Source organism: Tumebacillus sp. BK434 (genome assembly GCF_004340785.1).
Taxonomy (GTDB): Bacteria; Bacillota; Bacilli; order Tumebacillales; family Tumebacillaceae; genus Tumebacillus_A.
The window spans coordinates 1-45,348 of sequence record NZ_SLXS01000013.1; the positions used below are offsets into that span (position 1 = coordinate 1).

Below are 45,348 nucleotides of genomic sequence, written 5' to 3' on the forward strand. Positions count from 1 at the left end.
TTTTTTAGCCATAAAAAATCCCCTCCGGTCAACAAGGATAAGTCCATCTTATCGATGTCCTTTTTCTCTTGTCTACCATGAGGGGATAATACCAGTTAAAGGGAGTGTCTTTTTGTCAGCCCAAACGCTTCGGCGAGCAGCTCGTAGGAGCGTTTGCGCGCTTGGTGCGAATGGATCATGGTGTTGACCATCACCTCATCGGCAGACGTTTGCTCGACGAGGTGCATGATGCGTTCGCGGACTTCTTCCGGCGTGCCGACGAACAGCCGCGAGCGGAACGAGCCGATGAACAGGCGATCGTCGGAGGTGTATTCATACGCCATCGCCTCTTCCGGGCTCGGCAGCAGGCCCGGCTGGCCGCTGACGAGGCGCAGGAAAGTCAAGTCGAGCGACTTGGCGTAATGCTCCGCCTCCGCTGCCGTCTCTGCGCAGATCGCCGACACGGTCAGCAGCGAGCGCGGTTCCTGCAGCCATGCTGAAGGTTTGAACTCGTCGCGGTAGGCCTGCATCGCCGGGATCGCATCGCGGTCGTTGATGTGGTGCGCGAAGGCGAAGCTCAGCCCGACCTTCGCGGCGAGCACGGCGCTGAAGTCGCTCGACCCGAGCAGCCAGACCGGCGGCAGCTCCACGTCGGTCGGCACCGCTCTGATGTTGCGGTAAGGGTGGTCGTCCGGGAACTGGCCGCTGCCAAACGACATCAGTTCGATCAGCTGCTCCGGAAAGTTTTGCCCGATGTCGGTCTGCGATTTGCGCAGCGCCTGCGCCGTCCACGGGTCGGTGCCGGGCGCCCGTCCGAGGCCGAGGTCGATGCGGTCGGGAAACAGCGCGTGGAGCAGTTTGAAGTTCTCGGCCACTTTCAGCGGCGCGTGGTTCGGCAGCATCACGCCGCCTGAGCCTACGCGCAGGTGTTTCGTTTCGCGCGCCACCTGTCCGATCATGATCTCCGGCGCGGTCGAGGCGATGCCCGGCATGTTGTGGTGCTCGGCCAGCCAGTAGCGCTCATAGCCGAGCTCGTCGCAGAGCCGGGCCAGATCGAGCGTATTGTTCAGCGCGTCTGTCGCCGTCGTGCCGGAGACGCGGGGACACAGGTCAAGCACAGAAAGCTTCAATCCCATCTGGTGATCCCTCCCAACAGTTCCTCAAAGTAATCTGCTGTTTGCAAGGCCGGTTCATACCCGTCCGTGCCATCTTCGACATGCCACCACGCGGACAGCACCATGTGTGCGAATCCCCATGCCGTCACTCGTCCCGGGTCGAGCCCGGTCTTTGCGCAGATACGCTCAATGCGCGTTCGCAGCTGTGCTTGGCCCGTCAGGTAATTCAGCAAAAAAGGAATGAGCTCAAAATGCGGATCGCCGATCACGCCTTTCGGATCGATCGCCACCCAGCCGTCGCCTGCCGACAGAATGTTGTCATGATGCAGATCGCCGTGGAGCAAGGTGGTCTCCTGCGTCGTCTCCAGCAGGCGGCGGTAGATGCGCCGCGCTCTCTCCACCCGCGCGGCCGGCATCTTGCCCTCCGGGATGCGCTCCAGCCCTTTGCCCCAGTCGTCCAGCGCGGGAAAATCGGCCCGGGACGCGTCCACCCGCTTTTGCGCCTGCAAGACGCCGCAGAAGATCTCGACAGCGGTGTCGTCATCCTGCACCTGGCTCAGCGGAATGCCCGGGCAGACTTTTTCCAGCAGCAGCACACCAAGGTCGGCATCGCCGCCCAGCAGGCGCACATAGCCATGCCCGTCATGGAGCTGCAGCGCCTGGCTCTCCGTGCGCAATTCCTGGTTCGGCACGTTCAGTTTGACCACGATCTTCTCCCCGCCTTCCGCAAGCGCAGACAGCACGAGGTTGTAAGTGAGATTAGGATATGGCGCCAGCAGTTTGACCGCAAAGCGGCGTTCAATGGCTGCCAGCCCGTCCGGGAGATCGGCCAGCCACTGCACGCCTCGTGCTCCGTGCACCGCACAGATCGTCCGCTCTAGATGTTCCGGAATCATGAAGGATCTTCAACTCCTCTTCGTTTGAAAAATGGATGTTTTGATCATTTCGGCAGCCAAGTCAAACTCATACGCTGTTAGTACGTAAGAAATGACCTATGAAAGAGGTGACCCTCCATGGTATTCGGTAACTACACTCGCTGGGCTGTCGTGTTCCTGATCATCTTCGTGCTGTTCTTCCTGCTGATCCCGAACTGCTACCCGGTGCAAACCACCCACATGGAATGCCGCTAACGCCTTCGATTGCGCCCCGCACGGAAACGGCGGGGCCCAGTCTTTACCCAACCGGCACCCCCATTCTAATCAGGAGCGTGAAAGACTTGAGTAAAAAAAGCAAGAAACGCATCACGAAGCACACCGCTTCCAAACGCGCCGTGAAAATTGACGGCAAACAGGTATTTTTCCCGGGTGCAGGCCCGTCCTCCAGCTTCGGCACCGGGATCACCACCGGCCCGGCAGCAGCAGGCGGCTTTGGCGTCACCGGTCCGTTCGGCACCGGGGCCAGCCTTGGCTTCTCCGCATCCGGCCCCGGCGGCGCAGGTTTTGGCATCGGCGGGACAACCTCCCCGTTCGGTACGACGACCGGCATCGGCGCCTCGCGCGGCATCGGCGTCGGGCTCGGCGGCGGCGTGACCGGTCCGTTTGGCACCCAGTCCTTCGGCTTCGCACAGTCCGGCCCGGGCGGGGCAGCGTTTGGCGCAGGACAAGCCACCCGCGTCGGCGGCGGCTTCGGCCCGTATGGCTTCGCTCCGGGTCGCGTCATCTCCCGCCGCGCTGTCATGGTCTGGTAAGTTGTAAAGGCAGAAAAGGAACGGTGTACAAACTGTTCCTTTTTTGCTTTCAGGAGGGTTGAAGATGTTCGGTCCATACGACCTGCTGGCCCCGTGGCCGGCAGGGGTCTGCTATACCTGCATCAAAGGGAATTTTGAAGATACGCACAACATGCCGTTTACGTACTTCGCGTGGGATTTTGACATGCCGGTCGGTTCGGCGGTCATCGCCGCGTCCGGCGGGGTGGTCGCAGTGACCGGCTACACGGGCACTGACGGCTATGGCAATCAGGTGCGCATCCGGCACCGGGACGGCAGCTACACCTTGTACGGCCATCTCAGTGCACATGATGTACAGGTCGGCCAGCAGGTGCAGCGAGGCCAGTTGATCGGTGCATCCGGCCACACCGGCTACTCGTTCTCGCCGCACCTGCATTTTTCGGTGGTCGACCGGAACAACTACAGCTACCCTTCCTTTTTTTGCGACATCGGCAATCCGGTCAACGGACAGCGCTGCCGGTCGCAAAACGCACCCCGGCGGTTATAGCACGCCGGGGTTGGCGATGTTCAGCGGCTTGTGCTGGCAGAAGAAGCTCTCGATGTTTCGGATCGATCCGTTCAGGAAGCTCTCGAACGTCGCGTCGGTCTTCCAGCCGATATGCGGCGACAGGATCACGTTGTCCAGCTGCAGCAGCGGGTGCGCCGGGTCGGGCGGTTCCTCTGTCAACACATCCAGCCCCGCCCCGGCGATCTGCCCGGTCTGCAGCGCTTCGGTCAGCGCCGCTTCATCGAGCAGTTCGCCGCGTGACGTGTTGATCAAAAAGGCATCTGGGCGCATCTGCCGAAAATGCTGCTTGCCAAGCAGGCCCTTCGTCTCCGGCACGAGCCGGACATGCAAGGTCACAGCATGGCTCTCGGCCAGTAGCTCTTCCAGCGTGGCGGCAAACGCCACCCCGTGCGCCGCGGCGCGCTCCTCTGTCAGGCGCGGTCCCCAGGCGACGACGTGCATGCCAAACGCTTTGGCGACGGCGGCAACGCTTTGCCCGATCTTGCCGAGTCCGATGATCCCGAGCGTCTTCTGTGCCAGGTTGCGCCCGATGCTTGTCGGCCAGCCGCCCGCTTTCACCTGCCGGTCCAAGCGCGGCAGGTCGCGGGACAGCGCGAGCAGCAAGCCAAACGTCAGCTCCGTCACCGCCGCGGTCGAGCCGCCGGGCGTGGTGGCGAGCGGAATCCGGCGGGAGTTCACTTCTGCCAGATCGATGTGCGCCAGCCCCGTGCCGGTCTGGGCGATCAGTTTGATCTGCTCCATGCTGTCGAGCAGCTCCGCAGTCAGGCGCGTGCGCTCCCGCATCAGGATGACGGCATCCGCGTCTTTCACCCGCTCTTTCAATACGTCCGGCGCGGGCTGGTCCTGATAGACGGCCACTTCCGAAAAGGCCCGCAGGCGTTCCAGCTCGATGGTGCTGCCGGCTGTCGCGCCTTCCCAGTCGTCCAAAATCACAGTTTTCATCAGGCTCATCCCTTTCCAAATAGTACCTCCATTCTATCACTCGCCCCCGGTCCCGTGTAGAGTCAGAACCCTTGCAGGATCATCGGCCGCGGCCCGATGAACACGCGGGAAGAATCGAACAAAAAGAACCCTGAGCGTCTGCGCCAAGGGTTCTTTGCTATGTAACCTGTGCCGTTTAGTACTGGTAGTTCAGATCCCACTGCATGCCGAACTTGTCGACCAGCTTGCTGTATTTCGCGCCCCAGAACGTCTTTTCGAGCGGAACGTGAACGGTGCCGCCGGCAGACAGTTTGGCGAACGCCGCGTCGATCTCTTCTTCGCTGGCAAACTCGAGGGTCAGGCTCACTTGGTCGCCTTTGTTCAGGTTGCGGTCAACGTCGGAGAAGTAGAGCAAGGTGTCTTTGATCTGGACGCGTCCGTGCAGCACCTTGTCGGCAAAGCCTTCCGGTACGTTCATGCCCGGCGCTTCGCTGTAGCGGCCGAGTTGGGAGATCTCGCCGTTCAGCGCGTCGGCGTAAAAGTTCATCGCTTCTTCTGCCTGGCCTTCAAAGGACAGGTACGGAATCATTTTCATGAGTAATTCCTCCTCTTTGTATCGAGCGCCAGTTGCATAGGCTGGCTGCGCCTGTCGATCAGGCCGTCCTCATTCTTGTACGGCACCGAGACTCCGTTTTCCTGCCGCCGCTCATCTCGTGGGCAGTGTGAGCGCTAACGCCTCTAGCTTGTCCGGATTGCGCAGGATGTAAAAGCGCCTGATCCGCCCTTCTTGCTGCTGGAAGCTGAGCGTGCTGTGCACGCAGCCTGCGGTCAGGAACAGCAGGCCGGGCTGGCCGTTGATCGTGGCGATCTCCATCGCCGAGTCGGTGCCGAGTCGGGACGCGATGCCCTGCAGGAACGAGAGCACGTTTGCCGCCGACAGGATCGGCCGGATCGCTGCGGTGGCTTTGCCTCCGCCATCTGAGTACAGCACGGCATCTGCCGACAAGAGCTCGAGCAGCTGGCCGACATCTCCGTCGGAGAAGGCGGCCAGAAAGCGGTGCAGCGTCGTCAGGTCTTTCGCATGATCGGCACGGGCGGCTGCCAGCTCCGGTCCCAGTTTGCTTTTGATGCGCGAGTAGATCTTGCGGCAGTTGGCTTCCTTTTTCTCGACCAGCAAAGCGATCTCCGCATAGCTGTACGCGAAAGCTTCCCGCAGCACGAAGATCGCCCGCTCCTCCGGCGTGAGCGTCTCCATCAGCAACAGGTAGGCCATCGACAGGTCATCGCGCAGCAGCAGGTCATGCAGAGGTTCGGCCGCCTGCCCGGTGTTTCGCTGCACGACCGGCTCCGGCAGCCAGGGGCCGACATACACTTCCCGCCGGTGTTTGGCGGAGCGCAGCAGGTCGACGCTGCGGTTGGTGACCATCTTGCACAAGTACGCCCGCAGGTTGGCGACCTCCTCTTTGCGCCCGCCGTCGACGCCTGCGAAGGCGAGGAACGTTTCCTGCACCACGTCCTCCGCGTCCATGACCGACCCCAGCATCCGGTAGGCGAGTGAAAATAAGAGCGGCCGATATTCCCGATACAGATCTTGCGTTTCGATCGGAACCCCCTCCTGACTTCTCGATTACAGGCGAAGCAGCCTTTCCGCCAGCTCCTTCCCGCTGACGATCGCCGCATCGGCGAGCAAGGACTCACCTACGACCCAATCTCCGGCCAGATACAGCCCCGGCATGTCGGCAACGACCGTCTCCGGCTGGGCGGCGCGGCGGGCGGCGATCACGCGCTCGACGGTCGGCAGGCCGTTGGTGACGGCGATGCGCGGCAGATAGCGGGTCGTGACCACCTCGCGCTGCCAGCCCGGCTGCAGGCGATCGAGGAAGCGCTCCAGCTCGCCCCGATGCCGCTCCGGGCTACCCGCCTCCTGCGGGCTGTTGTAGCGGAACAGATGCAGCACGGCATGCTCAGGGTCTTGGGTCAGACGCGCCGTGAACGAGTGGTTGGCATAGTAGAAAGGCTGTTCCAGATGCAGGGCAAAATTCGCCTGCGGATTCGGCAAGCGCCGCACGACCACATCGAGCGCCGACCCGTACACCGGAACGACCTGCCGGCCGAGTCTGCCGAGGTGCGAGTCGGGCGCTGCCCCGGCGAGGGCGGCCGTCACCTGCGGGCGGAGCGTCGACAGCACAGCGCGCGTACAGATCTCCGTGCCATCCTGCAGCTGAACGGTCAGCTCCGGGTGCGTCCCGCGAATCCGGGTCACCTTGTGCCCCGTCCGCACAGCCGCGCCCGCTGCGGTCGCCCGAACGCCCAAGGCGTCGACCATCGTCTGCCAGCCTTCATGCACATAATACACCCCGCCCAATGACATCTGGTATTGGCGCACCACCGCACCTGCGCTGATCAGCTCCGGCGCGTTGGCATACGTGCTGAGCCGGGCCAGAGCGAGCAGAAAGCGGCGTGCGTTCGTCCCTTTCAGCCCGCCATAGAGCCATTCTTGCAGCGTAAGTCCTTCAACCGTCCGCGGATCGAGCTTGCCGATGCGGGTGAGCAGGCTGGCGAGCTCCGCTTTTTCCCCGAGCGAGAAGCAGCCGGACATAAGCAAGCGTCCTGCGGTGACAGGCAGACGGTGCGCCTTGTGCTCCGTGAGCAGTTGACCGGCCAGTTTGACCTGCCCGGCGTTCGGCTCCACACCTAACTCGCGGAGCGTTTTCAGCCCGGCTCCCGTCTTGTACAAGGCGTGCGGGCCGAGATTGAGGCGGCTTCCCTGCCGCTCATCTGTCGCCGCGCGCCCGCCCAAGCGCGTGCTCTGTTCCAAGAGCAGGACCTGCTGACCTGCTTGAGCCAAGCAGACGGCTGCGGTCAACCCGGCCAGCCCGGCTCCTATGATCGTGACATCCCATCGCTTCGTTTCCATCGCGCAAACGCCTCCTGTTTGAGTGGATACACTCAAGACGAGATGCGGCTGCGATTTGTGACATGTTTACTCGTTGGGTTCGGAAGACCAGCCTGCGATCGCGTCGGCGAGCTTGAAGTCTTTTTTCAGCGGTTTGACGTACACGACGTCCTCATCGGGATAGACTACGATATCATCTTGGGTCTGCAGGCCGCAGTCGAGGATCTCCAGCACCTCCGTGCCCGTGTTGAGAAACTGGTGCGCGATCCCTTTGCCCGCAGGCTTGGCGATGAAGTCGCCTTGCTGAACCGCGTGCTCCTCGTCCAGAATCCGCAGCGTGCCGCTGCCCTTCAGGATCAGGAAAAACTCCTCCTGCGTCGTATGCGAGTGGTATTTGGTGCTCTTCGCGCCGGGCTGCACGTAGTCGATGTTCACGTACAGCTTCTCGCTCCCCGCCGCATGCCCCAAATAAAGCGTCCGCATCGGCCCGAAGCTCTCGTCCGTCCCCTTCGGCATGTTGCTCACATTGTGGATCTTCGTCATGCAGATACCCCCATTGGAATTTATTTCTAAGTGTTCGCGTTCCTTTCGGCAATTCCTTTTTTCTCTCCTTTCGGCAGAAAAAAAGGGCTCGTCCTCTCCCCGTCGTGTGCGTTACAATCAAGTCGGGAAAGGGGAGTTCTACACCTTGAATCGGTTTACCACCGGCGTGCTTCTTATGTGTCTTTCTGCAACAGGATTTGCCGTGATGCCGATCCTTGCCGTCTTCGCGCATGAAGGCGGCGCGAATGTCGCGACCACTTTGTTTCTGCGCTTCGCACTTGCTGGCGTCTTTTTCTATCTCTGTCTGCGCTGGAACAAAAACTTCCAAGTCTCCATCAGCAAAAAACAATGGGTTGCGCTGTTCCTCTGCGGCGGCGTGATCTACGCGTTGGTGTCCACGCTCTATTTTGCCTCCTTAAACTACATCTCCGGCTCACTGGCCACGCTGATGCTCTACACCTATCCGATCTTCGTGGTGATCTTGAGCATCTTGCTGGAAAAAGAGGTCTTTCCCCGCAAAGTCATCTGGTCCATCCTGCTCGCCTTTGCCGGGATGTGCCTCGTGATCGGCGCATCGTTTGGCGCGATCAACACGGCGGGCGTGCTGCTGGCGATCGGCTCGGCGGTCGGCTACGCGATCCACATCGTCTTGATGAACCGTGTGGTGAAGCAGTTGCCGGCGTTTTTGACCACAGGCATCGTCATCCTGTTCACCGCGCTCGTCCAGCTGATCATCGGCCTCAGCACCGGCTCGCTCGATTTTCATCTCAATACGCTGGCCTGGGCCTCGATCTTCGGTCTGACTGCCGCTTCGACGATTCTGGCCCTGTTGACCTTCTTTGCCGGATTGCAGCTGGTCGGCTCGACCAATGCGTCGATGCTCAGCATGCTGGAGCCGATCTTGACGATCCTCCTGTCGGTGATCATCCTCAAGGAGTCCTTCACGCTGCTGCAAGTGCTCGGCACGGCCATCGTGCTGTGCGGCGCTTTTATCGTCGTGCGCAACGAATCAACAAAAAGGGAAATCGCGTCCTCGTAACGGATGCGATTTCCCTTTTTTCTTACTCGCCGCGCAGGAGCGCCATGTCGTCCAGATACACGGCCGGCTGCACGCCGTCTGTCGTGCCGGCGATCAAGATCCCGTCAAACAGCCCGTTCGGCAGGTGCAGGTCGGCGAGGTTCAGTTCCACCTTCGTCCAGCTGTCTGCTGCCAGGCTGCCGGTCGGGAGCAGCTCGGCGAACTGCTTGTCCGCCACCGGCACGCCGCCCGCCAGCAGCACCAGCTTCAGCTGTTGTCCGCCGTCCGCCCCGCCGTTGATCCAGAAGCGCAGCGTGCGGTACTCGGCCGTCGAAGCGACGCGGTCTTTGTACAGATACAGCCCGAGGTCGCGGTTCGGTGTCATCTGCAGCGCGTGAATGCCGGTGTGCACATACCCAGTCTGGTTCACATCATGCTCCGCCAAAGAGTAGTTCACAAAATCCGGGCGGTTCAGATAGTCATCATACACGGTCAGCCCGTTCGCCACCGCTTCGACCGGCGTCACCGACGCTTTGTTGAGCAGGGCGATGTCGTCAAAATAAACTGCCGCTTGCTCGCCGTCCGTTGTGCCGCGAATCAAGAGGCCGTCAAAAATGCCGTTCGGAAGCTCCAGAGCGGCCAGATCCAGCTCCACCTTCGTCCAAGCGTTGGCCGGGATGCCGCCCGGGATCAGCTCGGCGAACGATTTCGCCGCCACCGGCATGCCGCCTGCCTGCAGCACGAGATCCAACGCTTGTCCACCCGTTGCACCGCCGTGTACCCACAGTTGCAGCGTGTCGTATTGGGAGACAAACGCGACGCGGTCTTTGTACAGGTACAGCCCGTTGTCCCGGTTCGGCACCATCTCAATCGCTGCGCGGCCGGAATGGACGATCTGATGCTGCGTCAGCGAGTGCTGCGCCCAGCTGAAGTTGTAAAAATCAGGGCGTACGCTGTCATCATAGACCATCAAAACGTCCGGCCCGGCTGCGGTTGCCGTCGCCGTCGCAGCCCCGCCGAGCAGCACGGACGCAGTCAGCAGCGAAATCATGCTTTTTTTCATCATCAAATGTAACCTCCCCCAATTGGATAGGCTCATTATAGGAGTGATTTACTAAAAAAGGAAGTTATAGATGTACTTGTAAAAGTTATATCTTGTCGGTATACATCGGTGTCGTGGAGTTCCAACTCTCGTCGAGAGTACACAAAAAGGATACAGGTCTGCCAGCACGCCGCTCAGCGAGACGAAGAGCACGTTGCCAAAAGCCATTAACAGCGACTGCCGCCCCATCGAGGCTGCCAGTTTGGACTCCTGCGCGTAGTCGCCGATGAGCGCCGCCACCGAGATGCCCAGGACGAAGCGGGTGATCAGGATCCACGAGAGGGACGCGAGATCCCGTACAAAAGCAGCGCTGCGACAAAGACCCGCTTGCGGCAATGGATTTTCTAAATAATTAAATGAATTGTCTCGCGTAGATCCTGTTTGACAATGCATGCTAGCGTTTCGCATGGCAGGTCGGTGATCATGCGGAATTTGAAGTCCAGACCGCTTGGAGACAATAAAGAAAAAGACGACATGGCGCCCTGTGCAACACAAAGAGATCCCTTGATCTACAAGGGATCTCTCTCCTATCTTGTCATGCAGTTCCTGTGTTTCTTAAAATTCACTCACCGCTTTGTACACATCGGGCATCCCGTAGTTGAACCATTCACCCGTGCCTTCGATCGGGTTCGCCGTTTTCTGCAGGTGTGTCAGGACATCCTCAGCAGATGCTTCCGGATGCATCGACCATGTGAGCGTGGCCGCACCTGCTACAGCTGCCGATGCCAGCGATGCGCCGCTTGCCAGTGCGAATTGGCCCTCGGCAAAAGGCGCGAAATAATTCTCGGCCGGTACGCCGAAGTGAGCCCACTTGCCGTATTCGACGCCTTCGAAGCGTGTAAGGTCATTGCGGAGCGGCTGGACATTGATCAGGTTCCTCAGATCATTAATAACCCCGCCGCACACCTCGCAGGGCGGTCTCGGTGGAATCGGTTTCGGCGGTCCCACGATGACGATGATGATAATAATGCTGCGGTACCAGCGCTCGTTGTTGATCATGTCAAATAAAAACTGCGATTGATACTTCAGATCGAGAGAGAGATGTGCGACGCTTGCTCCTTTTTCACGAGCATAGACCAGGGCCTCTCCGACATCGGACAGCTTGCCGACTCCTTCTTTGTTTAACACTTTGAGCGGCATGATCCGTGCTGCTTTGTCCATGGCGACCATCGACGTTTCGTCCGGGTAGGCGCCTGCTGCGATGCCCGCTTCCATCGTACCCAGGCCGTCCTCATCAAGAGGTTCCTCGTTTTGATCCACAAAGTTGTACGGGCTGACGATTTTCTCTTCAAGGTACGGATGCTTGATGTCAACGCCCGTGCCGATCATCGCAATGACCTTTTCTTTGGCTCCGATTGTGACCTCGTGCACTTTTTTCGCTTGCATCCACTCATACCAGGGAATCTTCGGCTTGTAGATTTCGTCGCAGTCCCTTTTGAGGCAGAGGTCGGTGATCGACCGTTTGCTGATCGAACTTGCGACTTTTTTCGTCGTCAAGTTCAGCTCGACAAAAGCGGCCTCCTTATCTTCTTGGAGCTTTTCGTAGTAGTCGTATGCTGCGTTCATCGGCGTTTGCATCACATGCCAGTCACCGATTGTTTGCTCCACTTTCAAGTCATACTGCGAAGCAAATTTCTCCGGGTCTACCCCCTCCTGCAGTTTTACAAGAATGCTGTCCGGGGCGTACTCATTGGGCTGGATTTCGTCCGCATACCCTGCCGCCTGAACCGTGGACGTGACCGTCACCGGCAACAGCGACGTCACCATCAGGATCGATGCAACTGCAGTCGAAAGCCATTTCGTGAAACGCTTCATGTTGACTCCACCTTCTTTCATTATTTTATTATATCATTAATTATAATATAATGTTTTTGTAATGAAGTTATATAGACCCAAAGCCCCACTTCTATTCAATATGTCATAAGCCTTTTGTTCTATTTTTATCAAAACAGGTATGGTTGCGTACAGACGAATAAAGGGGCATACGCTTCTGCGTATGCCCCCCTTTCCTGGGAGTCCTCCTCGTTGTTGAAAGACTGCTCATACTCGTGTTTGTCCCCTTGCCTCATTCCGCAGCGCAATCGGCAGCGCGCCGCAAAAGCAGTTCGCGTTCCGTTTCATTGCGCGACAGGCTGGCCGCACGTTCGAATTCGATACAGGCTTCTTGCTTGCGTCCCAGCTTCATGAGAAAGTCTCCACGAACGCTTGGCAGATGATGATAGTTTTTCATGGACGGTTCTTGCAGTAACGCATCGACGACTTCCAGACCTACTGCCGGGCCGAACGCCATCGAGAGCGCGACCGCACGATTCAGTTCGATGACGGGCGATGGCGCGATTTGGGAAAGAGCATCGTAGAGCGCCGCAATCCGGACCCAGTCCGTCTCCGAAGCGGTGCGGGCACGGGCATGACACGCCGCGATCGAAGCTTGAATCAGATAGGGACCGAACGCCCTGCCGAGTCGCTCGGCCCGTTCGATCGCAGTCAGCCCTCTGTGGATGAGCAGATGATCCCATAGAGCCCGGTTCTGGTCCATGAGCAGAATCGGTTCGCCGCTTGAGTTGACCCGCGCCCTGAATCTGGATGATTGAATTTCCATCAATGCCACGAGCCCATGGACTTCCGGCTCATCGGGCGCGATCTCAGCCAAGATCCGTCCAAGCCGCAGCGCCTCGTCGCAGAGCACGGGCCGAATCCAGTTTCCGCCGGAAGACGCGGCGTAGCCCTCGTTGAACATCAGGTAGATGACCTCGAGCACAGACGCCAGCCGCGCCGGCAACTCTTCCTGCGGCGGCAATTCGATCGGTACGCGTGCAGCCGCGAGCGTGCGCTTCGCTCGAACGATCCGTTGGGCAACGGTCGGTTCCGGAACGAGGTACGCACTTGCGATTTCTTCGGTCGTCAATCCCCCGAGCAGCCGGAGCGTGAGCGCCACCCGAGCCTCGGCGGAAAGTACCGGATGACATGTCGTGAAGATGAGACGAAGGAGATCGTCACCGACGGGATCATCGAGAGCTTCATCCCAATCCGGCTCTTGCTGCCTGTCGATCTCCCAGCCTAACTCCTCGTACTTGCGGTCACGCAACTTATTTCTACGCAGATGATCGATCGCTCGACGTTTCGCAGTTGTCATCAGCCACGCTCCGGGGTTATCGGGGATGCCCGCCTCCGACCACCGTTCAAGCGCGATGAGAAGCGCATCTTGAGCCAAATCCTCGGCAATCCCGACATCGCGAACAATACGTGCAAGCGCGGCGATGAGCTTGGCCGATTCGATTCTCCAAATAGCATCGATGGCGCGGTGGACGGCCGATTCCTCCACTACGTCAGCTTCCTCTTCACTCGTTCGATCATTTCATTTTCTCTGGCTAACGCTTCCGGGTTCTGCGTCAGTTCCGCCGCTTCCCGCACTTGGCGCACCTCGATTTCGCCTTCGCCAAAGCCATGCGGATCTGGCATCCGCATCGCCCATTCGATCGCCTCTTCCCGCGATTTCACCTCAATCAATGTGAAGCCCGCGATCAGCTCTTTGGCTTCCGTGAAGGGTCCGTCGACCACTTTCGGTTTTCCACCCGGTTCCGGATACGAGATGCGAATCGCGTTCGAGCTTGGGTGGAGTCCTTGGGCGGCAATCAGTGCGCCTGCCCTCGCCAGCTCATCGTTGAACCTCCGCATCGCGTCAAAATGCTCTTGATTTGGAATGATACCGCCCTCGGAATCTTTGGTTGCTTTGACAATCAGCATGAATCTCATCGAAAATCTCTCCTTCTCTATCATTTGCCTCTATATTTGCAACGAACGGGAGACACCTAAATCGACAGGTTAAAAAAATATTTTCTAATTCTTTTTCAACGTGTTCCAGTGATTCCCTTTCCGCCCCAAGTTTAAAAGTGGAAGTTATCCGCTTGATCATATAAAGGTCCATGCATACAGTATTGCTCAATACTTTTTGTTCTAAATAAACTAGATTTGGTCTCCATCTCCAATTACACACCAATACACAGTTATAAAACAAAGAGACCCCTTGCTACACAAGGGATCTCTCGTATTTCTTGCTATGCAGTTCGTGCTAGTGTTTTAAAACGGCAGATCATCATCGGAAATATCGATCGGCTTGCCATCATCGGAGAACGGGTCTTCGTCGCGGCGTCCACCTTGGTTGCCGCCGCCTTGGTTGCCACCGCCATAGCCGCCTTGGTTGCCACCGCCGTAGCCGCCTTGGTTGCCACCACCGTAACCGCCTTGGTTGCCACCACCGTAGCCACCCTGATTGCCCCCGCCGTAGCCGCCTTGGTTGCCCCCGCCGTAGCCGCCTTGGTTGCCACCACCGTAGCCGCCTTGGTTGCCGCCGCCGTAACCGCCTTGGTTGCCGCCTCCATAGCCGCCACCGCCTTGGTTCATAGCGTCGCCGCCGTTGCCCATGTCGGCGCGCTCGAGGAAGCGGACGTTGTCGGCCACAACTTCGGCGACGCGGACTTTTTGGCCTTCTTTGTTTTCGTAGGAGCGGATTTGCAGACGACCATCAACCGCTGCCAGACGGCCTTTGCGCAAGTATTGCGCGCACAGCTCGCCAAGCTTTTGCCAGACGACGATGTTGATGAAGTCCGTTTCACGCTCGCCGTTTTGGTTCGAACGCTGGCGGTCGACCGCCAAGGTGAACTGTGCGACTGCTGTGCCGGACGGTGTGTAGCGCAATTCCGGGTCGGCGGTCAGACGGCCGATCAAGATGATGCGGTTCAACATATGGGATTCCCTCCTCTGGTGTTACCCGATGCGGACGGTGAGATAACGCATGACACCATCGGTGATCTTAAACGTCCGCTCGAGCTCTTTCACAAGCATAGTGCTCCCTTCGTATTGCATGAGCACGTAATCGCCTTCTCGGGCACCTTCGATTTCGTAAGCGAGTCGGCGTTTGCCGATTTCTTGCAATTGGGTGATCCTGCCACCGTTCTGCGTGACAACGTGTTGGAACTTGGTGACCAGCGCACTTCGCGCGTCCGGGTCGAGCTCAGGGCGCAAGACGTACATCGTCTCATACTGTCTCATGTCTGCTCCCCCCTCGCGTTTGGTTTACACGTTGAAGCGGAAATGCATGACGTCGCCGTCGTTGACGACGTACTCTTTGCCTTCCAGACGGACTTTGCCCGCTTCTTTCGCTGCGTTCATCGAGCCGTAGTGCACGAGGTCGTCGTACGCGACCGTCTCGGCGCGGATGAATCCTTTTTCGAAGTCGGTGTGGATGACGCCTGCTGCGCCCGGCGCTTTCGTGCCGCGGGTGATCGTCCAAGCGCGCACTTCTTGCACGCCGGCAGTGAAGTAGGTGATCAGGCCGAGCAGTTTGTAGGCCGACTTGATCAGGCGGTCGAGACCGGATTCTTGCAGGCCGAGTTCTTCGAGGAACATCTGCTTGTCTTCGCCTTCCAGCTCAGCGATCTCCGATTCAACTTTGGCCGAGATGACTACGACTTCAGCGCCTTCACCGGTTGCGAACTCGCGGACTTTCTTGACCAGATCGTTTTCTTCCGTGTTGGCGACTTCGTCTTCTGCTACGTTCGCTACGTAGAGCATCGGCTTGATCGTCAGCAGGTGCAGGTCGCGAACGATCAGGCGCTCTTCGTCGCTCAGCTCGACGGAGCGGGCCGCTTTGCCATTTTCGAGCGCTTCTTTGAGGCGGTTGAGAACGGCTACTTCTTCCTGAACTTTCTTATCGCCCGATTTTGCGCCTTTTTTGGAGCGATCGAGACGCTTGTCCACCGACTCCATATCGGCGAAGATCAGTTCCAGGTTGATCGTTTCGATATCGGACAACGGGTTCACGCCGCCGGAGACGTGCGTGATGTTGGAGTCTTCGAAGCAGCGGACGACATGCGCGATCGCGTTCACTTCACGGATGTGGCCGAGGAATTTGTTGCCGAGACCTTCGCCTCGGGAAGCGCCTTCGACCAGGCCCGCGATATCTACAAATTCAAATGCGGTCGGCACGACTCGGTTCGGAACGACGATTTCCGTCAATTTTTGCAAACGTTCGTCCGGCACTTCGACCACACCAACGTTCGGGTCAATCGTACAAAACGGGTAGTTTGCCGCTTCGGCGCCCGCTTTTGTAATCGCGTTAAAAAGAGTTGATTTGCCGACGTTCGGCAATCCTACAATACCAACAGACAAAGCCATCTGGCTTACACCTCCAAAAGTATTCCAACCTCTATTATAGCAAATCCCTAGAGATTCCACTAATGTTCCACGTGGAACAAGAAAAAAGTTCTCCCGCCTTGGTAGCGAAAGAACCTCTGTGGTCAGAATTACTGAAGAGACTCTCCCTCGTGCATCGCTTCTGCAAAAGACGGGAGCATGTCCAAGTTGTTCCCGGTCTCTGGCTGGCCGTCCCCGGTGGAGTTGGCAATCGTCCAATTGCCTTCCTTGTCCAGAGACGTAATCGAGTCAAATTTCCCTTCGGCCGCTTCCTGCATCGCCTGCTGAATGGAAATCACCCGCCCGGTATGTGTCATCACTTCCGCAATGTCCCCGTTCTGGTCCTTGTTGACGGCGATGATCTTTTCACCCATGGTCCACATCCCTCCTTATGCTTCAGGATGCACGAGAGAGAGGTTGTCTATCCGCAGTGCGGACTATGCCCTCCGTCTGCTCTTCAGCAACTTAATCTGGGCATCCAGTTTCACAATCTGGAAGTCAATCACCTCGCACTGCATGTCCGATTTCCGGTTCGGGCGATTGATGACTTCTCTGTAGTAGGAGTTAAATTCTGTAAACCGTTTCTCAAGGCGTTCAAAACCCTCCGTGAACACCCGCTCCAAACGAATATAGCTCTCTCTGTACTCTTGCAAAGCGATTTCTAAGCGGTCCCCTGGCTCAACACGCTCTGTGCTCACAATGATACCTCCTTGGGGGATGAAGAAAAATTGGGTTGACCCTCAGGCGAGGGTCACGTACTTGGGTCGGCTGGAGGTATTGCTTTTCTTCAATTAGCAGGTTCATTGTAGCACAGGTGGAGAAGCTCGGTCTTTCCCAAATGCACTTCAAAAGCCATCAAATTTTCGACAGGCTCCCTTTATCTTGTGAGAGGTCTTCGAGCTTGCAGGGAGGCTGCGAGGATCTGATCAGGACGGAAGGTCCGCGGCTTTTTGCGCAGGAAACAATAGGCCTGAATCCCCTCGTCTGTCACGTCGGTCACCTGCACGACACGCTGGGAGATCGCCCCCTTGCTGTCCAGATAGATCAGCGAGACGGGTCGATGCTCGCGCTGTGAAATCTCAATCTCTTTTCTCCCTTGAACTGCCATGCCGTACACCTCCGCTCGAATTTCCATCACGTTCTCTTCTTATTATATACGAACACACGTTCCTTATGCCACAAAAATCGAACATTTGTTCCTAAAAATCTGCAAAAAAATCCCCCCTCCGTTTCCCGGAGAGGAGACCTCTGTCACTCACTCATCTATGCTTTCGCCAAATTGACCAGGCAATCATACTGCGCCGACCCGATTCCCAAGTCGCTGCGGCGGTTCGAGGTCAAGGCATTGAGCGCCGTGCCCCGGTTGCCCCACCAGCCCTCTTCGATCTTGATCGTCCGCTTGTGCTGCCCGGAGACGATCTTCACGTTGCCCAGCACCTCGCCGCGCTCGTTGTACACGCGCACGAGATCGCCATCGGCAAGCCCCGTCTCCTCCGCCACAAACGCCGAGATCTCCACCACCGGACGCTCCGGCATCTTCAGCACGTGATAATACTGCGAATTCAAGGAGCGCCGCGGATGGATCGTCAGCAGATGGTACGGGTACTTCCGCGCCAGCTCCCGATCCCGGCGCGGGCTTTCCACCGGCTCTTCAAAAATCGGGATCGGCGATGCCCCGTCCGCTGCTGCCGCCGATGACGCAAACTCATACTTGCCCGACGGCGTGCCAAACTGAAAATCGGCCCACGCCACCGGCTCTTCATGCGCCTTCAAAAAACCGTCCTGCTGCAGTTTCTCCCGCGTGATGCCGTCCTCCTGCAGCGGAGCCATCGCCTCTTCCATCCATGCGTGCACATCGCGGCCAAATTCCTCGCCAAAGCCCAGCTCGTCGGCCAGCCCCTGCAGGATCATCCAGTCCGGACGCGTCTCGCCACGCGGCTCCACAACCCGGTTCACATAGGCCAGATAGGAGTGCCACATCGACGAGTACATGATGTCCTCTTCCTCAAACACCGTCGTGCACGGCAAGAAGTAATCGGCGATCATCCCCGTGTCATGCAGGAACATGTCGATCACCACTTTGCAAGGAATCGACTCATACGCTGCCAAAGTCTTGCCCGTCTCCGGCAACTGCGCCACCGGGTTGCCCCGCGTCACAAACAGCACCTGTACGGGCTGCTCCGTACCCTGCACCGCCAAAATTTCATCCGCCTGCGTGATCTTCGTGAACGCCCGGTAGTCGGTTCGCGCATCCGGCTTCATCAACTTCCGGTAGTCGAAGCGGTGCACCTGATTCGCATAATGCACGCCGCCGCCGGAGCGTCCGACCTGTCCGCTCATCGCACCCAAGGCGTCGATCAACCGGATCGTGTTGCCGCCGTTGGCGTAGCGCTGCAGCCCGAGCCCCAGCAGCGTCGCCACCGCCTTGCCGGAGCCGTAGCGCTCCGCCAGCCAGCGAATGTCGTCGGCCGGCACATCGGTGATCTCCGCCGCCTGCTCGACCGTCCATGTTCGCACATACTCAGCAAACGCATCATATCCGATGGCGTGCTCTTCGACAAACACCCGATCGACCAGCCCCTGCTGGAGCAGATGGGCCGCCATCCCCAGCACCAGCGCCCCGTCTGTGCCCGGCCGCGGTTGGAGCTGTCGCGTCGCTTTGCCGCTCAAATCGGTCATCAGCGGGTCGACGATGACCAGCTCCGCCCCGCGGTTCATCGCCCGCTTCAAAAACGGCATCATGTGCATGTTCGTCACCGAGACGTTGCGGCCCCAGACGACGATCACATCCGTATGTTCCGCCAAGTCCTCCGGATCGTGGCTTTTCCCATAGCCAAAATCGTATTTTTGCGCTTCCAGTCCCGCCCCCCAGCAGATCGAGCCGATCGTGTCGGTAAACCCGCCAAAGAGATTGAAAAAGCGACCCTCCAGATTCTTCAACAGCCCGGACGAGCCGTAATCATAGTGGTGCAGCACCGCCGTCGGCCCGTATTGCGCCTTGGCCTCCCGCATCTGCGCAGCGATCTCCTGAAACGCCTGCTCCCAGGAGATCTGCACCCACTCGCCGTCGACCTTCTTCAGCGGTGTCAGCACGCGCTCCTCATGATACAGCCGGTCGACCAGCTTCCGGCCTTTGATGCACAAGGACCCCTGCGTGATCGGATGATCAGGGTCGCCTTCGACTTTGATCAGCTTGCCGTCCTCGACATGCGCGATCATGCCGCAACAGTCCCAGCAGTCGAGCGGACAGGCTGTGCGAATCGTCTCCACCGCCATCAGGATTCGCCGCCTTTCCGCCGCAGCACTTTGCGCAGGTTGCGTTCGAAATCCCGGCGCGGGATCATCACCGAGCGTCCGCAGTTGACGCATTTCATGCGAATGTCCATCCCCAAGCGGATCACTTCCCACTCGTTGGCGCCGCAGGGGTGGCCCTTCTTCATTTGCACAACATCCCCGAGATCAAACTGTTTGGCCTCCATCGCTCTCTCTCCTCAGACGGGCTCAGCTTCCTGCCGCTGCCACCTTTTTCTTCTCATCCATGTCGGACTGCCCCGGAAACAGCGCGACCTGCTTGGGGTACGGAATCTCGATGCCTTCGCGGTCAAACGCCTCTTTGATCTTGTGCCGCAGCTCCCGTCCGACGCCGTAGTGCTCCATCGGCTTGCAATCCATCGTCATCCGTACGGTCACTTCGTGCGGCCCGATGTTCTGCACACCGAGCACCTGCGGCTCGCCGACCACATTTTCATTTTCCGACTGCACCTGCAAGCCGACCTCTTTCATCACAGCAAACACGCGCTGCAGATCCTCTTCAAACGCGACAAAAACGTCGACAACTGCCAACGAATTCGTCTTCGAATAGTTCGTCACTTGCTGGATCTGCGAGTTGGGGATGATATGGATCTCCCCGGTGTACGCCCGCACTTTCGAGATGCGCAGACCGACTTCCTCGACCGTCCCGCGAATCTGCAGATTGGTATTGATCATCACATTATCGCCCACACCGAACTGATCTTCAAAGATGATGAAAAATCCGGTGAGGATATCCTTCACCAAGCTCTGTGCCCCGAACCCGATCGCCAGGCCTGCTACCCCGGCCCCGGCGATCAGCGTGGTGACATTGATCCCGACGTTCGACAGAATCATCAGCGCGACCAGGAAGTACACCACATAGCGCATCACATTCAACATCAGAGCGATGATCGTCTTGCCGCGCCGTTCATCCATCCGCATCGTGCGGTGTGACAGCACGCGCCCGATCATCACGCGCCCCAGGTTCATCACAAGTTTCGCTGCGATCAGGATCAGCACGATCTTGATCACGATCCAGCCGATCCCCAGCCAAAAATCGGCCGAAGCCAGCGTTTCACCTAAGTTCGTTAACGTTTTCTGTATCGACTCCATATTCCCCTCCTAGAAAAGGTACAGTCTATTATACAAACTGTGCGAAGTTCAGTCATCCGCTCTGCTCACAACGTCACATAGGTTGGCCCGTCCGGTTTGAAGTACCCGCGCACGACCACCTCTTTTTCGGTCAGCACGCGCTGCACTACCTCCAGATCCTGCGGGAAGAAGTCGATCGACAACGCACACCCGGCCGTCACCGTCTTCGGCGTCGGGCGGATGTCGATGTCCAGTCCTGCCCCTTCCAGTTCCGCTTCTGCCCGCAAGGCATGATGCGTTGAATCAAACGCTACCAACCAATACTCCACTGCCATTCCCCTGCCACCATCCTCACCAGAAAATAAACCGATACAAGACATGCACGAACACCGACTTCATCAGCCCCTGATCGAGCCACTGCATCCCCTGAATCCAGCAGATCAGCCCCAGAACGCTGACCAGATAGGTGGAGATGGTCAGCCCGATCCCGAGCCCCATCACGCCGCCCAGCGCCTGTGAGCGCCACATGCCGTGCGCATCTCTCCATAGTGTCTCATACACGCGCAAGATCATTTGCAAGCCGATGAAAACCGCCCCGCCCATCAGGCCCAGCAGAAACAGTTCGTAGAAACGCTCGACCACCGCAGGCGCGTGCGAGTTTAGTCCCTTGGTCACCGCTTGCGCAGTTTCCAGCTCTAAAAATCCGTTCGAGTACGGCGAGGTCTTCACCAGATGCCCGGCCATCCATTTAGCCAACCCAAAGCTCCAGCCTTCGTCAAACAGCACACTTTTCAAAAACGGGATCGACAGCGTCAAAATGAACAGCGGCACCACCAGCGCCAGCGCATCGATGCAAGTTCGCAAAAAACCGCGCTTCCAGCCAAAATAGGCGCACCACGCCACCACGACCATCAACAGCAAGTCCACCACCCGAGCTCCGCCTCCGTTCCCTGCACAAGGTTCTCTTCTCAAGGTATGAGCGGAGTGGACGAGGTATGAAACCTTTTCCAACTGCATATACTGGTAAAACCTATGAACTGCGGAGGAGAAACCACATGTTCAAACCAAACGTAACCCGGAGTGCCGATCTGCCGTACAAGGTTGACCATACAAGCGTTGAAGCTGCCAAGTTTCTTTCCGAACGACTTCTGCACACTGTTCATCAGCCGTCCCGTGAACGCCAAGTGGTAATCGTCTGCATCGGCACCGACCGTTCCACAGGCGACGCGCTCGGGCCGCTCGTCGGCTCCAAGCTGAGCGGGCGTCTGCAAGCCCAGCAAGCGGTCGTCTACGGGACGCTCGATGCGCCTGTGCATGCCGTCAATCTTAAAGATACCATACAAGAGATCGAAGCGAAGTACCACCAGCCGTATGTGATCGCGGTCGATGCCTGCCTTGGGCAGCTCTCCTCGGTGGGCATGGTCACGCTCGGCGACGGCCCGCTGAAACCCGGTGCCGGCGTGAACAAAGTACTGCCGGAAGTGGGCCATATCCATATCACGGGCATCGTGAATGTGGGAGGCTTTATGGAATATTTCGTATTGCAGAACACGCGTCTGTCGGTCGTGATGAAAATGGCCGACTGCATCGCCGACGCGTTGACCGAATCGTTGACACAAGCGGCCACGTTCCCGCTTCCCGAACTGCCGAGCCTGCCGGAGCCCGTTCCGCAAAAACAGCATTTGGTCAATCGGATCAACAACCTGCTCGGCTTCAAAAGCTAATCCTTTCGCATAACAACCCCGACCTCTCCTCATACTAGCTTTGGTTGTCCCACTACCAAAGTCTCTGAGGGGAGGTTTTCGAAATGACCAACAAACGTGTTGCTGTAGAAGCGAATCTGGGCAATGTGCGTGACTTCCTGAGCCAGCAGGGCTATGACTGCTGCGATCTCGACGCGCAGAACCTGAACAATCAAAGTCAAGGCCTCGATGCGATCGTCATCTCCGGCGCAGACCAAAACATCATGGGCATCAACGATACGACGACTAAAGCACCGGTCATCAACGCTCATGGCATGCGCCCCGAAGAAGTCGCGCAGCGCATCCAAAACGCAACCCGCTAACCAAAAAACATCCTGGGCAGCTTCTCCGCCCCAGGATGTTTTCACATTGTTCCACGTGAAACTATTTCAAGTACCGCGTCCGCAGGAACAGGAACAGCCAAACAACCCCCAACCCCACAAACGCCATCCCGAACGCCGCCGAATCGCGGTTCAGGATATCTCCCAGTCCCCAGAAGATAAAGAAGAGGCCGGTGAACAACTCGCGAAGTTTGATATATCGTGTGTTGGTCTTATTGCGCAAAACCAAAATCACGAACGTAAATGCGCCAAGCGCAGACAGCACCATCAAGATGTCGAGAAACTGCCACATGTGATGTAAGTCTCCTTTCCGGTCAAGTTGGCTCTACATTCCATTATACTATAGGTGCTTCTAAATCAATAACAAAAAAAGACCCCGCAATTGCGGAGTCCTCTATCTCATCTTTTCCATCGCCAGCGCGATCGCTTGCTTCTCTTCATCGCTCAGCGGATAGGTTGACGCACCGGCTGTGACCGGTTTGGCGTAAGAGCGGGATTCTTCGCGGCCAAAGATCGACGTAAACACGACTCCGTCCGCATCCCGGTTCAGCACCGCGATGCTGTAGCTGAGATCACTGCCTGTGCCTGGGAACGCATTGTAGCGCACCACGCCGACCGGACCGCACGAGATCTGCAGCTCCTGGGCTTGCTGTTTCTGTGCCGCGATGACACCTTGCACCGTTTCGCGCATCGCCCGCACATCGTCCGCATATGTAAACAGCGCTTGCTCTAAATTCGCCTGCTCCATTCCTTTCATCAGCACCCGGTACCGCTTCTGCACTTTGCGCAGGCGTACCGACTGGATGATGAACACGATCAGAAGCAGCAACAGCAACCCGAAAATCAACGCGACGACCGCATCGAGATTGGCCAAAATCCACTCGTTTGGCTCCATACCCTCGTACCTCCTCTTCTACCACTGATCCGCAACGTTAGCATCTACTGGGCATATTCGCTATTTTAGCACAGAATACGAGGCCCCTGCCTGTACTTTTAAAATGCCCCATCCCAGACAAGATATGGCCGCCAAATACCCCCATGCATAAAGGGAGCCTGCCGTTTTGCAAGCTCCCTTCGCCTTAATATCCATAGGGGATCAGGATCACTTTGATGATCGCCGCCACGAAAATCGCCGGCAGCAGATTGCCAACATTGATCTTCTTGATCTCCATCACGTTCAGCGAGATTCCCATGATCAAGATTCCGCCGGTCGCCGACATCACGGTGATCACCGGGTCGGACAGGAACCCGGCCAGCCACACGGCAGCCAGTGCGATCGCCCCTTGGTACAAAAAGACGGGGATCGCCGACAAGCCGACACCGATGCCCATCGCCGACGTGAAGAAGATCGCTGAGAATCCGTCCAGCATCGCCTTCGTATACAAGATTTTGTGCGACCCTTCCAGACCGCTCTCCAAAGCACCGACGATCGCCATCGCCCCCACACAATAGACCAGCGAGGAAAACACGAACGCCTCCGCGATCTTGCCCTGTCCAAAGCGGCTCATCTTGCCTTCGATCCACTTGCCGAGCAAGTTCAGCTTGCCTTCGATGTCGAGCAGTTCCCCGATGATCCCGCCAAACACCAGCGACGCGATCACAATAAAGAAATCATACCCGTCCGCCGTCGCCACATCGACCACCATCGACAGCCCGATGACAAACACGGCCAGACCTAAGCCCTGCAAGATCGTCACCTTCATCCGATCCGGAATCCGGCTCATCAGCCCGCCGATCGCCACGCCAATCAGAATCGCGACCGCATTCACAACCGTCCCCAACAGAGACATCCTTCCGACTCCCTCTCTTCTGCCTGACACAGCACGCAATCTTGACGTCTCTACTCACAATCAACCTTATCAGAAGCTAGATCCACTCACGCTTCTGCCTGACAAGTCTGCAAGGTCAGCCACTGCCAACAAATCATCCTATTATGATCCACGCTCATTCTTTTGCATTACATCGCACGCGATCTCGGTAATGCTACTCACAATCAACCTATCAAGAGCCAGATCCTCACATTCTTCTGCCTGACATGTCTGCAAGATCAGCCACTGCCGTCACAATCATCCTTACTATGGATCTAGACTCAATCTTTTGCAAAACATAGCACGCAATCTCGGCAACCTACTCACAATCAACCTATCAAGAGCTAAACCCTCTCACTCTTCTACCTGACAAGTCTGCGAGATCAGCTTCCGTAATAACACAGCATGTCAGCGAACGTTCGCACATTCTTCCCTACCGAGAGCTGCAACTGCTTCAGCCTGCGATCTCCGCGACCGCATCCAGCAGCGCCTGCACGTCCTCTGAGGTGGTAAACAGCCCTATAGAGGCTCGGACTACCCCTTGCTCAAGGGTGCCGATCGTCTCGTGTGCGACAGGGGCGCAGTGCAGCCCGGAGCGTACACAGATGCCATAATTACGATCTAAAATAAAGCCGACTTCATGCGACTCATAGCCGGCAATCGTAAACGAAACGATCGGCACTCGCGGCTCGCCAAGCGGCGGGCCATACACCGTAACGCCTGCGATCGATTCCAGTCCCTGATGCAGTTGATATGCTAATGTTTCCTCATGTTCCCGAACCTTGTCAAGACCTTTACTTTCCAGATACGTTATCCCTGCCAACAACCCGGCAATCCCGACGGTGTTCCGCGTGCCGGCCTCATAGCGATCCGGTCGGGTCTTCGGCATCTCCAACAGCTCCGAATATCCGCCCGTCCCGCCGTGCATCAGCGGCTCCAGTTCCACCTCCGGGTGCAAATACAGCCCGCCGGTGCCCTGCGGCCCATACAGGCTCTTATGCCCGGTAAACGCCAACATGCCGATGTTCATCGCTTCCACGTCGATCGGATACACGCCCGCCGTCTGGCACACATCGACCATCAGCACGATGCCATGTTCCTTGGCGATCTTCCCGATCTCTTCAACCGGCAACAGGGTTCCGGTCAGATTCGACCCATGCGTAACGACGATCAGCTTCGTATTCTCCCGAATCGCCTCCCGCACCGACTCCGCCAGCAGGCGTCCCCGCGCATCTCCCTGCACATAGGTAAGCTCCACCCCGCGCTCCCGCCGCACATACTCCAGCGGTCGGCGCACCGAGTTATGTTCCAACATCGTGGTAATCGCATGATCCCCCGGCTCCAACAGCCCGAGAATCCCCATATTCAGCGCTTCCGTTGCATTCTGCGTAAAAATAATATTGTCCGGATTCTTCACGCCAAACAGCCCGGCCACCTTGCGCCGCGCCTCAAAAATCACCCGCGAAGCCTTCATCGAAAGCGCATGACTCCCCCGCCCCGGATTCGCCCCATACTCCCGCAAGCACTCCTCCATCTTCGCCGCCACCTCGGCCGGCTTCGGCCACGAACTCGCCGCATTATCGAAATAAATCACTCCACTCAACCTCCTCCACAACCAACGCTTTTCAAAAACCCCCGCACACCCCCAGCCCCCTTGGGGGAGGGCGGGAGATGCGGAGTGGTGAAATTGAAATCTTATACCCTACCGAAAAAACGGTCTTACTCAATCAAAGGGTTCAGATTTCACCGTGAACCCGGAGCATCTCCCGCCCGGACCCGACCACCCAACCTGCGCCTGCCGCTTCCTTTAAACTCCCCGCAAATACACGTATAGCGGAATCCTCCGCTACTGGCTCTCACACCTACCAGTATCGGATGACCCCGCTATCCCTATCCCTCGCTTACGACTCCTGCAACAAACTCAAAATCCGTTCCAGATCATCTGTCGAGAAGTACTCAATCTCAATCTTCCCACGCTTTTTCCCTTGCAAAATCTTCACACCCGTCCCCAGCCGCGTCCGAAACTCCTCTTCATACTGCTTCAGAACAGGATTCGGCTTCGCAGCCTTCTTCGGCTCGCGCTGTTGCAGATTTTGCATCCGGTTCACCAAATGCTCCACCTGCCGGACCGACAGCTCCTCATCGATCGTCTTCTCGGCCAGGGCGATCTGCTGCTTCTTGTCCTGAATACCGAGCAGCGCCCGCGCATGACCCATCGACAATGTTCCACGTGAAACATGTTCGCGGATCTCCCCCGGCAAATTCAACAAACGCAGCATGTTTGCCACATGAGACCGGGACTGCCCGACCTTCTTGGCCAACACATCTTGCGTCATGTCGAACTTCTCCATCAGGCTCTGATACGCTTCTGCCACTTCGATCGGATTCAGATCCTCACGCTGCAAGTTCTCAATCAGCGCGATCTCATTCATCTGGAGATCCGTAAAGTCACGCACCACCACCGGCACTTCGGTCAGACCGGCCAGCTTCGAAGCGCGCAGCCGGCGTTCCCCGGCCACCACTTCATAGCCGCGGACAGCCGCCCGCACGATCAGCGGCTGGATCACGCCATGCTCACGAATCGACGCTGCCAATTCCTCGATCTTCTCATCATCGAACACACGACGCGGCTGATACGGGTTCGGACGCAATTCCGCTACAGCAACGCTGGAAACCGGCTCGTCCCCTTTCGGATTCGAGTTGAAGATCGCTTCCAATCCCCGCCCGAGTCCGCTTGCACGCTTATTCATGCCCCGACCACTTCCTTTGCGAGTTCCAGATAGACCTCAGCACCACGCGAGCGCGGATCATACTGAATGATCGACTGGCCATGCGAAGGAGCTTCCCCGAGGCGCACGTTGCGCGGAATCACCGTCGTGTACACCTTCTCGCGGAAATACTTCTTCACTTCCTCGATCACTTGCAGACCCAGGTTGGTCCGCGCGTCGAGCATCGTCAACAGCACACCTTCGATCTCCAGCGACGTGTTCAGATGCTTCTGCACCATCCGAATCGTATTCAACAGCTGGCTCAGCCCCTCCAGCGCATAATACTCGCACTGGATCGGAATCAAAACGGAGTCGGACGCCGTCAGCGCATTCACCGTCAACAACCCCAACGATGGCGGGCAGTCGATCAGCATGTAATCAAACTGTGACTTCAGCGGCTGCAAAGCCTGACGCAGTCTGACTTCGCGCGACATCGTCGACACCAATTCAATCTCCGCCCCGGCCAGTTGGATCGTCGCCGGGAGAATTTTTAAATTCGGAACTTCCGTATCGTTGACCGCTTCGCTCGCGTTCACTTCGTTAATCAGCACATCATAAATATCATAGCGCACATCGGCTTTATTAATGCCAATCCCGGAGGTCGTGTTCCCCTGCGGGTCGATATCGATCAAAAGCACGCGCTTGCCAAGACTGGCCAAGCATGCACCGAGGTTCACCGATGTCGTGGTTTTGCCCACGCCACCTTTTTGGTTCGCCACTGCGATGACTCTCGCCATGAGCATCACCCTCTTTCAAAACGTTAAGACGCATCCTTCATTTTACAAGATAAAGCGTAAAAAGGGTAGCATGCAAAAAAGCAGGCTTGTCGCCTGCTGGAATGAATTTCGAATATAGCGAGGAATTTGAGCATAAAACTTACGATTTTGATTTCGGCACACGAATTACAAATTGGTAGTAGTCCTCGTGATCCTCTTCTTCTTTCTCACAATGAATTCCGCTTTGCACGATCATGTCGAGCGACTGGCGAATCGTGTTCACAGCAAGGCGAATGTCGCGGGAGAACGAAATCTTTCGCGGCTTCTTGACCGGAACCTGCGCTTCCAACAGCGCCTTGACGCGCGTTTCCGTCTGCTTGACGTTCATTTCTTTATCTATGATTTCCTGCAACACCTTCAGCTGCAATTCCTCTTGCCCCAGTGCCAGCAGTGCGCGGGCATGGCGCTCCGAGATCTTGCGCGCCATCAGCGACTCCTGCACAGCTTGCGGGAGATTCAAGAGGCGCAGTTTGTTGGCGATCGTCGACTGCCCTTTGCCCAAACGCTGGGCCAGACTTTCCTGGGTCAGCCCATGCAGTTCCAACAGCTTCGCGTACGCCACCGCTTCTTCAATCGCAGTCAGCCCTTCACGCTGCAAGTTCTCGATCACCGCAACCGATGCGGCCTGCGTGTCGGTCAACTCGCGGATGATGGCCGGAATCGACTCCATGCCGAGCTTGGTGCAAGCGCGCCAACGGCGCTCCCCTGCGATCAGTTCATATCTATCGCCAACTTTGCGAACGACGATCGGTTGAATCATCCCGTGGGTGCGGATTGTCTGCGCTAACTCCTCGATGCGTTCATCGTCAAAAATCGTTCTCGGCTGATAGGGGCTGGAAACGATCTGGTCGATTGGAATCTGCTGCACCTCTTCATAAGCTTGAGCTGCATCCTGCCCGGCCACTGCCGTCATCGCTTCTTCCCGATCACCCAGACCGAAAATCCGTGACAATTGCTCTTTCACCACCGAACTCACCCACCTACTCCTATGTACATGCACGTAAAACTTCTCAACATACTTCGGCAAAACTGCGGATTTTTCCTGCTATTCAGCCACAGACTGCAAATGTTCCTATCTTTTTACAAAAAACGACTTAACTTAAAGCGGGCTTTTTGCCGGGGTTCCCGCCTTGCGCGGATATTGTTTCGGCGTGGCTTTGATTTTTTCAACAACGATGATGTTGCGCTCGCCTTCTTCGAAGGGCAGCGCTGTTTTCACCACTTCGACGACGCGCCCGCCGAGCACGTCGAGCGCTTTCTTCGCTTCCGACACCTCGTTGTCCGCATCCGGCCCTTTCATCGCAAAGAAGTGTCCGCCCGTCTTCACATACGGCAGGCACAGTTCCAACAGCACATTCAGGCGCGCCACGGCGCGGGCGGTCACCTGGTCATACTGTGCCCGCCACAGGTCCGGCTTGGCGAAGTCTTCCGCCCGGCCATGCACCGCTTTAAAGCTTTTCACTCCTAACGCGCTGCCGAGCTCGTTCAAAAAGCCGATCCGCTTGTTTAGCGAGTCCAGCACCGTCACCTGCAGTTCCGGTGCCGCGATGTGCACCGGCAGCGACGGAAAACCAGCCCCGGCGCCGACATCGAGCAACGTGCCGCTCCGTTGAAAGCGCGACACCGACAACAGCGTCATCGAATCGTAAAAATGCTTCACATACACGCCTTGCTCATCGGTGATCGCCGTGAGGTTCATCTTTTCGTTCCACTCGACCAGCCAATTGAAATAGGTCTCATATTGCCCCAACTGTTCGTCAGACAGCGTGAGCCCCAGTTTTGCTGCCACTTGCGTCTTGAAGAAGGTCTGCACCTCAGACATTCGCTGCACTCCTCTTTCCGTGAGATTCCAGATAGACCATCAGGATCGAAATATCGGCCGGGTTGACGCCGGAGATGCGCGACGCCTGCCCGATCGAACGCGGGCGGATCTTGCTCATCTTCTCGCGCGACTCGGAAGACAGCCCTTTGATCACGCTGTAGTCGATGTCGTCCGGGATCAATTTCAGCTCCAACTTCTTCTGCTTTTCGATCTGCTGGTACGACTTTTCGATGTAACCGGCATACTTGGTCTGAATCTCCACCTGCTCCGCCACTTCCGGGTGCAGCGCTTCCGGCGCCGGCGCGACTTCAGCCAGCACCTTGTACTCCACTTCCGGACGGCGCAGGAGCTGCTCCAGCGTCACGGCGTCGGCGATCGGTGCCGAGCCCAGCTCGGTCAGGCGGCCGTTGATTTCATCCGCCTTGACCCGGGTGGTGCGCAGGCGGCCTTTTTCACGCTCGATCGCTTCTTTTTTCTGCAGGAAGCGGGCAAAACGGTCATCGGGCACGAGGCCGATCTTGTGACCGAGCTCCATCAGGCGCAGGTCGGCGTTGTCATTGCGCAAGATCAGACGGTATTCGGCGCGTGAGGTCAGCAGGCGGTACGGCTCGTTGGTGCCTTTGGTGACCAGGTCGTCGATCATTACCGCGATGTAAGCATCGGAGCGGTCGAGGATCACCGGATCGCGCTCTTGCGCATGCATCGCCGCGTTGATCCCGGCGACCAGACCCTGCCCTGCCGCTTCTTCATAACCGGACGTGCCGTTGATCTGGCCGGCTGTGAACAGCCCTTCCACCTCTTTGGTCATCAAGGTCAGCTGCAGTTGGGTCGGCACGATCGCATCGTATTCGATCGCGTAGCCCGGGCGCATCATCACGGCTTTTTCCAAGCCTTTGATCGTGCGCAGCATGCGCAGCTGCACCTCTTCCGGCAAGGACGTGGACAGCCCCTGCACGTAGTACTCGGCCGTGTAGCGCCCTTCCGGCTCCAGGAAGATCTGGTGCGACGGACGCTCGGCGAAGCGGACGATCTTGTCTTCGATCGACGGGCAGTAGCGCGGGCCGGTGCCTTCGATCACGCCGGAAAACATCGGCGAGCGGTGCAGGTTTTCCTGAATCACCGCGTGGGTCGATTCGTTCGTATAGGTCAGCCAGCACGGCATCTGTTCGCGCTGCTCGACATCGTCGGAGAATTGGAAATGGTACAACGCCTCATCGCCCGGCTGGATCTCCGTCGCCGAAAAATCGATGGAGTCGCGGTGCACGCGCGGCGGCGTACCCGTCTTGAAGCGGGTCAATTGGAAGCCGTGGCCGAGCAGCGAATCGGTCAATTTCATCGACGGCAGCTGGCCGCTCGGACCGCTCTGGTACTGCACTTCGCCCATGATGATCTTGCCGCGCAGGTAGGTGCCGGTCGTGACGACGACCGCTTTCGCCCGGTAGATCGCCCCGGTGTTGGTGACAACGCCTGTGATGCGGCCGTTTGCCGACAGCAGCTCGTCGACCATCGCCTGGCGCACAGTCAGGTTGTGCGTCGACTCCACCGTCTCTTTCATCCGGTGCGAATAATAAAACTTGTCAGCCTGCGCCCGCAAGGCATGCACCGCCGGGCCTTTGCCGGTGTTGAGCAGCCGCATCTGCAGGTAGGTCAGGTCGGTGTTGCGGCCCATTTCGCCGCCCAGCGCGTCGATCTCGCGCACGACATTGCCTTTCGCCGGGCCCCCGACCGCCGGGTTGCACGGCATATACGCGATATGATCAAGCGAGATCGTCAGCATCAGCGTCTGGCAGCCGAGGCGCGCAGCCGCCAAAGCAGCTTCCACGCCGGCGTGTCCTGCGCCGATGACGATCACGTCATAAGTTCCAGCTTCGTAATGCATCTGTACTCCCTCCTATTTCCCCAGGCAAAATTGCGAGAAGATCTGGTCGAGGAGATCCTCGCCAACCGCTTCCCCGATCACTTCGCCAAGCGACATCCAGCAGTTTTTCACATCGACGGCGACCAGATCGAGCGTCATGCCCATCTGGGCGGAAGCGATCGCTTCGCTCATCTCGCGCATGCCTTTTTCCAACAGCGCCACATGGCGGGCGTTCGACACATAAGTTCCTTCTTTACCCTCAATGCCGCCCGAGAGGAACAGCTCTTCCACCGCCGCTTCCAACTGTTCCAGCCCTACACCGGTCGCGACCGACGTCTCGACGATCCGCTTGCCTTCTGCAAGGCTCCGCAGCGCTTCCAGATCGATTCCGCGCGGCAGGTCCAGCTTGTTCAAGATCAAGATCGCCGGGTAAGGCATCACCGCGGCCAGCAGCTCGCGGTCGACGTCTTCCAAAGGGCGCGAGGCGTCGACCACGAACAAGACCAGATCGGCCTGCTCCAGCGCCGAACGGGAGCGTTCAACCCCGATCTTTTCCACCACGTCTTCCGTCTCGCGAATCCCCGCCGTGTCGATGATGTTGAGCGGAATGCCGCGCAGGTTGATCATCTCTTCCAAAATGTCCCGCGTCGTGCCCGGAATGTCGGTGACGATGGCGCGGTTCGTGCGCGACAAAGCGTTCAAGAGCGACGACTTGCCGACGTTCGGCTTGCCGATGATCACCGTCTTCAGCCCTTCACGCAAAATCTTCCCAGTCGTGGCGCCGGCGAGCAGCTTTTCGATCTCCGCGACGACGACTTGGCCTTCGCGGATCACGTTTTGCGTGGTCACATCTTCCACGTCATGCTCCGGATAGTCGATCGTCACTTCGATGTGGGCGAGCATCTCGACCATCTTCTGGCGCAGGGCCCTGATGTTCCCCGAGAGCTGCCCTTCCACCTGCGAGAGCGCGACTTTCATCGCCATGTCGGTCTTGGAGCGGATCACGTCGATCACCGCCTCCGCCTGTGACAGGTCGATGCGTCCGTTCAAGAAGGCGCGCTTGGTAAATTCGCCAGGTTCGGCCAGCCGGGCGCCATGGTTCAAGACGAGGCGCAACACGCGCTGCACGGCGACGATCCCACCGTGACCCTGGATCTCCACCACCTCTTCGCCCGTGTAGGTGCGCGGCGCTTTCAAAACGGCGCAAAAAACCTCATCGACAGTCTCGCCCGTCTCCGGGTCGACGATGTGGCCATAGTTGAAGGTGTGGCTATCCACAGCAGAGAGCCGCTTCTTGCCCCGATAAATTTTATCCACAACGGAGATCGCTTCACTTCCGGAGACGCGAATGATCGCGATGCTGCCTTCTCCGAGCGCGGTGGCGATCGCCGCGATCGTATCAAACTCATTCATGCATTTCTCTCCCAACTTATCCACTTTCCGTTTAGCTTGCCCGTTCAAGACGATGTGCATAACCATTCTATCATAGCTCAGCAAACGCTGAAAAACTATCCACAGGTGGATAAAAAAACACAAAAAAAAGAGCCTTGCGGGTTATCCACAAGACTTCTTGGCTGTCTTTCTTTACGAACGATGTTTCGAAGGAGTCCGGCGTCCGCCCCGCTCGCGGGATTTCTCGCCGTGCTTCTTCTCCTTCGGCGAGATCACCACTTTGCGATGCGGTTCGTCCCCGTGCGAAAAGGTGACAACATCGGGGCGGTGCTGCAAGTAGGAGTGAATCACCTTGCGTTCAGCCGGAGACATCGGCTCCAACATGATCTCGCGCTTTTGCATCAGCGCCTTGTTCGCCAGCCGCTCGGCGAGGCGTTCCAAGGTCTCTTTGCGGCGCATGCGATACTCTTCCGCATCGAGCACAATTTTCAAAAATCGCTCGCTGTGCTTGTTTGCAACCAGATTGACCAGATACTGCAGCGCATCGAGCGTCGCTCCCCGGCGGCCGATCAGAATCCCGATCGACGCGCCGGACAGCTTGATTTCATACTCGGTGTCGCTTTCTTGCTCCACATCGATTTGCACGTCGTGCAAGGACATCGACGTCAAAACATCGCCCAGGAACTTTTTCGACTCTTCGATCGGGTCGAGCTGAGGAATTTCCACTTCCACCTCTGCATCTTTCTTGCCGAAGAGTCCCAAAAATCCGCGGCGAGGCTGTGTCAGGACAGTTACAGTTACGCGATCACGGGGGACGCCCAATTTTTTCAGAGCCAATTCGGTTGCAAGTTCAACCGTTTTACCCGTAGTGATCACTTTTTTCATTTCTTTTTGCCTCCCGCAGCCGGTGCGGCTGCACCCGGCTGATCAGGCGCTTTGATGCCTTTGGTGAAGTAGGTCTGCACGATGGTCAGGATGTTCGAGAAGATCCAGTACAGGCCCAGCGCCGCCGGGAACTGCCAGGTGAAGAAACCGATCATCAGCGGCATGATCATCAGCATCATCTTGGTGTTCGCATCGTTGTTCACCATCGACATCTTCGATTGAAGGAAGGTGGTACCCGCCGCGAGCACCGCGAGGATGATATTTTCGATCGACTGGGTGCTGGAAAGCGTCAGGATGCCGAGAAATTCGTGCTGCTGCAACGCTTTGTTCGTGTTGATCGCCTGGTACAGCGCCAGCAGGATCGGCATCTGCACGAGAATCGGGAAACAGCCGGCCAGCGGGTTGGCGTTGTACTGCTGGAACAGCTTCATCGTCTCTTCGTTGATCTTTTGCTTGTCGTTCTTGTGCTTCTCGCGGATCTTGGTCAGCTCCGGCGAGAGCTGCTGCATGACTTTCGTGTAGCGGATCTGCTTGATCATCAGCGGCAGCGTGATGATGCGCACGATCAGGGTCACGATCAAAATCGCGACGCCGTAGTCGGTGGTCAGTTGATAGAAGTAATCGAGGCCGTCGGATACGATCCCGACGAATTTGCCCCAGATGCCGCTTCTGTCCAAGGTGCCATCAGCGTTTGTGCTGCCGCAGCCGGTCAGCATCACCGCCAGCAGCAGCAGGGTGACAGGAATTCTCATACGTTGAAACAAGCTGAGTTCCCCTCCTTAATGAGAGCAATCGTGATCTATGTAAGGCTCAGGCACGGGGTCAAATCCCCCTGGATGCCAAGGACCGCACTTGAGAATTCGCTTGAAGGTGAGCCACAAGCCGCGCCACGCCCCGTGGGTGCGCACCGCTTGCAGACCGTATTCCGAACAGGTCGGATGAAAACGGCATGATGGCGGTTTCAAAGGAGAGATGAACTTTCGGTAGAAGCGAAAGAGCAGCATCAGCGCCTGCTTCATCTGCTACCGCACCCCTTTTCTCCGCTCGCCCTGCTTGTCCTGCGCGCCGGTGCCGCTCTGGCGGGGCTTGGCGGCAGGTTTGCGCTTGCCCGCATCGGGGCGGTCCATGTTGCGCAGCAGGTGATGTACATTTTGCACAACGCTTTCATATTCCAGCTCGGCAGCGGAAGGCCGCGCGATCACGACCAGATCATACGCTTCCTTAATCTGTTCGCGGCTCTGGCGAAACGCTTCCCGCAGCAGGCGCTTGACCCGGTTGCGGGTCACCGCCTTGCCCACCTTCTTGCTGACCGAAAAGCCCACGCGGAACGCGTCGCTGTTCCGATTTTTTAAATAATAGATGACGAGATAGCGGTTGGCGAATGACTGTCCATGATGAAAGACCCGCTGAAAGTCTCGTTTGTCTGTCAACCGGTGCTCTTTTTGCAACATAGAACCTGGCCCCCATTCCATCTCCTAGTATACGGAAGCAAGGGTGCCGTTTAACCGCCTGTTATGTAAAAAAGACCACGGTAAACGTGGCCTTATGCGGACAGAACCTTTCTTCCTTTGCGACGACGTGCAGCCAGTACGCGACGGCCGTTCTTGGACGCCATGCGAGCACGGAAGCCGTGAACTTTCTTGCGCTTGCGAGTGTTCGGTTGGAAAGTACGTTTCATCGATCTACACCTCCCTATAGAACTTTCTATCTGAATGAGAGAAAGCCAACTGTAGACAATACACTACGTCATTATAGCGGAGATGCACGATGTTTGCAAGATTGGTTTCACTCGCAAAAAGAGGAAAATCGAACCGCCGGCCTGTGGAAAACTTTTTCGACAGATAAAATACTTTTCGACAAGTCTTCAACAGCATTATCCACAATCCACATGGCTGTGAACAAAGGCGGCTGAATACTGTTTTTGGTGTGGATAAGTTTGAAAAAGTCCGTTGTCATCAGGGTTTCATTTCTGATATGATGGAGTAGCCTGTCCGTGGATAACATTTCTGAATCCACACAGTTACTAACAGGTGTGGATAACTCTGTGGATTACTATCCTCAGGTGTGGATGTGTTATCCATAAGCATGGGGACAAGAGACTGCATCAACCTGCACCATCCGTAACAAATCGACACCGTACGCCTCAATTATTATCCACAATACTTGTTGGTAACCGCAAGGGAATGTGGATTTTTATTGTGTAATTTTTTTTGGGAGGTTCCTGACTTCATGGATCGGCAAGCACTAGACCTGTGGCAGAAGACGATTGCCACCCTGGAGACGAAGCTGTCCAAGCCGAGTTTCGAGACGTGGTTCAAATCGACACAGCCCGTGTCCTATGAGAACAACACACTGATTGTCTCCGTGCCGAACGAATTTTCCCGCGACTGGCTGGAATCTCGTTACTCGGCCATCATCAAGGAAACGCTCACCGCCATCACGAGGCAAGAAGTGACGGTCAAGTTTGTCATCCCGCAAGTTTTTGATGAATCTCTCTATGAAAATTCACCAAAACCTGCGCCGCCAAACACACCGGCCGGACCTCAGGATGAGGAGCTCTCAGAGTTTGTGCCATCGGCGCTCAATCCGAAGTACCTGTTTGACACCTTTGTCATCGGCGCCGGCAACCGCTTTGCCCACGCCGCGTCGCTCGCAGTGGCGGAAGCGCCGGCCAAAGCGTACAACCCGCTGTTCATCTACGGGGGCGTCGGCCTTGGCAAGACGCACTTGATGCACGCCATCGGCCACTACGTGCTGGACAGCAACCCGCAGGCGAAAGTCGTCTATATCTCGTCGGAGAAGTTCACCAACGAGTTCATCAACGCCATTCAGTACAACAAGACGGTCGATTTCCGCAACAAGTACCGGAATGTGGACGTGCTCTTGATAGACGATATTCAGTTCCTCGCCGGAAAAGAACAGACCCAGGAAGAGTTCTTCCATACATTCAATACGCTGCACGAAGAGAGCAAGCAGATCATCATCTCCTCCGACCGTCCGCCCAAAGAGATCCCGACGCTCGAGGACCGCTTGCGCTCGCGCTTCGAATGGGGCCTGATCACCGACATCCAGCCGCCCGACTACGAGACGCGGATCGCGATCCTGCGCAAGAAAGCCAAGGCGGAAGCGCTCGACATTCCGAACGAAGTGATCTCGCACATCGCCAACAAGATCGACACCAACATCCGCGAGCTCGAAGGCGCCTTGATTCGCGTCGTCGCCTATTCGTCGCTGATCAACCGCGATCTGTCGGCGGAGCTGGCGATGGAAGCGCTGAAAGACATCATCCCTTCTAATCGACCGAAAACGATCACCATCGCCGACATCCAAAAGGTGACCGGTGAGCATTTCGAGATGAAGCTGGAGGATTTCAAAGCGAAGAAGCGCACCAAGGCGATCGCCTACCCGCGCCAGATCGCGATGTACCTCGCCCGCGAGCTGACCGATTTTTCGCTGCCGAAGATCGGCGACGAATTCGGCGGCCGCGACCATACGACCGTCATCCACGCGCATGAGAAGATCGCCAAAGAGCTGCAGACCGACTTCACCTTGCGCCAGACGATCGAGACCCTCAAAGAAAAACTTGGCCACAATTAAGAATTGGGGATAACGATTGTGATCAAGCTGTGAATAACTACACAGTCCAACGGGGCGCTGGATATGTGGATAAGTGAAAGAACCTTACGCACAGATTGTCCACACGCGCCAAACCTGTCCAGTCGTGAGGTTTCGACACTTTTCCACATATTCAGTGCCCTTATTACTGTTATTACTGAAAACCTTATAAAAACTACTCCACCTACTACTACTATGCTCGGGGGACTGAGCGTATGACTGCCTGAGGGGGAAACATCCATGAAAATCGTGATCCAGCGCCAAAACCTCGTGCAAGCGATCCAACATGTTCAAAAAGCTGTATCCGGCAAAACGACCATTCCCGTGCTGACCGGCATCAAGATCGTCGCTGCCAAAGACGGCCTGTCTCTGACGGCGACCGACCTTGAGATCGGGATCGAGACCCGCGTCCCGACGCACATAGAAGAAGATCAGATTGTAAACGTTATCGAAGAAGGTGCGATCGTGCTGTCGGCGAAGTACCTCAGCGACATCGTGCGCAAGCTGCCAAGCCAGACGGTGGAGATCGAAGTGAAGCAGAACTACTTGACGATCCTCCGCGGCGGCAAATCGGAATACAACCTGCACGGCCTCGACCATGAGGAGTTCCCGCGCCTGCCGCAGGTCAGCGGCAACCAGATTTTCTCCATGCAGTCTGACATTTTGAAAGACATGATCCGCCAGACCTCGTTTGCTGTGTCCGGCGAAGAGATCCGCCCGGTGCTGACCGGCGTCATGTTCACGCTGAAAAAGGGCAGCTTGAAATTTGTCGCCACCGACTCGCACCGCCTCGCGACCCGCGAATCGAGCGTCGAAGCGCCGGAAGACCTTGAGATTCACAACGTGATCATCCCGGGCAAGAGCCTGAATGAGCTCGGCCGACTGCTGGCCGACGATTCTTCACTTGTCGATCTTGTCGTTGCCGACAACCAGGTGCTCGTGCAAATGGACAAAACGCAGTTCTACACCCGCCTGATCGACGGCCAGTACCCGGACATCTCGCGGATCATCCCGTCCAATTTCAAAACGGGTCTGACCGTGAAGACGAAAGACCTGCAAGGCGCGGTGGAGCGTGCATCTTTGATCGCCAAAGAGCATGAAAACAACCTCGTCCGCTTAAACATCAAAACAGGCGGGATCGAGATTTCCTCCAACTCCCCCGATGTCGGGAAAGTGTCGGAGTCGATCGAAGAGGTGACTGTGAACGGGGATGAGCTGCTGATCGCGTTCAACTCCAAATTCATGCTCGACGCGCTGCGCGTGATCGACAGCGAAGATCTGCTGATCGAATTCACCGGCTCGATGAGCCCGTTTTTGGTGAAGATCCCGGACAATCCGAACTGCCTCCACCTCATCCTGCCGGTGCGGATCTACTAAGGGGGAACCTGTTGTGAGCTATCAAGACGTGAAGATCGAGTCGGAATATATCACCCTGCAGCAATTCCTCAAGTTTGCGGATATTCTCGATTCGGGCGGCGCGGTGAAATGGTTTTTGGAGGAGCAGGACATCAAGGTGAACGGATCGCCGGAGAAGCGCCGCGGCAAAAAGCTGCGCGACGGCGATCTGATCGTCATCGCGGACATCGGCTCCTACCGCGTCGTCCAGGGCTAGCTCGAGATGTGGATCCAAGCGCTTGAGCTGCGCAACTTTCGCAATTACGAATCGCTTCAGCTCACCGATCTTTCGCCGCGGGTGAACATCCTCGTCGGCCAAAACGCGCAGGGCAAGACGAACGTCGTCGAAGCGATTCTGCTTTTGTCTGTCGCCAAAAGCCACCGCACGAACAAAGATGCGGAGATGATCCGCTTTGAGGCGGAGTTCGCTGCGCTCAAAGGCCTGATCGAACGGAATGATCGCAGCTACCGCCTCGATCTCCGCCTGCTGCAAAAAGGCAAGAAAAGCGCAGTCAACGGCGTGGAAAAGCGCAAGATGAGCGACTTTGTCGGTCATCTCAACGTCGTGCTGTTCGCGCCGGAAGACTTGCAGCTGATCAAAGGCGGCCCGCAGCAGCGGCGCCGTTTTCTTGACGTGGAGATCGGGCAGGTCTCGCCGCAGTACCTCTACAACCTCACCCAGTATCAAAAGGTGCTCCTGCAGCGCAATTCCCTGCTCAAAGAGATCGGTCAGAAAAAGGCCGGCGACGAGATGCTGATGATCTGGGACGACCAGCTCGCCGTCTACGGCACGAAAGTGATCAAAAAGCGCCTGGAGTTTGTGGATAAGCTCGAAGGCTTCGCAAGAGATATCCACAAGCGCATCTCCGGCGGCAAAGAAGAGCTGTCGTTTCACTATCAGAATTCGCTGGATTGTACAGAACTTGTACAACTCGAAGAGGTGTACCGCAAGGAGCTGGAGCTGAAGCGTCGCGTGGACATTCTGCGCGGATCGACATCGGTTGGCCCGCACCGCGACGATGTGGAAGTGCGGATCGACGGGCGCAAAGTGCAGACGTTCGGCTCGCAGGGCCAGCAGCGCACCGCTTCGCTGTCGATGAAATTAGCGGAGATCGAGCTGATCAAAGCGGAGGTCGGGGAATACCCGGTGCTCTTGCTGGACGATGTGCTCTCTGAGCTTGACGAGCAGCGGCAATTGCATCTCGTGCAGAGCATGGGGGAGAAGGTGCAGACGATCGTCACGACGACGACGACCTTCGGCCTGGAGCACTTTCTGACCGCCGAAGCTAACGTGTATCGGGTGGAACATGGTATAATCACGAAAGAAGGGTAGGTGAATTTTGGCATGTTCATTCATTTGGGCGGAGACGTCATGGTCCAGAGCAAAGATGTGATTGCCATTTTTGACCTGAAGATGAAGTACTCTTCGGACAGCACCAAAGAATTTCTAAATGTGGCAGACGAAGAAGGATTTGTCGTCATGATTGACGAAAGTGAGAGCAAATCATTTGTGGTGACAACCAAAAAAGTCTACTATTCGCCGATTTCGTCTCTCACGCTGAAGAAGCGGGCCGGATTCGTTTCGGAGCTTGAATAGCAGTTGTACCGTCCCCAGACTTAAATCTGGCGGACTTTTTGTGTAAATGATTGAACTATATTTTGGTGTAACCGATAGGAATTGCGTCAAGAATACATACAAACGTGTTGAATCTGGAGGGTACCGACATTGACTCAGGAATTGAATGCCTCCGTTTATGATGAGAATCAGATACAGGTTCTCGAAGGATTGGAAGCGGTCCGAAAGCGTCCGGGGATGTATATCGGTTCCACGACTTCGAGAGGGCTGCATCACCTCGTCTGGGAAATCGTTGACAATGGCATCGACGAAGCGCTCGCCGGTTTTTGCGATCATGTGCAAGTGACCATTCAAGCGGACAACAGCATCAAAGTCAGCGATAACGGCCGGGGGGTGCCCACCGGGATTCACCCGAAGATGGGGATTCCGACAGTTGAGGTCGTGTATACGATTTTGCACGCCGGCGGGAAGTTCGGCGGCGAAGGCTATAAAGTATCCGGGGGCCTGCACGGCGTCGGCGCGTCTGTCGTCAACGCTTTGTCGGAGTGGATGGAAGTCACCGTCCGCCAGAAGGGCAAAGTGTTTCAGCAGATCTACGACCGCGGCGCCCCGCGCTTCGGGCTGAAAGAGACCGGCGACATGGAAGCGGGAGAACGCACCGGCACGACCGTCATTTTCAAGCCCGACCCCGAGATCTTCCAGGAGACGACCGTCTTTGAATACGAGATCCTCGAAGGCCGTCTGCGCGAGCTGGCCTTTTTGAACGGGGGCCTGCGCATCACGTTACGTGACGAGCGCGAAGGCAGGGAAAAAGAAGAATTGTTCCACTACGAAGGCGGGATCGCGTCCTTCGTGGAATACCTGAACAAAGACCGCGAAGTGCTGTTCTCCCCGCCTGTGTTCACCGCCGGCGAAAAGGACGGCATCATCGCCGAGGTGTCCCTGCAGTACAACGATTCGTACTCCAAGGACAACATCTACTCGTTTGCGAACAACATCAACACGCATGAAGGCGGCACGCACGAATCGGGCTTCAAGTCGGCTTTGACCCGCGTGATCAACGAATATGCGCGCAAATACAACCTGCTCAAAGAGAACGAAAACAACCTGACCGGCGATGACGTGCGCGAAGGCATCTGCGCGATCGTCTCCGTGAAGATCCCGGAGCCGCAGTTTGAGGGGCAGACCAAGACCAAGCTTGGCAACTCCGAAGTGCGCGGGATCGTCGAGACGATTTTTGCCGAGAAGTTCATGACCTTCCTCGACGAGAACCCGACCACGGCGAAGAAGATCATCGAGAAGGCTCTGCTCGCGTACCGCGCCCGGGAAGCAGCCCGCAAAGCGCGCGAGCTGACCCGCCGCAAGTCGGCGCTCGAAGTCTCTTCGCTGCCGGGCAAGCTGGCCGACTGCTCCTCGCGCGACCCGCACGAGTCGGAGCTCTTCATCGTCGAAGGGGACTCCGCAGGCGGTTCGGCGAAGCAGGGCCGCGACCGGCACCGCCAGGCGATCCTGCCTTTGCGCGGCAAGATCCTCAACGTGGAGAAGGCGCGCCTCGACAAGATCCTGTCGAACAACGAGATCCGCGCGATCATCACGGCGCTTGGCACCGGGGTCGGCGACGACTTCAACCTGGAGAAAGCGCGCTATCACAAGCTCGTCATCATGACGGACGCCGATGTCGACGGTTCGCACATCCGCATCCTGCTCCTGACTTTCTTCTACCGCTTCATGCCGGAGCTGGTCCGCGCAGGCTATGTCTACATCGCGCAGCCGCCGCTCTACAAGATCACCAAAGGCAAGACGATCAGCTATGCGTACAACGATCGTCAGCTGGAAGAGAAATTGAACGAGATCGGCCGCACCGGCATCAACATCCAGCGCTACAAAGGTCTCGGCGAGATGAACGCCGAGCAGCTCTGGGAGACGACGATGGACCCGGAGAGCCGGACGCTGTTGCAAGTCGACATCGAGAGCGCGACGCGCGCCGACGAGTTTTTTGACAAGCTGATGGGCGACCGGGTAGAGCCGCGCCGTGAATACATCGAGCAAAATGCGCGTTATGCGCAACTGGACGTCTAGAACAAAATCTAAGGGGATTCCTCATGGCTGAAATTGATCGCAATCCGACGATAGACATATCCAAGGAGCTTCGAAACTCCTTTATCGATTACGCAATGAGTGTCATCGTCTCCCGCGCGCTGCCAGATGTGCGCGACGGGCTGAAGCCGGTGCATCGCCGGATTTTGTACGCGATGTACGAAGTTGGCATGACGCCGGATAAGCCTTACAAGAAATCTGCCCGCGTCGTCGGCGACGTGCTGGCAAAATACCACCCGCACGGCGACGCCTCCGTCTATGACGCGATGGTGCGGATGGCGCAGGATTTCAACACGCGCTATCTGCTGGTCGACGGCCACGGCAACTTCGGTTCGGTCGACGGCGACTCTGCGGCGGCGATGCGCTACACCGAGGCCAGAATGTCCAAGATCGCGATGGAGCTCCTGCGCGACATCAACAAAGAGACGGTCGACTTCGGTCCGAACTATGACGGCAACGAAAAAGAGCCGCAAGTGCTGCCGGCGCGCTTCCCGAACCTGCTTGTCAACGGCTCGGCGGGGATCGCCGTCGGGATGGCGACGAACATTCCGCCGCACAACCTGCGCGAAGTGATCGACGGCGTGCTGATGATGATCGACAACCCGGACGTGACCGTCTCCGATCTGATGACGGTCATCCCGGGTCCGGACTTCCCGACCGCAGGCCAGATTCTTGGCCGCTCCGGGATCCGCTCCGCCTATGAGACGGGCCGCGGCTCGGTCGTCATGCGCGCCAAGTCCGAATTTGAAGAAGCGAACAACGGCAAGACCCGGATCATCGTTACCGAGCTGCCGTTCCAGGTCAACAAAGCCCGCCTGATCGAGAAGATCGCCGAGCTGGTGCGTGACAAGAAGATCGACGGCATCACCGACCTGCGCGACGAATCGGACCGCAAAGGGATGCGCATGGTGATCGAACTGCGCCGTGACGTCAAGCCGCAGGTGGTCTTGAACAACCTGTACAAACAGACTCAACTGCAGACCACGTTTGGCGTGAACACGCTGGCGCTGGTCAACGGCGAGCCGAAAGTGCTCAACCTGCGCGAAGTGATTTACTACTACATCGAGCATCAAAAGGACGTCATCACCCGCCGCACCCAGTATGAGCTGAAAAAGGCGCGTGCCCGCGCCCACATTCTCGAAGGATTGCGCATCGCGCTCGACCATATCGATGCGGTCATCGCGCTGATCCGTGCTTCTCGCACGACAGAAGATGCGCGCAACGGCTTGATCACCGAGTTCAAGCTCTCCGAAGAGCAGGCCCAGGCCATTCTCGACATGCGCCTGCAGCGCCTGACGGGACTTGAGCGCGACAAGATCGAGAACGAATACAACGAGCTGATGAAGCAGATCGCCGAATACGAAGCGATTCTTGCGGACGAGGCGCTGCTGATGAACGTCATCAAAGAAGAGATCACGGAAATTCGCGAAAACTTCGGCGATGACCGCCGCACGGTGATCACATCGGCAGAAGGTGAAATCGACGAGGCAGACCTGATCCCGGTCGAAGATGTGGTGATCACGATCACGCATCAAGGCTATATCAAGCGCCTGCCCGTCTCCACCTACCGCAGCCAGCGCCGCGGCGGACGCGGCGTGACGGCGACGGGGATGAAAGAAGAGGATTTTGTGGAACACCTCTTCATCACCTCCTCGCATAACGACGTGCTGTTCTTCACGAACCGCGGCCGCGTGTACCGTCTGAAAGGCTACGAGGTGCCGGAGTTTGGCCGTGCTGCGAAAGGCACGCCGATCATCAACCTGCTGAACATCGAGCAGGGCGAGAGCGTATCGGCCGTCATTCCGCTCGACCATACCGCGCCTGACGATCTGGTGGACGAAGTGATCGACAACGGGACAGAGGCGGCCGAAGAGGACGTGGCGGCGCAAGGGCCGTTCCTCTTCATGGGCACGCGCAAAGGCGTGGTCAAAAAGACGCCGCTCTCCCAGTTCAACAACATCCGCAAGGCCGGCCTGATCGCGCTCACGCTGCGTGACGAGGACGAGCTGATCGGAGTCAAGCTGACCGACGGCAAACAGGAGATCATCATCGGCACCCGCGAAGGCATGTCGGTGCGTTTCGCCGAGCAGGATGTGCGTTCGATGGGACGCACGGCTGCCGGGGTCAAAGGGATCGATCTGACGGCGAGCGATGTGGTGATCGACATGGACGTTGTCAACAAGGCAGCGTACGTGCTGGTCGTGACCAGCAACGGCTACGGCAAGCGTTCCCGGATGGGCTCCTACCGCATTCAGGGCCGCGGCGGCAAAGGGATCAAGACCCTCGACCGCACAGACAAGACCGGATATGTGGTCGGCCTGAAGATCGTAACGACCGACGACGATATCTTAGTCATTACCAACACCGGTGTCGTCATCCGAACTCCGGTCAACCAAATCTCGGAACAAAGCCGCATCACCCAAGGCGTCAAGTTGATCAACCTCCATGGCGACGGCGAGGAAGTCTCGACCGTAGCCCGCGTCCTCACCGGCGACGAGGATGAAGATACCGAGTCTTGAGCAACATCATGCCACGCTCCGTAAGGGGCGTGGTTTTTTCATGCCGAAACAGCAACGAAAAGAAAATCAGATCTAGCTGTTGACATACTAGTATGACCTGTGGTAAATTAACTCTTGTCGCCGCGAGAGACATGCGGTGATGGTAGCCCAGCGAAGAACGCGACGTCCTGTCGCAACGCTGGACAATGAACATCCTGTTCTTGATCCTTGAAAACTAAACGAGTGTTACAGAGATAGATGCGAGCCAAGATGCAAACTTTCTCAACTTCGGTTGAACAACTTTTATTGAGAGTTTGATCCTGGCTCAGGACGAACGCTGGCGGCGTGCCTAATACATGCAAGTCGAGCGGACTGGAGGGAGCTTGCTCCCA

Annotated in this window: 49 protein-coding genes and 1 rRNA gene; 13 read left to right on the forward strand and 37 right to left on the reverse strand. The window is 57.2% G+C overall.

Going from position 1 to position 45,348, the window contains the following annotated elements:
* Window positions 1–95: 95 nt before the first annotated feature.
* Both EV586_RS19665 and EV586_RS19670 read right to left on the reverse strand, forming a co-directional pair.
* Complete coding sequence (locus EV586_RS19665) at window positions 96–1,115, reverse strand: LLM class flavin-dependent oxidoreductase (protein ID WP_132946777.1); 1,020 nt, start codon at window positions 1,113–1,115, stop codon at window positions 96–98.
* Entirely contained in the window at window positions 1,106–1,990 is an 885-nt protein-coding gene (locus EV586_RS19670) for an aminoglycoside phosphotransferase family protein (RefSeq protein ID WP_132946778.1), read from the reverse strand. The genes EV586_RS19665 and EV586_RS19670 overlap by 10 nt, the downstream gene beginning before the upstream one ends.
* 320 nt (window positions 1,991–2,310) lie before the next feature.
* On the opposite strand from EV586_RS19670, the gene EV586_RS19675 reads away from it, so the two are divergent.
* Together EV586_RS19675 and EV586_RS19680 are read left to right on the forward strand one after the other, a co-directional pair.
* A complete protein-coding gene (locus EV586_RS19675) occupies window positions 2,311–2,781 on the forward strand; it encodes a hypothetical protein (protein ID WP_132946779.1) in 471 nt (156 codons plus the stop codon).
* 64 nt (window positions 2,782–2,845) lie between these two features.
* Window positions 2,846–3,307, forward strand: a complete 462-nt coding sequence (locus EV586_RS19680; protein ID WP_132946780.1) for a M23 family metallopeptidase — start codon at window positions 2,846–2,848, stop codon at window positions 3,305–3,307.
* On the opposite strand, the gene EV586_RS19685 is transcribed toward EV586_RS19680, so the two are convergent.
* From EV586_RS19685 to EV586_RS19705, 5 genes are all read right to left on the reverse strand, one after another.
* On the reverse strand, window positions 3,302–4,270 hold the full coding sequence (locus EV586_RS19685) for a D-2-hydroxyacid dehydrogenase family protein (RefSeq protein ID WP_132946781.1): 969 nt from the start codon (window positions 4,268–4,270) through the stop codon (window positions 3,302–3,304). The genes EV586_RS19680 and EV586_RS19685 overlap by 6 nt on opposite strands.
* A gap of 175 nt (window positions 4,271–4,445) precedes the next feature.
* Entirely contained in the window at window positions 4,446–4,844 is a 399-nt protein-coding gene (locus EV586_RS19690; RefSeq protein WP_132946782.1) for a VOC family protein, read from the reverse strand.
* Between the two features lie 111 nt (window positions 4,845–4,955).
* On the reverse strand, window positions 4,956–5,852 hold the full coding sequence (locus EV586_RS19695; RefSeq protein ID WP_132946783.1) for an RNA polymerase sigma-70 factor: 897 nt from the start codon (window positions 5,850–5,852) through the stop codon (window positions 4,956–4,958).
* A gap of 24 nt (window positions 5,853–5,876) precedes the next feature.
* Window positions 5,877–7,166 carry a phytoene desaturase family protein gene (locus EV586_RS19700; protein WP_132946784.1) on the reverse strand — a complete coding sequence of 430 codons (1,290 nt, stop codon included), beginning with the start codon at window positions 7,164–7,166 and terminating at the stop codon, window positions 5,877–5,879.
* A gap of 66 nt (window positions 7,167–7,232) precedes the next feature.
* Entirely contained in the window at window positions 7,233–7,688 is a 456-nt protein-coding gene (locus EV586_RS19705) for a cupin domain-containing protein (protein WP_132946785.1), read from the reverse strand.
* Window positions 7,689–7,833: 145 nt separating this feature from the next.
* Here EV586_RS19705 and EV586_RS19710 point away from each other — a divergent pair, with 145 nt between their 5' ends.
* Complete coding sequence (locus EV586_RS19710) at window positions 7,834–8,727, forward strand: DMT family transporter (RefSeq protein WP_165898716.1); 894 nt, start codon at window positions 7,834–7,836, stop codon at window positions 8,725–8,727.
* Between the two features lie 22 nt (window positions 8,728–8,749).
* Here EV586_RS19710 and EV586_RS19715 read toward each other — a convergent pair whose 3' ends face one another.
* The 15 genes from EV586_RS19715 to EV586_RS19785 form a co-directional block, all read right to left on the reverse strand.
* Complete coding sequence (locus tag EV586_RS19715) at window positions 8,750–9,772, reverse strand: hypothetical protein (protein ID WP_132946787.1); 1,023 nt, start codon at window positions 9,770–9,772, stop codon at window positions 8,750–8,752.
* Window positions 9,773–10,363: 591 nt separating this feature from the next.
* Window positions 10,364–11,623, reverse strand: a complete 1,260-nt coding sequence (locus EV586_RS19720) for a S8 family serine peptidase (protein WP_165898717.1) — start codon at window positions 11,621–11,623, stop codon at window positions 10,364–10,366.
* Window positions 11,624–11,873: 250 nt separating this feature from the next.
* Window positions 11,874–13,130, reverse strand: a complete 1,257-nt coding sequence (locus EV586_RS19725; RefSeq protein WP_132946789.1) for an RNA polymerase sigma factor — start codon at window positions 13,128–13,130, stop codon at window positions 11,874–11,876.
* Window positions 13,130–13,561, reverse strand: coding sequence for a YciI family protein (locus EV586_RS19730; RefSeq protein WP_132946790.1), 432 nt, complete (start codon window positions 13,559–13,561; stop codon window positions 13,130–13,132). Before EV586_RS19730 ends, EV586_RS19725 begins: the two co-directional genes overlap by 1 nt.
* Before the next feature lie 324 nt (window positions 13,562–13,885).
* Window positions 13,886–14,551, reverse strand: a complete 666-nt coding sequence (locus EV586_RS19735; RefSeq protein ID WP_132946791.1) for a single-stranded DNA-binding protein — start codon at window positions 14,549–14,551, stop codon at window positions 13,886–13,888.
* Window positions 14,552–14,572: 21 nt separating this feature from the next.
* Window positions 14,573–14,857, reverse strand: a complete 285-nt coding sequence (gene rpsF / locus EV586_RS19740) for a 30S ribosomal protein S6 (RefSeq protein ID WP_132946792.1) — start codon at window positions 14,855–14,857, stop codon at window positions 14,573–14,575.
* A gap of 24 nt (window positions 14,858–14,881) precedes the next feature.
* Window positions 14,882–15,982: a redox-regulated ATPase YchF gene (ychF, locus tag EV586_RS19745; RefSeq protein WP_132946793.1), complete on the reverse strand. Its 1,101-nt coding sequence runs from the start codon at window positions 15,980–15,982 to the stop codon at window positions 14,882–14,884.
* Between the two features lie 128 nt (window positions 15,983–16,110).
* Window positions 16,111–16,374 (reverse strand): DUF3892 domain-containing protein, encoded by a 264-nt coding sequence (locus EV586_RS19750; protein WP_165898718.1) that lies wholly within the window; start codon window positions 16,372–16,374, stop codon window positions 16,111–16,113.
* Window positions 16,375–16,437: 63 nt separating this feature from the next.
* Complete coding sequence (locus EV586_RS19755) at window positions 16,438–16,698, reverse strand: hypothetical protein (RefSeq protein WP_132946795.1); 261 nt, start codon at window positions 16,696–16,698, stop codon at window positions 16,438–16,440.
* Between the two features lie 179 nt (window positions 16,699–16,877).
* On the reverse strand, window positions 16,878–17,108 hold the full coding sequence (locus EV586_RS19760; protein WP_132946796.1) for a WYL domain-containing protein: 231 nt from the start codon (window positions 17,106–17,108) through the stop codon (window positions 16,878–16,880).
* Window positions 17,109–17,263: 155 nt separating this feature from the next.
* Window positions 17,264–19,276 (reverse strand): molybdopterin-containing oxidoreductase family protein, encoded by a 2,013-nt coding sequence (locus EV586_RS19765; RefSeq protein WP_165898719.1) that lies wholly within the window; start codon window positions 19,274–19,276, stop codon window positions 17,264–17,266.
* A complete protein-coding gene (locus EV586_RS19770) occupies window positions 19,276–19,479 on the reverse strand; it encodes a DUF951 domain-containing protein (protein WP_132946798.1) in 204 nt (67 codons plus the stop codon). Before EV586_RS19770 ends, EV586_RS19765 begins: the two co-directional genes overlap by 1 nt.
* A 22-nt stretch (window positions 19,480–19,501) precedes the next feature.
* The gene (locus EV586_RS19775; protein ID WP_132946799.1) at window positions 19,502–20,404 is read right to left on the reverse strand and encodes a mechanosensitive ion channel family protein; all 903 of its coding nucleotides are present in this window, start codon (window positions 20,402–20,404) and stop codon (window positions 19,502–19,504) included.
* 65 nt (window positions 20,405–20,469) lie between these two features.
* Entirely contained in the window at window positions 20,470–20,718 is a 249-nt protein-coding gene (locus EV586_RS19780; RefSeq protein ID WP_132946800.1) for a putative Se/S carrier protein, read from the reverse strand.
* 16 nt (window positions 20,719–20,734) lie between these two features.
* The gene (locus tag EV586_RS19785; RefSeq protein WP_165898720.1) at window positions 20,735–21,313 is read right to left on the reverse strand and encodes a CvpA family protein; all 579 of its coding nucleotides are present in this window, start codon (window positions 21,311–21,313) and stop codon (window positions 20,735–20,737) included.
* A 125-nt stretch (window positions 21,314–21,438) separates the two neighbouring features.
* On the opposite strand from EV586_RS19785, the gene yyaC reads away from it, so the two are divergent.
* Both yyaC and EV586_RS19795 read left to right on the forward strand, forming a co-directional pair.
* On the forward strand, window positions 21,439–22,107 hold the full coding sequence (gene yyaC, locus EV586_RS19790) for a spore protease YyaC (protein WP_132946802.1): 669 nt from the start codon (window positions 21,439–21,441) through the stop codon (window positions 22,105–22,107).
* Window positions 22,108–22,190: 83 nt separating this feature from the next.
* On the forward strand, window positions 22,191–22,448 hold the full coding sequence (locus tag EV586_RS19795; protein WP_132946803.1) for a YkuS family protein: 258 nt from the start codon (window positions 22,191–22,193) through the stop codon (window positions 22,446–22,448).
* 61 nt (window positions 22,449–22,509) lie between these two features.
* Here EV586_RS19795 and EV586_RS19800 read toward each other — a convergent pair whose 3' ends face one another.
* The 15 genes from EV586_RS19800 to rpmH form a co-directional block, all read right to left on the reverse strand.
* Window positions 22,510–22,758 carry a hypothetical protein gene (locus EV586_RS19800; protein ID WP_132946804.1) on the reverse strand — a complete coding sequence of 83 codons (249 nt, stop codon included), beginning with the start codon at window positions 22,756–22,758 and terminating at the stop codon, window positions 22,510–22,512.
* A 102-nt stretch (window positions 22,759–22,860) separates the two neighbouring features.
* Window positions 22,861–23,361, reverse strand: a complete 501-nt coding sequence (locus EV586_RS19805) for a DUF4446 family protein (protein ID WP_132946805.1) — start codon at window positions 23,359–23,361, stop codon at window positions 22,861–22,863.
* Between the two features lie 184 nt (window positions 23,362–23,545).
* Window positions 23,546–24,256, reverse strand: a complete 711-nt coding sequence (locus EV586_RS19810) for a DUF554 domain-containing protein (RefSeq protein WP_207893947.1) — start codon at window positions 24,254–24,256, stop codon at window positions 23,546–23,548.
* A 472-nt stretch (window positions 24,257–24,728) separates the two neighbouring features.
* Complete coding sequence (locus EV586_RS19815) at window positions 24,729–25,868, reverse strand: aminotransferase class V-fold PLP-dependent enzyme (RefSeq protein ID WP_132946806.1); 1,140 nt, start codon at window positions 25,866–25,868, stop codon at window positions 24,729–24,731.
* Between the two features lie 307 nt (window positions 25,869–26,175).
* Entirely contained in the window at window positions 26,176–27,024 is an 849-nt protein-coding gene (locus tag EV586_RS19820) for a ParB/RepB/Spo0J family partition protein (protein ID WP_132946807.1), read from the reverse strand.
* On the reverse strand, window positions 27,021–27,779 hold the full coding sequence (locus tag EV586_RS19825) for a ParA family protein (RefSeq protein ID WP_132946808.1): 759 nt from the start codon (window positions 27,777–27,779) through the stop codon (window positions 27,021–27,023). The genes EV586_RS19820 and EV586_RS19825 overlap by 4 nt, the downstream gene beginning before the upstream one ends.
* Before the next feature lie 139 nt (window positions 27,780–27,918).
* Window positions 27,919–28,782: a nucleoid occlusion protein gene (noc, locus tag EV586_RS19830; protein WP_132946823.1), complete on the reverse strand. Its 864-nt coding sequence runs from the start codon at window positions 28,780–28,782 to the stop codon at window positions 27,919–27,921.
* A gap of 135 nt (window positions 28,783–28,917) precedes the next feature.
* On the reverse strand, window positions 28,918–29,640 hold the full coding sequence (gene rsmG, locus EV586_RS19835; RefSeq protein ID WP_132946809.1) for a 16S rRNA (guanine(527)-N(7))-methyltransferase RsmG: 723 nt from the start codon (window positions 29,638–29,640) through the stop codon (window positions 28,918–28,920).
* Window positions 29,633–31,519: a tRNA uridine-5-carboxymethylaminomethyl(34) synthesis enzyme MnmG gene (gene mnmG, locus EV586_RS19840; protein ID WP_132946810.1), complete on the reverse strand. Its 1,887-nt coding sequence runs from the start codon at window positions 31,517–31,519 to the stop codon at window positions 29,633–29,635. Before mnmG ends, rsmG begins: the two co-directional genes overlap by 8 nt.
* A gap of 12 nt (window positions 31,520–31,531) precedes the next feature.
* Window positions 31,532–32,911 (reverse strand): tRNA uridine-5-carboxymethylaminomethyl(34) synthesis GTPase MnmE, encoded by a 1,380-nt coding sequence (mnmE, locus tag EV586_RS19845; protein ID WP_132946811.1) that lies wholly within the window; start codon window positions 32,909–32,911, stop codon window positions 31,532–31,534.
* A 171-nt stretch (window positions 32,912–33,082) separates the two neighbouring features.
* Window positions 33,083–33,775, reverse strand: coding sequence for an RNA-binding cell elongation regulator Jag/EloR (gene jag, locus EV586_RS19850; protein ID WP_132946812.1), 693 nt, complete (start codon window positions 33,773–33,775; stop codon window positions 33,083–33,085).
* The gene (locus tag EV586_RS19855; protein WP_243653101.1) at window positions 33,772–34,539 is read right to left on the reverse strand and encodes a YidC/Oxa1 family membrane protein insertase; all 768 of its coding nucleotides are present in this window, start codon (window positions 34,537–34,539) and stop codon (window positions 33,772–33,774) included. Before EV586_RS19855 ends, jag begins: the two co-directional genes overlap by 4 nt.
* 15 nt (window positions 34,540–34,554) lie before the next feature.
* On the reverse strand, window positions 34,555–34,794 hold the full coding sequence (gene yidD, locus EV586_RS19860) for a membrane protein insertion efficiency factor YidD (RefSeq protein WP_132946813.1): 240 nt from the start codon (window positions 34,792–34,794) through the stop codon (window positions 34,555–34,557).
* Window positions 34,795–34,797: 3 nt separating this feature from the next.
* Complete coding sequence (gene rnpA / locus EV586_RS19865) at window positions 34,798–35,226, reverse strand: ribonuclease P protein component (RefSeq protein ID WP_243653102.1); 429 nt, start codon at window positions 35,224–35,226, stop codon at window positions 34,798–34,800.
* A gap of 92 nt (window positions 35,227–35,318) precedes the next feature.
* Window positions 35,319–35,453, reverse strand: a complete 135-nt coding sequence (rpmH, locus tag EV586_RS19870; RefSeq protein WP_132946815.1) for a 50S ribosomal protein L34 — start codon at window positions 35,451–35,453, stop codon at window positions 35,319–35,321.
* A gap of 551 nt (window positions 35,454–36,004) precedes the next feature.
* Here rpmH and dnaA point away from each other — a divergent pair.
* The 8 genes from dnaA to EV586_RS19910 all read left to right on the forward strand — a co-directional run.
* Entirely contained in the window at window positions 36,005–37,372 is a 1,368-nt protein-coding gene (gene dnaA / locus EV586_RS19875) for a chromosomal replication initiator protein DnaA (RefSeq protein WP_132946816.1), read from the forward strand.
* 258 nt (window positions 37,373–37,630) lie between these two features.
* Window positions 37,631–38,767, forward strand: coding sequence for a DNA polymerase III subunit beta (dnaN, locus tag EV586_RS19880; RefSeq protein ID WP_132946817.1), 1,137 nt, complete (start codon window positions 37,631–37,633; stop codon window positions 38,765–38,767).
* A 13-nt stretch (window positions 38,768–38,780) separates the two neighbouring features.
* Window positions 38,781–39,002: a S4 domain-containing protein YaaA gene (yaaA, locus tag EV586_RS19885; RefSeq protein WP_132946818.1), complete on the forward strand. Its 222-nt coding sequence runs from the start codon at window positions 38,781–38,783 to the stop codon at window positions 39,000–39,002.
* A gap of 6 nt (window positions 39,003–39,008) precedes the next feature.
* Window positions 39,009–40,118, forward strand: a complete 1,110-nt coding sequence (gene recF, locus EV586_RS19890) for a DNA replication/repair protein RecF (protein WP_132946819.1) — start codon at window positions 39,009–39,011, stop codon at window positions 40,116–40,118.
* A gap of 12 nt (window positions 40,119–40,130) precedes the next feature.
* Window positions 40,131–40,382 carry an extracellular matrix regulator RemB gene (gene remB, locus EV586_RS19895; RefSeq protein ID WP_087456295.1) on the forward strand — a complete coding sequence of 84 codons (252 nt, stop codon included), beginning with the start codon at window positions 40,131–40,133 and terminating at the stop codon, window positions 40,380–40,382.
* 129 nt (window positions 40,383–40,511) lie between these two features.
* Entirely contained in the window at window positions 40,512–42,440 is a 1,929-nt protein-coding gene (gyrB, locus tag EV586_RS19900) for a DNA topoisomerase (ATP-hydrolyzing) subunit B (protein ID WP_132946820.1), read from the forward strand.
* A gap of 23 nt (window positions 42,441–42,463) precedes the next feature.
* On the forward strand, window positions 42,464–44,977 hold the full coding sequence (gene gyrA / locus EV586_RS19905; RefSeq protein ID WP_132946821.1) for a DNA gyrase subunit A: 2,514 nt from the start codon (window positions 42,464–42,466) through the stop codon (window positions 44,975–44,977).
* A gap of 281 nt (window positions 44,978–45,258) precedes the next feature.
* Window positions 45,259–45,348 (forward strand): 16S ribosomal RNA (locus EV586_RS19910); the annotation flags it as partial.

Bases quoted from the DNA above. Each gene is read 5' to 3' on its own strand.
- EV586_RS19665 (WP_132946777.1), bottom strand. From the start codon at position 1,115: ATGGGATTGAAGCTTTCTGTGCTTGACCTGTGTCCCCGCGTCTCCGGC.
- EV586_RS19670 (WP_132946778.1), bottom strand. From the start codon at position 1,990: ATGATTCCGGAACATCTAGAGCGGACGATCTGTGCGGTGCACGGAGCA.
- EV586_RS19680 (WP_132946780.1), top strand. From the start codon at position 2,846: ATGTTCGGTCCATACGACCTGCTGGCCCCGTGGCCGGCAGGGGTCTGC.
- EV586_RS19685 (WP_132946781.1), bottom strand. From the start codon at position 4,270: ATGAAAACTGTGATTTTGGACGACTGGGAAGGCGCGACAGCCGGCAGC.
- EV586_RS19690 (WP_132946782.1), bottom strand. From the start codon at position 4,844: ATGAAAATGATTCCGTACCTGTCCTTTGAAGGCCAGGCAGAAGAAGCG.
- EV586_RS19700 (WP_132946784.1), bottom strand. From the start codon at position 7,166: ATGGAAACGAAGCGATGGGATGTCACGATCATAGGAGCCGGGCTGGCC.
- EV586_RS19705 (WP_132946785.1), bottom strand. From the start codon at position 7,688: ATGACGAAGATCCACAATGTGAGCAACATGCCGAAGGGGACGGACGAG.
- EV586_RS19715 (WP_132946787.1), bottom strand. From the start codon at position 9,772: ATGATGAAAAAAAGCATGATTTCGCTGCTGACTGCGTCCGTGCTGCTC.
- EV586_RS19720 (WP_165898717.1), bottom strand. From the start codon at position 11,623: ATGAAGCGTTTCACGAAATGGCTTTCGACTGCAGTTGCATCGATCCTG.
- EV586_RS19730 (WP_132946790.1), bottom strand. From the start codon at position 13,561: ATGAGATTCATGCTGATTGTCAAAGCAACCAAAGATTCCGAGGGCGGT.
- EV586_RS19735 (WP_132946791.1), bottom strand. From the start codon at position 14,551: ATGTTGAACCGCATCATCTTGATCGGCCGTCTGACCGCCGACCCGGAA.
- rpsF (WP_132946792.1), bottom strand. From the start codon at position 14,857: ATGAGACAGTATGAGACGATGTACGTCTTGCGCCCTGAGCTCGACCCG.
- ychF (WP_132946793.1), bottom strand. From the start codon at position 15,982: ATGGCTTTGTCTGTTGGTATTGTAGGATTGCCGAACGTCGGCAAATCA.
- EV586_RS19750 (WP_165898718.1), bottom strand. From the start codon at position 16,374: ATGGGTGAAAAGATCATCGCCGTCAACAAGGACCAGAACGGGGACATT.
- EV586_RS19760 (WP_132946796.1), bottom strand. From the start codon at position 17,108: ATGGCAGTTCAAGGGAGAAAAGAGATTGAGATTTCACAGCGCGAGCAT.
- EV586_RS19765 (WP_165898719.1), bottom strand. From the start codon at position 19,276: ATGGCGGTGGAGACGATTCGCACAGCCTGTCCGCTCGACTGCTGGGAC.
- EV586_RS19770 (WP_132946798.1), bottom strand. From the start codon at position 19,479: ATGGAGGCCAAACAGTTTGATCTCGGGGATGTTGTGCAAATGAAGAAG.
- EV586_RS19775 (WP_132946799.1), bottom strand. From the start codon at position 20,404: ATGGAGTCGATACAGAAAACGTTAACGAACTTAGGTGAAACGCTGGCT.
- EV586_RS19780 (WP_132946800.1), bottom strand. From the start codon at position 20,718: ATGGCAGTGGAGTATTGGTTGGTAGCGTTTGATTCAACGCATCATGCC.
- yyaC (WP_132946802.1), top strand. From the start codon at position 21,439: ATGTTCAAACCAAACGTAACCCGGAGTGCCGATCTGCCGTACAAGGTT.
- EV586_RS19795 (WP_132946803.1), top strand. From the start codon at position 22,191: ATGACCAACAAACGTGTTGCTGTAGAAGCGAATCTGGGCAATGTGCGT.
- EV586_RS19800 (WP_132946804.1), bottom strand. From the start codon at position 22,758: ATGTGGCAGTTTCTCGACATCTTGATGGTGCTGTCTGCGCTTGGCGCA.
- EV586_RS19805 (WP_132946805.1), bottom strand. From the start codon at position 23,361: ATGGAGCCAAACGAGTGGATTTTGGCCAATCTCGATGCGGTCGTCGCG.
- EV586_RS19810 (WP_207893947.1), bottom strand. From the start codon at position 24,256: ATGTCTCTGTTGGGGACGGTTGTGAATGCGGTCGCGATTCTGATTGGC.
- EV586_RS19820 (WP_132946807.1), bottom strand. From the start codon at position 27,024: ATGAATAAGCGTGCAAGCGGACTCGGGCGGGGATTGGAAGCGATCTTC.
- EV586_RS19825 (WP_132946808.1), bottom strand. From the start codon at position 27,779: ATGGCGAGAGTCATCGCAGTGGCGAACCAAAAAGGTGGCGTGGGCAAA.
- rsmG (WP_132946809.1), bottom strand. From the start codon at position 29,640: ATGTCTGAGGTGCAGACCTTCTTCAAGACGCAAGTGGCAGCAAAACTG.
- mnmG (WP_132946810.1), bottom strand. From the start codon at position 31,519: ATGCATTACGAAGCTGGAACTTATGACGTGATCGTCATCGGCGCAGGA.
- mnmE (WP_132946811.1), bottom strand. From the start codon at position 32,911: ATGAATGAGTTTGATACGATCGCGGCGATCGCCACCGCGCTCGGAGAA.
- jag (WP_132946812.1), bottom strand. From the start codon at position 33,775: ATGAAAAAAGTGATCACTACGGGTAAAACGGTTGAACTTGCAACCGAA.
- yidD (WP_132946813.1), bottom strand. From the start codon at position 34,794: ATGAAGCAGGCGCTGATGCTGCTCTTTCGCTTCTACCGAAAGTTCATC.
- rnpA (WP_243653102.1), bottom strand. From the start codon at position 35,226: ATGTTGCAAAAAGAGCACCGGTTGACAGACAAACGAGACTTTCAGCGG.
- rpmH (WP_132946815.1), bottom strand. From the start codon at position 35,453: ATGAAACGTACTTTCCAACCGAACACTCGCAAGCGCAAGAAAGTTCAC.
- dnaA (WP_132946816.1), top strand. From the start codon at position 36,005: ATGGATCGGCAAGCACTAGACCTGTGGCAGAAGACGATTGCCACCCTG.
- dnaN (WP_132946817.1), top strand. From the start codon at position 37,631: ATGAAAATCGTGATCCAGCGCCAAAACCTCGTGCAAGCGATCCAACAT.
- recF (WP_132946819.1), top strand. From the start codon at position 39,009: ATGTGGATCCAAGCGCTTGAGCTGCGCAACTTTCGCAATTACGAATCG.
- remB (WP_087456295.1), top strand. From the start codon at position 40,131: ATGTTCATTCATTTGGGCGGAGACGTCATGGTCCAGAGCAAAGATGTG.
- gyrA (WP_132946821.1), top strand. From the start codon at position 42,464: ATGGCTGAAATTGATCGCAATCCGACGATAGACATATCCAAGGAGCTT.